Genomic DNA, 55,546 nt, shown 5'->3' with positions numbered 1-55,546 from the left:
GAAGGCGTTGTTGCTGTCGCTACGCTTTCGCACAGATAAATTGTCACAGGACGTGACGCACTTAGTCTTCGTTCCTCCAGCGCAGGAAGCGGCTCGTCGCTCGCCCACAGGAAGCCTTGCTCTGCGCGAAAGCGAAGCGTCAGCGGCAAAGCGAGTAGCCTGGAACGGAAATCACCTTCATTTGAATGAGTAGTATTCACCAAGAACCCCTTGACCATTTAGTTTTTCAACACTATCTATTGACTATAGTCAATAGTAGCATAAGCAATTTTAATTTGTAAATTTTTAAATTATTTCATTTAAATTAATCTTTAAGATTTAATAGATAAATTAATTTAAAATATTGATTTATTTTCAAATTGAATTATAATAGGTTAAAGCATAAAATTTGGAAAAATAAAAGGGGATGTTGTGATGGCTTATCAAACATATAAGGATGCAAAGTATAGTCAACTTGTGCTATCAGATGTAATCGTTATTAAAGAGCTGTTAACTTTTAGAGGCTCTATCGATGATACCAGCTTTAATCAAGGGGCATGCGCGACCAATTCATTGAAATTAAATACAGAAGTTATTAGCTTATTTGCAGATTTAGATGAATTAATTAAAAAATCTTTAAATAAAGAACAAATTAAATTACTTCATTATATCGCTAAAGATTACTCCTACTATACTATAGGGAAAATTTTAGGAATACCCGTTAAAACAGTAGGTAGTAAATTTAAGACAATTTGTTTACGAATAAAGCAGGAAAATGATCGACAATGGCGCAAAGCAACCTATATTAGTAAGTTACAGTTAAAAACGAAGAGCTGTAGTAAATGTAAAGATATTCTCCCTGCTACAGATGAATTTTTTAGTGTCAATAACAGTAGTAGGGATCTCCTCCATTCACAATGTAAAAAATGCAAAAAATAGGCCTGGGCGAAAAAAGTGGATTTTACCCTACACCAGCCAACCTAATATGTAGAAGGAGAAATAATATGAAATTACAATTACCTAATTCGATCATTGAATTGCGCATGGAGCTTCCTATAGAAGAAAGAGTTCAATACATACAATCGCTTTTAGAAAAAGAAACAGTGGTTTATCGAGGGAAAGAGATTACATTAGACGACTATCTTAGCATAACTGCTCAAACCTATCATACAATTATAATTTTAGACATGCTTGCCTATTACATAACTAAAGGATATTTTACAAGGGATGAACTTTTACTTGAACAAGAGAATTTAACATTTATGAAAGAAGCAAAAAAGCGTCATAAAAGAAGCAGGCAAATTATGAAACTATTGAGAAATCGCAATACGCACCATCGTTTACAGGATAATTACGTGCTCTCTCATCATAAGCTGAAAGAGATGGCAAAGGGCTCTAGCAGACATAATACATTTTCAGGTATATCCTATTTTGAAGCGATTAGCTTTGGGATTGAAGATGCAGAAGAAGATTTTATCTAATAAGTGAATTAATACAAATTATGAAATTTTCTAATTGGGCTGTACATTTTACAGCCCCATAATGAAGGTTTCATATAAATAGAGGATAAATTAGAAGTAAACCTCATTTGACTATCTTCTATAATACATGAAAGAAGGTGATGCCCATTGTATGAATAAATTAATGTAAAAAACAAATATTTTATTGTTATTTTCTATATTGAAACCTTCAAAAATAGCACTCTTCTTTAGGAGGATAAAGGAGAATGAAAATCGTAAAAACAATAACTGAATTTTATCACTCATTAGTAAATGATGAGAAGCTCCTCCGTTTACTATACTACATGCCAAAAGATATAGAGGATGATCCTCTCGATCCTTTAAAAATGAATGTCTCACAATTACCTGAGAAAGATCGTATTCTTCAAAATGTATTAGTTATCGGTGATAAAACTAGTGATTTAGCGTTGGAAACAAATACTTGTAGAATTTGTTTCTACACGGGTTCACGTATGCCTCAAAAAAGTTATCTGAAAACCAGCAACCAATTTACAGATAACCCGTATTCAAGTACCCAGCAATATATCTTTGATATTTATACACCTGCTTCTGCCAACAATATTGATTTTCGACTTGATTGGCTTGGTGAGGTACTTAATGAGGTATTGTTTCAGGAGGACATTGAGGAATTTGGGGATTTAAGATTCCATAGTGGGCTTCCAATCACAACTGTTCCAAATGGCTTTGTTGGTTATCGTTGGACCTATATCATGCCCTCTGGACAACAACCGATGGGATTTAAATCATGAATATGGTCACTAAAAAGGCATTTGGAAAACCAATTACATATAAAGGGTTAACTATTTATCCTGTAAAAATGAAGGATGCAGATGAATTTTATGAGGCTGTACAATGCTTACTTTTACCTAAAAACGACTTTCAGCAGCCAGAAATCGTCAGAATGTCTTACTTATTATTTTTACTCACGATGACGCAGAACGAGGATGGACAAATCTTACTTGAAAAATTAATTGCCTTATATCGTTTAGTTTTTAAAACAGAGGACATACAAATATCGATAAATGAAAAAGGTATGGTCTTGATAACGGTCAATGGCATTTCATTGCATGAGCGTGATTTTGATAAAATTAAAACTTTTATTAGTGAGCAAAATCTAATTGATTTAGAGGATGAATTTATCGACCCAGATACAAAAAAAGCCATTCAAGAAGCAAGGGCATTTATGGCAAAAAGAAAAACAAAGCAGGCTGACTTAGAGCAGCAAATTATAGCTTATCATTGTAAATCTGGACTCCCCTACCATGAAATTGAACACTTAACGCTTTACCAATTCCATAAAGGATTAATTCGAATGGACTATATGGTAAGCAGTGATGCCATTCTCAATGCTCGATACTCAGGCATGGTTGAATTTAAAAATGAGCAAGACCTTCCTCACTGGCTAAGTCATATCGAGGAGCCAAAGAAAAATGAGGATGTCATTATCACAAAATCAGCATTTGATCAACAAATGAAAAAACTAGGGCTTGCCTCTAGTTAAAATCAATTACGCCCCAGCGTAATTGCGTCCGGATTTTTTTCGAGCTCGCTCGAAAAGCTCCTCTTCAAAATCCGTGACAAACGCCCACTGGATAGGAATAAAATCGCAATCATCTCGCCCACCTATAGTGGTGGAAGTATTCAGCTGAATCAAGAAAAAACAAACACAAAAAGGACGGTAATCTTTTATGACACAACAAAATCAATTTTTAACTTCAGTAGCAAATGTTCGTTTATTTGATCGCTTAACAAATGAATTAATTCTAAATGGTAAAACATTACTAAATTCATCCATGACTCAGGCTATTCAAACACAGGCTATCCATGCTGGAAAAGGCTCTAAAAAGGTATATGAACTGAACTATCAAAAGGAATTAACATTCTCTATTGAAGATGCTGCTTTCGACACTGCCTATATCGCTTTACAAAATGGTACAGAAATTAACCACCAGCTGGCTGAGTACTATATAGACGAAATTATTTTACTTGATGCCAATGGTAAAGGTACGCTTGCCGAAACACCTATTGGTCAGGTCCATGTTGAACAGTTAAATGGCACATTCACACAATATGCGCCTGCTGGCAAAGAGATTACGGTTCCTGCATTGGCTGGTAAGGAAGTACAGGTGGTCTATGCTGTTCAGGAGATGATGGATACAATTGAAATCTCTGCTGATTCCTTCCCTAAGGCTGTACGTATGGAATTAAATGTAGATATCCGTTCGAATAATGGTAAAACAGGTGAAGTTATTATTGAAGTGCCAAACTTCAAGCCGAATGGTGCCGTTGAAATTTCTATGACTCATGAGGGTGTAGCATCTTCTTCTCTAGCAGGTAGCTCACTTGCAGATAAAAAAGGAAACTATGCATATATTAAGCTTCGAAATTTATCTGAGGAAAAAGTACAATTTACTGCATTAGCTGCAAATCCATCACGCCTAGTTCTAGATTCTGCTGTTGCTGGAGATTCTCAGCGCATTTCAGTATTAGGTATTCGTGGTGCAGGCTATAGCAATGTACTTTTACAAAATAGTGATTTAACGTGGACATCAAAGGCCCCAGCAATTGCAAGTGTTAGTGCAGATGGTGTCGTAACGTTAGGTGCCTCCGCAAAAGCAAATGATCAAACAATGATCGAAGTAACCGATGGAACATTTATTGAAACTATTGCTGTAGATGTTATTTAAATAAATTAATGTAAAAAGGGTAGAGATTAAATTCTCTACCCTTTCAATTTAACTTCTTTCAGCAAATGTTTTTTGTATCGAAAGCATAGCAGCAGATGTTTTATGCGCGTAAGCGTAGCGGCAGATACAGAAGTCTCTTACCTCTATAGGTGGTGAGATGAATGCGGGTTTAGGTTGCTTTTCAGTATGGTGTCCAAACACCTACTGAAAGAAGTTAAAGCCTCTGGCAGATGTCACGGAAGCGGAAAGGAGTTAATAAAGGATGTTAGCCTAAAATCATCGCATCCATGCGATAACGGCTAGCTGACCTGCATCACGCAGCCCTAAGCACAAAGCCGATTCCAGACGCAATTATGCCGAGGCATAATTGATTATAAAGGAGCTTAAAAATGACAAAACGTGAAACAAAATTAACGTTAGCAGATATTCAAAAAAGTGCAGATGCCTTAAATAAGAAGCAAAAATTTTATATCGATAAAGAACAAGGAAAGTTTATCTATTACTATCCAAAGTTTAGTAAACGTAAAATTACGATATTGATCAATGATTTAGCTGACTCGCTTGAATATGCTCAGCAGCATAAGCTGGAATACTTTGAAAATGATTATGAGCTAAATAATTATATCTTCTTTTTAATCATTAAGCATTTTACGGATTTGCAAAGTGAGTTAAAGGATAAGCCCATTGAAACACATTTTGCCACGATGAATTATCTCGTGGATATTGGATGGTACGACATATTTTTAACGAAAATGTTTACAATGCAGGAAATTTCCAATGTATTAGAGGAAATTAATAAACGATTGCACTTAAGCATTAAATTTTTAGAAATGGAAAAAGAGTACTTCAATATTTTACAAGCAACTGCTACTAAGGACTCCGAAGGAACTTCTGATGATTTTTAGCCTCTGCCCATAAATAGTTAAAATTTTGAACTACTCCCCTACCTTCTTTGGGTGGGTACTTGAATATTTTAGGATATTTACTGTTTTATACAACAATAAAGAAAGATGAATCGATCACTGCCTTGTAATGATCGGTTGTCTAAAATTAGGAGGGAAAATCGATTGAGTACTGGTGGTGGACAAACAAAACCAATAGAGCTATTAGCCGCTCTAGGTATCAATGACGATATTTCAAGAAAAAATATACAAACTTACATCAAACGATTAAAAAACATACCTGCAATTAAGATGAATTTAGATGTAAACGGACCTAACACTCAAATTTTAATAGAGTTTGAAAAGCAATTACAAGCCCTGGAGCAGCAACTACAGAGCGTTAACCAAAAATATCAAGAAATCGGAAGTGGCTCAACCCCTTCTCTCACATTTTTTGATGAATTAAAGAAGCAGATTTCCCACTCTGTGAAATCAATTAGCTCCCTTTCTAAAGCCTTTGGTGATGCCAACATCAATGTCAGCAAATTTTACAAGCAGCTAACAAAAACCCCAGCTGGTGATCTACGGGCATTAGAAAATATTGTATCTAAATTAAAAACAGAAGTAGAGACAATCAGTGTAAATCACATTCAGTTCGAGGGCATCCAAGAAACACTCGCCAATCTACAAGCCTTAGAATCCAATTTATATACGATATATGAATTAAATAAGACATATGCAGATACAGCCAATTTCGAACAACTAACTTCCCAAATAACAGATTTAAACACCCAGCTATCCAATATTCAGCTTGGTGAAGGCTTAAACATAGCAGGATTATCAGACATCCCACAACAACTAGAAAAGATTAACCAAGGTATCGAGGCCTTTGGAAAAAATACAGCAGCTGCAGCTCAAAGTTCTACTTCTTTTACGTCTTCTATTATGAATGGGTTAGGTCACGCATCCACATTAAAAACAGTTGCAGAGGATGTTACAGGTGCAACTTTTTCCAGTAAGCAACTTTTAAGATTTAATCTAGCTGGAGTTGCCTTTGGTATTGGGGAGTTTGCATTGGAACAAAAAGAAAAAGCAAAACAAAAGCTTGAGGAATTAAAGACAGAAGAACATGAAATATTGAACGCCTTTACATCAAACGCAAAAGAAATCGATGGCATGGTAAATAAATATGCACAATTAGAAAAATCAATGGCATTAGGAAATGCTGATCCCACTGTCCTGGCCGACTATCAGGAAATTTCTAATCGACTAGGTGAACTCTTACCTCATATTGTTAACCACGAAGATGAATATGGTAATAAAATAATTGGCTCTTCAGAGGCTCTAAAAGTAAAAATCGAACTTTTGAAAGAGCAACAGGCTTTAGAAGCACAAATTGCTGAACAAGAAGCAAAAGAAAAACGTGATGAAAATATTGATACACGTAAAGGAGCTATTTCTGATCTTAAAGACAAGCAAAAAACTATAGCCCAAAATGCAGCTATAATCTTAGACTCCAATATGGCTTCTAACATCCTAAATAATGAAAAATTTTCGGATGATAATGGTAAACCATTACTTAAAACGGCAGCAGATTTTGAAAAAAAATTAAACGAAATAAAAAAGCTACAATCCATTGCTGAAAAAAGCGGCAATAATGACTTAGTTAACTACTATCAACAACTAAGCAACGATGTTAATCACTTCATGGAGGAAATAGCTGATAATGAAGCAAAACTAAATCAAAAAATTTCAGCTCAAAAATCTGACTATATTTCCAATCTTGCTTATATTATTAATGAAAATGATAAATTAACAGATAGTTTAAAGAACAACGCTGAGGGTTTTGCAGCGCAGTTAATTGATGTTACGGATGTAAAAGATTTAGATACATTACAAAATTCTTTAACAGCATTATTTTCAAACGAGAACGCCTCTACATTAGTAAATGATGTTATAGGTTCTTTTCAAAATATGGAGAATGCAACTACTGAAACATTTGACTCCATGGCAAGTAGTGCTAAAGATAAGCTGTCTAATGTTAAAGCTGAATTAACTGGGTTAGGCTTAAGTGAAGAAGAAGTAAGCAGCATTATGAAATCTCTAAATTTACATTACGATGACACAATTGCAACTCAAAAGAAATTGTCTGTGGAAATGAGAACCAATAATTTAACATTCGCTGAAGCAAAAGAAAAAATGTTTGGTTACAACAAAGAATCAGAAAAATTGACAACGATTTATGAACAACTAGCAGGTGTATCTCAGAAAAAAATAAATGACACTTCAGATTTATTATTCCTATATGAATCATTAACTAATCAGTTAAATGGATATACTGAAGAGGAAATTAGAAACCTTAGTCAAAAAGGTTATTTAACAGCCGAAGAGCAACGCCTTGTAAACACATTACTAAATCGTGATCAAATCATGAATAACTTGAATTCACTTTATCCCTATCTTCTAGATCAAGACGGCAAAGCAATAGCATTAAGTGAAGAAAAAATTAAAGCTATCCAAGCTGAAAATCAAGCTAATGAGACACTATTAAAAGCATACCAATTAGCTCGAGAAGGAAAATTAAATGATGAACAATTAATGACACTCTCATCCGCTCAAGGTATTCAAAATCGAATTAAAAACATTGAAAGTGAAATACAAGCATTAACTCTTTTACAAGAGGCTCAAAATATAAAAATAACAAGTAAAGAGTTTATTGAAGGTGTTGAGGACGGAAGTATAAAGCCTTCGAATCATTCCTTTTATATACCACCTGAAATAGAAATAGCTTCAAAAACAAAAAAGTTAAGCGAGTTACGTACACAGTTACATGGTATAACAGATAACTTAAACAAAACTATAATAACTACAAAAAAATCTACACAATCATCAAATACATTCAATAAAGAGACTACAAAATCTATTTATATTTCTGATAAATATAAACAATCCTTAGAAAACCTCAACCTTGAGATTCAAAAGCAAGTAAAAATTCAATCTACTTTACCAAAGCATTCTGATGAATATCGAAATTCACTACAGGCTCAACTTGTGCTTGAAAGAGATAAATTAAATTTACTTGAAAACCAAGAAAAATCGCTTAAATCTCAAATTTCTTCTGGAAAAATTAATAAGACTGGAACGGTTTCAAATGCTTCCACAACTACTACATCTCAAAAGTTAAGTGGTTGGTCGGGTAAAATATCAAGTAACTTTGGAAATAGAATTTTAAACGGTGAATTAGATAATCATCGTGGCATAGATATTGCTATGTCTCGAGGAACTAAGGTAGATGCAAACATTAGTGGCAAAGTAATTGCTAGTGGTCGAGCAGAAGATAATGACTATCATTCATCCTACGGTAATATCGTTGTTATTCAAGATGCTAATAATTTAAAACATATTTACGCTCATTTAGATAAAGCAGTTGCTAAATTAGGTTCAACAATTGAAGTAGGACAGCAAATTGGAACTGTTGGCTCAACTGGTAACAGCACTGGTCCACATTTACATTATGAAATTAATAAAAATGGAAGTGTACCAATTAACCCCATTGATTACCTAAATAATGCAAAATCAGGCACTGTTAGTTCAACAAATTATACTGCTGTAGAAACAACTCTACAGGCCATCGATCAGGCAAAATCAGAATTAGCACGGATGCAAAGTGACGTTCTTAATCAAAAAGAAGTAATTGCAAAGATTGAAAAAGATATTATTGATTCCAAATTATCTTATTTTGATTCGAAACGTGGCAACATTCAATCTAATTTGGACTACGAAGATGCGAAGCTAAAATTGGTCGATAAAAGCTCTAGTCGATATACAAAGACAATCGATTTACAAACGAAGTATTTAGAGCAAAAGCAAGCCGTTAATAATGAGGAATTAAAATACATAGAAGATTTAATACATGATGGTTCTTTATCCGCAGTCACGCTCGATGAGATGAAGGGCAAATTATTGGAATTAAAGACGGAAATGCTTGACACAAATAATGCTATTTCACAAATGGCATTGAATAAGCTTGACATATTTGAATACCAACGAAGTCTACCTGAATCCCAGCTTGACTATGAAAATGTCAAAATTAAAGAGCTAGATACGAATTCCGCAAGATATGCGAAGACATTACAGCTAATGACCATTTATATGAATCAAAAACAAAATGTTAATCGTAATGAGTTGAATTATTTACAGCAGCAGATTGCAAGTGGTACACATTTTGGTGAAATGTTAGAAAAGCTAAAAGAGCGTTATGTTGAACTAACGACTGAAATGAAGGCTTTAGACATCGAAATTCGCGAAAAAAATTATGAAATCATCCTAAACATTAAAACCCAGTATGATGAAAAAAATGATGACATTCAATATCAAATTGATAGAAGTAAAATTATTCAATCCATGTATGATGAGGGTTCAGAGGATGCGAAGCAAGAAATAAAATTTCAGATTGAAGGAACGTACGAATTACAGAAAAATACTTCCCAAGAAATAGAGAAATTAAAAAAGAGCTTACATTTTGATTTAAATCCAGAGGATATAAAAGCTACAGGTAAGGATATAAATGAACTTCATTTACGGGAGCTCCAACAAGAAGCTGAAATAAAAGGCTATGAAAAACAAATTGAAGATAGTGAAAAAAAAGTAGTAGATGAACTTGCCAATAAATTATTTAATGCCTACAAAGAATATATACAAGAAAAACGGGATGCTCATATAAAAAGCATCGACGAGGAAATTAAACGGGAAAATGAACGTCACGACAAGGTCATGGACAATTATAAAAATGAGATGGATTTATTTAGAAAAAATGTCCAGGATAAATTACAGCTAATTGATCGCCAAGAGTCACAACGTGATTATAATCAGGATATTAATAAACTTGAAAAAGATCGCAATGATATTCAAGGACAATATAATCTACTTCTTCTCGATAATTCACATGAAGCAAAGGCAAAACGGAAAACGTTACAGGAGCAGCTTCAACAAATTGATGAGGAAATTTCCGAAAAACGTCATGACAGAGAAATTGAGCTACGAAAAGAATCCTTAAATGATCAGTTAGAGGCGAAAGAAACAGAAATAAGTGAAAAAGAAGAATTAGAAACAGAATATCATGAAAAAGAATTAAATTTACTAGATGAGAAAAAACAATATTGGGAGCAATATTATACAGATCAGTTAAATAATGAACGCAAATTGGAAGAGATTAAAGAAAAAATTCGTAAAAAGGAATTTGAATCTTTAAAACAGGAATTCGAGAAATATAAAGCTGAGTTAAAAGAAAGTATGCCTGAGCTAGAGAAAACTCTTACTGAATCTATGGAAGTGGTAGGAAAAGCTATAAGACAAAATGTGATTGATGAATTAGATAATGCAATAAAAAAAATTGAAGAATTTAAGCCGCTAACAGAGGCAAAAGGAGATTTTGGTTCTTCAAATAATTATAATAATCCTGAAAACAAATCGACACTAATCGAAGGAGATATGCAAGTTCTGTTGGGTAAATTTATGACAGATGTTCTTGCTAAGAAAGAAACAAATTCTATACGTCAGGCAAATATTCGGGAAAAGGCACATAATTTAGCGAATGAGGGAAGGATAAAAAATAATTCACAAATACCTATAAATATTGACTTTAATGACTACATAACGAGTACATTATCTGATGCTGATCGCCTTAAGTTAAGTCAATATTTTAAGGAGCAAGCTAATAAAGTTGTCATTACGCCTGATCTCCAATCACTTATTGAAAGGCAAGCGGATCTCTTAAAGTTAAAAGGTAGGAGTTATGTTTTACAGAACTCCGCTTCTGCCCTTCAAGGAGGAATTACAAATTATTCAAGCAACGGCATTGATGGATTAGGTGGTAAAGCAATGATTGTTCATCCAAATGAATTAATTAACTCCCCTATCGATACCAACAACTTGTTGTCAATGGCGAATATAATGGAAAGAGCAGGCTTATTTTTCCGCCCACTATTTGATCGACTTCCATCATTCACTAATACCTTTAGCACTGTTCAAGCCGCTTCTGCTTCCACCTACGGAGATATTAATATTGAATTTAACATAGACAAAATGAATGGTGATATGAATGATTTAACGAAATTCAGTAAAATGATTAATACCGATTTATTACGTAAGAGAGGGATGAGAAATTAGTGTTAGAATCAATTCATTTTATGTATGACAATATCTCATCAAAGGATATGGGCGTTTATATAGGATGGGCTTCAGGCAATTTATTTGAAGAAAATTTCCTCCCCATACGACGAATTATTGAGAAAAAAGTCACTAATAATGAAATACCTTACTTTCAGAGAGTGGAACATGAACCACTCTCTTTTAAATTATCTTTTTATTTGGAGAATTGGATAGATGATGAAGACTTAAGAAAAATTGCACGTTGGCTTTTTCAGCCATATTATAAGCCACTGGTCTTTGATCATCATCCGAATCGAGTCATGTATGCTCTTGTAGAAGGTGATTCTACCTTAATCCATAATGGGCTTAAACAGGGTTATGTGGAATTAACAATCAGATGCTCCTCCCCCTATACTTATTCTCATGAACAAATTATGGATAATATTGAATTCAGAGAATTAAATAAAAGCTACCTATTAAAGGATGACATCTCTACATTTGCTCAAGGTGAATGTCAAAATGTGAAAATCACTGCAAATGGACTAACTATTGATGAGATAAATAACACTTGGGGCATTCTGTATGCCAATACTAATCATTGGAGTGATATATAAAAATGGAGACGACAAAAAAGCTAGGATTAAAAATAGTAACTGATTCATCATTTGAAAAGGATGATATAAAAGAAACCATTGTTAACTATGGGGCAAACTTCAATAAACTAGAAGACTATCTTACATCTTCAGTTCAATCTATTGAAGAATTACAGGATAATACACTTTACTCCATCGGTCATATCCTTTGGAATAAAATACCTATCGCTGGCGGTCACATTGGATGGGTCGCAACACGTGAAGGTATTCATGCAAAAAAATGGAAGTCAAATAAAAATTATATAGTAGGTGATTTAATTAAAGCAGATCCTGATAATGGCGGGCTTTATGAGTGTATAGTTGAGGGAAAAAGCACCACTACTCCCCCAATTTTTCTTTCAGGCTTACATCTTGAGTTTTATGATGCAAATGGGCAAACTTGGCGTAAAGAGTATAACTATGAAGTTGGGGATCTAGTTTTCTCTACAAATAGCAGCAAACAGTTCTATTATATTTGTGAAACTGCTGGATACTCCTCCCCTTCCGAGCCAGAATGGTCATTAGTTCAAAACAATACTGCATTTATTGACGGCTCAGTGGTCTGGAGAAAAGCTAAAACGATTAAATGGAAACGTATCGGCAATAGCTGTGAATTTAGACCATTCGGAAAAATAGAATAGAGGTGCTTATATGAAAAACTGGGGTTCTTTATTAAATATCAAAGGCTCATACACCTCTAAGATTCATTCAATTTCAACGAATTCGCCGAATTATTTAACGACCATTGCTGCCAATATTTTAAATGTACATAACAAACAAGTTCATTTTTATTTTTCCGTGTCCTATGATTACATCACATGGACAGACTGGAAAGAAATAAATTTAAATGAAACAAATCTGTTAGATCAATATGAGCTGAATGGATTAGCCTTTAAATATAAAATGACGATGAGTGCCTCTAAGGAACATGAAAAACCTTATGTACAATCATTTTCTATCCAATTTGATCCATGTGCTGTTTTTGAAAACTTAGGTGATTTCAATGTTAAACCAAAAGTATGGATTAGAAAAAAGAATGGGAATGGAGACATAGAACTAACTAATACGATGACCAATCAAAAAATGCGGCTACGTAATTTAATACATGATGAGGAAGTCTATATTCATTGTCAAAAGGAAGACATCGTATCAAATAGGCAAAATCTTGGCGTCTATCGATACGATGACCATAATGATGAATTTTTAGAATTACTAACTGGGAAAAACTATTTAAAAGCAAGTGGAGACTTTGACATGCAAGTTAGATATCAGTACATATTTATTCAACAATAGTTCCCGTGAAAGGAGGTGATAAAGTGAATTTAGGTGATATTAACTATAATTTAAAAGCTGCACTGCCAAAAATTTTCCTATGTCAACCAAATAAAAAAACCATTGCATTGCTAAGTGAAGCCTATGATATTAGCTACAATACAAAAATATCAGTATTAAACCAATTGACCTTTAAAATACCAACAGTCATCATGGAAGACGGTATACCAAAGGATAATGAAAACATTCAAAAAATAAAAAATCGCTATTTATTTAAACTAAAGTTTGGTCCTACTACGGAATACTTCCTATTAAATGAATCAAACAAATCCTATAGTGAGGATGAGTCTATCCAATACACGGCTCTATCTCTAGGCGTTCAACTTAGCGATAAAAATATTAGAGGATACGAAGTAGTCAGTAAAACACTTGCACAAATTTCAGATGAAATATTATCATCTGCTAATACAAATTGGCAAGTCGGCTATGTAGACAGTTTTTTTGAAACATACCGCAGCTATGAGGTCTCCTCGAATAACATCCTGGAAATTATTTATGAGCTGGCGAATATTTGGAATGCTATCATAGTCTGGGATACCATTAAATGTGAGATTCATTTCTATAGACCTGAAAACATTGGAAACAATAAAGGTTTTTATATAAGGGATGGAAAATATTTAGAAAGCTTTAATTTATCGACGAACACAATTGATACTATAACTCGATTAAAGGCTTATGGTCAGGACAGTCTAACAATACATCGATTAAACCCCACTGGACAGTCCTATTTAGAAGATTATAGGTATTACATGTACCCATTTAAACGTGAAAACGGAGTTGTTATTAGCCACTCAGAGTATATGAGTGATGCATTATGTATCGCAATAGAGGACTATCAAGCATTAGTACAATCACTCTCAGAGAAATTCACTAATGTAACTAGCACTATTACAATACAACGCTCCATTATTCAAACCGAGGAACAACGTTTTAGCAGTCTTCTAACCGAACGAATAGTTATTGAAGACGAATTAGATTTATCCAACGCTAATTTTCAATCAAACACCCCTGCCCATCAAGATATTATCAGCCGCTTAGATGCAAAAAGATCTGAGATATCTAACCAAGAAGCCTTTATTCGAGATTTAAAATATCGATTAAATGATTATGAAAAGGAATTAGAAAGCTTAAGAAAAAAATTACTTAGAGAAAATAATTTCTCAAAGGAATTATTGGCAGAGCTATCAAGCTTCGAAATTGAAAAAGAATATACCAATGATTCAATTGTGGATGAGGCCGATTTACTTGAAGAAGCGAAAGAGGTTTTTCGACAGTTTTTAGAGCCCCAAATTAAATTAGACATGAATATGATTGACTTTTTAACAGTTGTAGAATGTCAGAATGATTGGGACAAGCTACATTTAGGTGATATCATTAGTGTTCGCTATGACAGATTACAAGTTGATGTAAAAGCTAAGATTACAGAAATTTCTTATGATATTGAAAAAGAAACGATTTCTGTAATTATTACGAACGAAATAGATGAGCAAAATACATGGTTAGATAAAATTGAAAAGGCTGGAAATACCTCTACTCTTGTTCAAAAGGAAAAGTGGAAGTGGAGTCTTTCTGAAGAAAATAATGGCGCCATCAACGAGATTATTAATAATAAATGGGATGCATTAAAAAACGCTGTAATGGCTGGCTATAATCAGCAAATTGAAATAAGTGAACGCGGTATTATTGTTAAAGATTTAACAGATCCATTAAGCTGGCTCGTTATTCAAAATGGTTTTTTAGCCATTACAAACGATAACGGAAACTCCTGGAAACATGCGATTTCAAAGGATGGTATTTTTGGAGAAAGAATCTTTGGAAAAATCATCTCTGGGGTTAATCTTGCGATTGAAGATGAATCTGGAATCTGGCTGACACGTGGCTCACGTACAACTATTTATAATCGTAATCGAGATGAGGTAATGCGACTAGGACTTGTAACGGATGAGGATGAGCCTGAATGCTTTGGATTAACTTCTTGGAATGATATTACAAGGGTTGCTATAACAACTTGTGAAGGCTTTTCAGTTAGTCAAAAGGATGGTGACTCTTGGAAAAAAATATTATGGGCAAATACAGAAGGAACCCTATATTCTCGAAATATGGTTGCTGAAAATATTAAAATTGTAAATAACTTAGATCAGTTAATATTAGATGCTGAAAAAAACTATTTTGATATTGGATTATTTGACAAAATCGTAGCGGATGGCAAATTAACCACATTAGAAAAATTAGAATTAATTAAAGAGTTGTATAAAATACATTCCGATTATAAGTTATTACTGCAGCAAGCACAAAAGTATACATTCAGTGATAGAGACAATCAAACAAATATTGATGCTAAATTTAATACAACAACACAAACCTTCCCTACAACATATTCTGAAATAGAAAGATACTCTACTAAGAATTTAAAAAGTGCCTATCTCGCTTTAATGGAATATATGTCAAATTATATAAAAATCATTAATAACGGTTATTTAGAATCACAGGACTTAAATATTGATATGATTGATCCACTTACTGAGTCCACGAGTCCAATTGAGAAACGTGGTATTTTTGTGCAAAAGTTTAAAAATTACTATGATGAAGCGACTCTTCTTCGTCAATCAATTGAAGACTCCCTATTCTATTCAGGTATTCATATGGGTTCGTATAATAACAATTTAATTATGAATGAGTTTGGCTTTATTGCTGTACGCAGTGATGGTAAATATCGAGCGTTCCTGAATGCTACGAATGGACTTGCCCTTCAAAAGTGGGAAAATGACAAATGGGTTAGTAAATTATTTGCTACTCTAGATGACCCAAAATGGGAGGACGGTACACTTTATGCTGAAGGATTAGTAACCAAGAATCTCCGTATTGTTGACGGAGATTTAGGTGACGCTATTACACTTGATTGGGAGAAAGGTATCACTATTTACGGTAGAAATGGCGAGATCATAAAGCTAAATGCTAATGAAGCCATTTCAATTTACGTTAATGGTGATAAAAAATTTTACGTTGGCACTGATGGTAGACTATATGCAAAGGATATTACAACACATAATCTTAAAATTGTGGATGGCTTCCTAGGTGAGAAAATAATTTTTGATCAAAATAACGGCATTACGATTAACGGTAATAATGGAGAAGAAATACGTTTAAATGCCAATGAAGGGATCGCCATTGACGCTAACGGCGAAAAACGCATTTGGATTGGAAAAGATGGGCTTATTTATGCGAAAAAGCTTCAAATTATGGGTAACGATACGGATGAAATGATTAAAGACATAGATGGAAGCTATATCTCCGATTTAACCGTCAATAAATTAAAAACACTTAACTCCAATAAACCTCAAGATTTTATTCATATTAAAGATAATTTCTTTAAAATTAAAACAAATTATGGTGGTTCAGAAAAAGATAAGCTTACAATCACCGTAAAGGAAACTGGAGATGCGGCTTATCCTCATATGACCTGGGGAGCAGGAGGTGATGGAGGCTCAGGAAACAATGTTGGTTATCAATATAAAAAAATGGATGGGTTCTATTTCGATTACGTAGGGATAGATGGCCAAAAACGTGAATTTGCATTGAAAAACGGGGATGACTCCATTGTTATGAAAACACCGCACTCAATAAACTTCGAAGGAAAAAATATTAATCTTAAAGCCTCTACAGCCATTACGTTAGCTGTAGGTGAAAATAAAATTGTCATTAGCTCTACAGGTGTTAAGGTGAATGGTTCAAAAATTGAACTTAACTAAGGAGGGATAAACTTGCCTGGAGTAGCTGTAAAAGGTAATAAAATACAATCTAGTAGTGCATCCAATCATATTCGAATAAAAAAACCAAATGAATTTACTTGTGAACCTGGTTATATGGATGGTGAGTATTATTCAGGTTATCAGTATGGAGGAAAATGTTATGGTGTTTTAACTCCCCCCTCCTCCCCTTACACATATAATGATATTCCTGCAACAATTGATGGCGAAATCAATGAAGGAAGCGCAAATGTTTTTGTTAATGGTAAGGCAGTTGCTTTCTCAGGAGCCAAAACATTAGAAAAAGATACATATACAATTCCTAGCGGCTGGACTATTGAAAGCGGCAATCATACTAGTGCAAATGGCTCCATTTCTGCAGGAAGCCCTACAGTTTTTGTCAATGGTAAATCACTTGCTAGACAAAAAGATCCAGTATTAACCCATGCAGGTTCGAAAACTATGGTAAATGAAGGCTCTAGTAATGTGATTTCAAATTAAAAAACCGTTAAGAAAGAAGGTGATAAATTGTCACTCCCTATTAATTATTTAGAATTCAATAATCCGATTCACATTGTTTGGAGAAAAGGAACACCAAATGACCCGTTTATTGATAGACTTGATATTGCTCGTATAGTGAACCAACGTGTTTTTTTATTAGAAATTCCTGATGAGCTTTATCGAGTACGAATTACAGGCATGTTTGAAATTAACTATGAAGCCTTTATTAAGAAAAATCTCGATAAAAATGAATTTTATGTAGATTATACAAATGGATTTGTGTATTTTCATGCATCACAAGAAGCGGAGACCGTTTCTGTTGTTTATAAAGGAAGAGGTCTAATCCTCTATCCATCCACTCGTATTGTTCATTATGATAGTACAGATTCCACCGAGACCTTATATGAAATCATTGAAAAAAGTAAATCTCAAGTCCAAGAATTAATTGATCGAACAGAGAATTACGAGGAATATTTAAATCGTCTTGTCATTGCCATTCATAATTCTAATCATGCTACTGATCAAGCTTTACTTGCTTCGCAAAAAGCTAAAGACGCTACAGAATTAGTAAAAGATGCTTATGAAACAACGGTCTTAATTTATCAGCCCTATGTCCATACATACAATGATATTGCGAAAAAATTCCCTTATCCTGAAACTGGGTGGACAACACAAGTATTCGATACAGGGATACGCTATAGATGGAATGGAAAAGAATGGGTTCCTATTGATGCTTTAGGTGGCAATGTTCCATTAGCAAATGAAGTAATAAACGGATTAATGTCAAAAGAGCATTATATAAAACTTAAAGAAATGACCCAATTTGTAAATGAAAAAACGATGGTATTTATTATTCCAAAGGACATTTTACAAGGCAACCAGGATCCACATATTGTATTTGATTGGGATGGAGAAGTTACAGAGATAAAAGCTTCCGTATCTTTTAAAGGCTCACAACCAACGCCAATTCACATTCAAAAATCAACAGATTTTAATGATTGGGTTGATATAACAGATAATCCAGTCATGATTGCTGCGGAAAGCTATTTTGATAATAAAGCACATACACTTACCGAAACAAAGGTACAAAAGGGCAATATTTTTAGACTACATATCCCCTCCTTTTCTGTTGATGCTCAAAATTTATCAGTCAATGTAAAAATCATGTTAAACGACTCTTTAAGCACATAATGGCTTAGAGAGTTTTTTTATACAAAAAACTAATGACGAAAGAAGGAATTTCTAATGAATAACACTCCAATCGTATCTTGGTATGAAGGAACAAATGAATTTTCAAAAAAAGTAGACTATACAGTAAATTATGGAACTGTGGACGCAAGCTCCCCCTCCCCCCAAAAAACATTCTTTATTTGGAATAACAGAGGGCAGCAAGAGGATTGCCCTAAAATGGAGGAAGTTACATTTACAACACGAGATCGAGATGGTGGTACAACCGTAGAAGCTGTTAAAGACAACTGGTTTAGAGTGAAGGTTGATTCGTTAGGTGAAAGTGGCTGGACAGAAGTTGGTAAAGGCGGAGGCACTCAAAATCCAACGGGCCTTAAGGATTTAGGAACTACTGGTACTACAACTAATAAAAATACTGCTACTGCTCAGGTATGGGCAAAAGAAAAAACATTTACTTTAGGATCATATGTTAAGCCTACTACTGCCAATGGTTTTATTTATAAAGTCATAAATGCTGGAACAACATCAGATCAAGAACCAGCTTGGGGAAAAGTTGATGGAAATACTTTTGTAGATGCTGGCATAGAATACCTAACAGTAAAAATAGAGAAAACACCGAATGCTAAAGAAATCTTAGGTTTAGCAAATGACACAAAGGCAGATGGCTCAAACGCCCAATTAGCGGGTGGTAACTTCGTTCAAATTACGGTCTATGCGGAAGTACCAATGACAGCGTCAGCAGGGAAAAATTCTTTAGTACAACGCGTATCCTACCGCTACGTATAATCTTGTCAGTTTTAGAGGGCAGGGGTCCATCCCCTCCTCTTTTTTTACAAAAACTTCAATAAAATGAAGGGATGGATAGCATGCTATTTACTGAGGAAAAAAATGTACAAGCAATCGGTCTTCCTTTTAATTGGAATGCTGATTACGCAAATGGAAAAAACTATGCTGAGTATGACCTGCTTACGCATAAAAAAAATGACTTTTATTTAGTACAGAAAAACCAGGTTATTCGTTTCGGTTTGTTTGGTCAAGGAATGAAGTTTTTCTTCGAGGTGGCTGATGGATCTTTTTACCTACACGGCAGAAAGATCGAAATCAGCTATGAAGATGAGAATGGAAAAGTATATGCTTTAACAACAAATTCTGCAAACAAAGACCTTATTACATATAAAGAAGCCTTCACGGATTTTAGTAATGTGCAAGGCCAACAACGCTCTAACTTAAAATCCATTAATTTTGGTTATAAAACCAGTTATCAGCAAGATGATGTCCAACTATTCTTTCAGCCTATCGTTGCACTGCCTTTTAGCCAGAGTGCCTTTATTGAAGTGAAAATAACCTCTAACAAAGCTATGAATGGCTACTTAATCTTTAAATCAAGAGGCATAGAAGTAGAACGATTTTATGCACCATTAGAAGAAAATCGTGCAGGACAGATCATTTGGATCATTAAATAACTAGGTAAGAGAGGAGTATGGTTATGAGAAGATTTTGGTTACAGCTTCCCGATAAAAATGAATTTATTGATATAAACCCCACTAATAACAAACTATCACTATTTGAATCATCCACCGAGCATAGCTTTACATTAGATCCTGGCAATTACACGCTAGAAAAGTTAATCAGCATTTTAAATAATAATGGGCTAGTTGCTAAACTAGGCGAACTGAAGGCTGATATAAACAGGAAGTTTATCGTCCTCTTTATGAAGGATACATTCACTTTTGCAAATGGCAGCTTTATCACTTTTTTAGGTGGAATTGAGTCTGTCGATAAAGGCGATAGATTAGATGACAGTATTATACATATTTAATCAATAATTAAGAAAGGAGCATACTCTATGGCTATTGTAGGAGGTAATTTAGAGAAGAAAGAGATTTTATTGTCAATTGGCATTTCAGGCACACATCGGAATACAGAAATTGACGAAGTCACAGGACATCTACGATTAGCACAGGTGGATGTCGATGGAAGCGGAAATCCTATTTACGTAGAAGAAGGCACATGGATTTCTAAAGTAATTAATCTGGAAGATAAATTTCTGGATTTTGAAAAGGTTGTCACAACTCACATTACCAATGGTGCTAGCTCATTCACAATATCAACAAGAACTTCAGATAATAGCATGGATTGGTCTGAATGGACTGCAATTGCGGTAGATGGAACAATACAGTCTGATACAAAACAATATATTCAGGTCAAAATTGATTTATTTGCAGGGTTTGTTACTGATGTTTTTAAAATCTCCAACTCAGACTTTGAAATCAACGAGTTTGTTGAAGCTTCAAATAGTCTTAGATTAAAACGTGAATATCAACATGATATGACATTAAATTCTAAATGGACAGATGTAGGAAGTTTACACAGAAAGAAAATAACTCGTGATGAGTGGTTAAGGATTGATAGATTAATGGTGGTGAAGAAATGACAGAAACTAGTTATTACCACGAATTAGGTTCAGGAAATCGTGTTGGAAAAATAGAGATTACAACAAACGGAAAGTTAAATGAAGCTAACAAATTAGACAATTGGATTGATGGGTCGCAATCAGGCTCTACACCCTACATTGTCTCTGGTTCTATGGTTGTGGGAACTTATTTAAACTTCGATTTTAAAAAATCTGTGATAGTTGATGAAGCTCTTTTACTTGCAAATGGGCTAAATAGTTTCGGGACATGGAAGTGGCAAGGTAGTTCAAATAACTCAGTATGGGTTGATATTGGGTCAAATTTTGATTTTAAAGGCAGTTTAAATAAAACACAAAAAATGACTAGCTTAAATGGGAATATCAGAGATTACAGATACTACAGATTGATTTGCGTAAATCCTTCAACCAATGGGCTAAATTATATGTACCAATTTGAATTCAAGGTTAAAAATGGTTATTTAAATAAATCACTTATTTTACATGAAGGTAAGTATAAGAAAATGAATAAAGAAGTACCTGAAAAGCAAGAGGTTTGGTCTGATGATACTATTAATCTAGTTCAAAAAATGACTTCTAATTCATCTAATGGTCAAACAGCTTTTTGGACATATAATACAAATCAAAATGGTGCAGGTATCGCATACAATATTTTCGACTATGCTACAGGCTCAGAGGTTAGTGGTATCAGCAGGGTTGGCGGCTCAGGTATTTTAGGTATTATATTCCCAAAAGAAGTTACAGTAGCTAAATATGAAATAGAAGCACATAATATAGCAACATACGCTCCTAGAATATTCACCATAGAAGGTTCAAATGACACCACTACAGGACTAGATGGCACATGGGCAAAAATTGATAGTAGAACAGGTATCTATTTTAACGCAAATGAGAAAAAAACTTTTATATTAGAAAATCAATCTACATTCAGAGCATATAGATTAAATATAAGTGCAACCAATCACACATTTACAGGGTTCGCAGAACTTCGTTTTTTCCCACCTAAGGTATTACTTGAGAAACATGAGGATAGAATACCTGCTCATTGGTCAACAGTATCTTCTACTCTCCCTACCCAAAATCAATTCATAGAGCAAGGAATGGATAATCTATCTCCCCTACTTGACCGCAAAGTTTTAGATTTAGAGCCTATAACAATGACAGATAAAAGTGAGATTTTAGGTGTTGGTGAAATAGGAAAAGTATTTAGTAAAACTATTGATTTAAAGAAATATTTTGATATTAGAAGCATGAAAGTTGAGGTGAGATAAATGCCTAATCAAAAAATACTTCTTCAATATCAAGATAAATTATATTCTTCAAAAATAATTAACATAGCTCACAATACAGGAATGACTTCAAATACTTCCCCTGCCCCATTAGTTGCAAGTGCTAGTAGTGCAAATACTGGAAACCCTAACTATCAAATATGGAAAGCATTTAATGGAACTAAAAAAGACACTATTGATTCTTGGATGTCAGGTAATATTACAACAGGTTGGATTCAAATTGACTATGGATTAAAAAAAATAGCAAATAGAGTTGCAATTAGTGCGCAAGTTATAGTCAACCCAATAAATAGTCCTAAAGATTTTAATATTTTAGCAAGTAATGATGGTATAAACTTTGAGATAATAGGACAATATAGGAATCAAATCAATTGGAGTAGCGGTGAAACACGTAATTACAATATATTAAAACCAAATTTTTACCGCTATTACCGCATACACATATTATCTGTTAATGGTGCTAGTCATATGGCTCTTTCTGAGATTTTATTTTCTTATGTTTACCCCGAAGTAACAGAAATACCATTTTTAAATGCAGGAAAATTAAATTCAAACAACTTCATTAAGTATGGGGTTGATTTAAATAAATATGCACTAAATACGCTATTTTCTCATAAAAAATATATTTTACAAGATGGAGTTTCAAAAAATAAAGAAGGTCTTTGGACAACTAAATTAGATAGAAAACCACTCAGCATTAGTTTTAATTAGCGCTGAGTTTTTATTTGGATACAACTATTTACAACTAAACGAGGTGAAAAAATGGGTAGAAATTCTATAAATTTCAAGACAGGTTCTTATATCGAAGGAGGAACTATTGTCTCTCCTAGTAACATTGTAACTGTGTCTTTTTTTATTAAAGGAGATATGGCTAATGCCAATAGTAGACACACTGTTCTAGGATTTAATGATGGAAGATATAACCTATATTTGATGAATGACACTATCAAAGGCTTTGGTTTTAATACATGGGGTTCTGATATTAGAGGTATTAGTGATGTATCAAAAATTTTAGACAATAAGGTTCATCATATTTTAGCTGTCTTTACTAGCAATACCGTAACTGATGAACTATGGATAGATGGAGAAAAACAATCTATAAACTTAGTTACAGGAACAATAAAAACATCAAACATGACTGTAAACAATACTAAATTTTTTATTTCAAGAGGTAATACTACTACTTCATATAATGGTGAAAATTTCAATGGTAATATTGATGATATTTCTATTTGGGAAGGTAAAATCACTGTAGATGAAGCACTTTCAAAAAAAGGAGTAATAGACAATAAAATTGCTTATTACAATATGGACAATATGAATAATAGCAATAGTGTTACAGAGTTGGTTTCTAAATTGTCATATAGTATTGTTGGAAGTACTTGGTCTTGGGATAAAGAGCTTGTAGTTTTTAACTATTTAGCTATAAAAAATCCAACAACAAATGAACACTATTCTCTTGCAGAAAATACTCTTATTCACATGCCTGACAACTCAACTAAAAACATGATTTTACATGGTATAGAGCAAGATAAAGAGATTCAATTAGATGTGCCTTTTACTAAGCATAACTATGTTAACGATAATTCTATTGCTAATGCGAGTGGTAAAGTATTCACACATGACATTGGTAAAATCAATACTTTAAATGTCAAAGAAGTGATAGAGAATAAAAGTATTGTAATCACTTGGTATCAAACCAATATGACTTCTAATACTACTCCTTCCCCTCTAGTTGCTGACTCTAGTAGTTTTTACGTTACAGACAGCAATCAAGCTTGGAAAGCATTTAACGGAACACGAGGGTTGTTAGATTGTTGGGCAACTGCAAACAACTTCCCTACAGGATGGATTCAGATTGATTATGGAGAGAAAAAATCTATTAATACTGTAAAAATAGAAGCACGTGGCGGAACGCTTTTAACACAAATGCCTAAAGATTTTACAATACAGGTGATGGATAGTTCTAATCAGTGGGTTGATTTATTAAATGTAACTAATCAAACAAATTGGACAGAGTATGAAGTACGCATTTTCACATTTAATGCTGTTGAAGGTTCTAAATTCAGAGTAAATATAACAGCTAATAACGGTGCTATTGTAGTAGCTGTCGGTAAATTAGTATTTGGATTAAAGGAAGTGAAGTAATATGGCAACAACAGAGCAATCAATGGCACAATACGGGATCGCATGGTTTGGTTTTGATGAGGCAAGTGGAGACTTTTTCAATAAAATAACCAATGAGTATATAGGGAAACCCACTAACATTCAGAGACAAGATGGTTGGAATGGAGAAGGGCTTTCTGCCAACTTTAACGGAACATCTAGCGCAATAACTCAAACATCATCAATGAGTGATAAGGAAATTACTATTAGATACAAGTTTAGAGTGTCAATCAAAAAGACTAGTGGCATGTATCATTTAGCAACAGTTAACACATTCACGACTCAAAAAGGAATGATTACTGCTATTATAGATGGAAAACTAGTTTGCGAGTGGTGTTCAGCAGGAGCAACTTATTGTTTTAGTTATACATCTAAAGAAGATTATACAGGTGGAAAATGGCATGACTTCTTTTTATCTTGGGATGGTTTAGCAGGTTCACTTGTTAATATATATGTAGATGATATGATTAACCCTATAGCGAAAATAAGAGCTATCAATAGTAATAATGGTCATAACTTCCCTACCTTTTTAATAGGTAGATTGGCAGGAACTACGGCAGGTTGGTACTCAGGAGATATTGATGATTTACAAATCTACAATAAAGCCCTATCCCCTTCTGATTTTACTCAAAAGCGATTAGTAATTAAAACAACAGACAATAAAAACCTTGTTTTATCCCCTAACACAGCTCGTGTAAAAGAAATCCCTAACACAGCAGAATATATGATGTTAGCTCAAGGTGGAGTGATAAAAGAGATTGATTCAGCAGTTGATAGACCACCAATTGATTTCACTAAACCTACAACTGAATATGAAATTGTGACTAATAACAGAACACCATTAGGGAAAGGTAGATTGTTCACTATTCCTATTGGTAGTGATTTTAAAACAGCAATGATTGAGGACAACTATTAAATTAGCTGTCCTTTTAATATGGAAAAATATTGGAGGTCAATACAATGGCTAATAGTAAAGATAATTTAAGTAAATATGGAAAAGCCTTTATTGGTTTTGATGAAACCAGTGGTAATGCTATGGATTCTATAGGTGGTTATACTGGTACTTTATATAATAATCCACAAAGAGTTTCAGGTTGGAACGGAGTAGGAAATGCTATGAATTTTAATGGTAGCAATCAATATATACAATTTAACAATAAAGTGTTACCAACAGACGCAATAAGCATAAGACTTAAAGTAAAACCAGAAAGAACTCCTAGTATATACCAAGTAGTCTTTACAAATGCTAATAATTCTAATGCTTCAAACTCCTATGGATTTATGTTAGGACTATCTCCAGTAGACAGCGAATTTCTCTACTTTAGAATAATTAGAAATAATTTCAACGATATTATACCTCTTATACCTATCCCTGTTGGCGCAAATGGTGCAAATTATAATACTTGGAATGATTTCCTATTGACATGGGATGGCAATGAGGGAGGTATCATAAAAATATATGTAAATAATATGATTGAGCCATTTATCACACATATAGCAGGAAAAGCCAATGATATTCAACACTCGCACAACCTTTTTATAGGGAGAAGCAGTGTCAACAATGCAAACTATTTTAAAGGTCAGATAGATGCTTTTGAAATTTATGATAAAGTCATCTCACCTGTCTCTGATAAATATCTAGTACAACACAGCTCACAATTCAAATACCATGACGGCACTTCTTGGCAAACAACAACAAACTCAGAAGAAAACTTTATCAAATATGGCATGAGCAACCTAGACCATATCACAGAAGCCCACTGGAAAGAGCTATCAGGAAACAAATCAATAGTTATGTGGTCTGATTTTGAGGACAAACAATTTGCTTCTGTTGTGCTAAACAAAGAAAACTTCACAGCGAGAGATTTACTAGGTGATACACCTCAGGTTATTTACTATACAGATTCAGACGCTTCACAAATTGTTGTGGAAACAGGTGTTGACCCATTTAGTGTCTATGATTACATTGGTGAGTTACCTACTGTAGTGGCTTATACAGAAACAACGGATGATATTATTGTATCAACAACTACTGAGCCATTTGATATTTATGATGAATTTGGTGATAGTGTGGAGGTTCTTTATTATACAGATGATGAAGCTGTGACGAGTGCTGATTTAATCCTTGAAGCAAATTGGTCACCTGTCGATGAGTTAGAGGGTGATTTTGAGATTGTTACATGGACGGATGAAGCTCCTGAGACTGCTACGAGAGTGCTTGAAATGAAAGCAGTACCTAAACCTCAATTTATTAAATTAGTTAATCCTAAGCGACTCTATGGTTATTTAGATGATGTTTTCGCAGCGGATATTTCCAAATCCTACCGAGATGAAGCTCGTTATTTTATTACAGATGAAACTATCTCTAGCTGGTATGTGTGGGAAGCTTCAACTCAATCATTTAATATAGCAGACACTTCGAGTGAGGAAGCCATTCTAAAAAATGGTATGAAATTCACAGACATGAATAAAATCACCGATAAACAATGGAGAACTTGGGCTAAGCCATATTTAAATATTGGTGTGTTCCTAAAGGATAATCCCCGCGACACTATTATCTCAATTATTGATAATATTTCATATAAAGACTATCTCCCTAGGCATACTACTACAATGGAAAAGGCAAGCTTCTATCTTTTAAATACAACAGCTAAGATTGATATTTCTTTAGTTGGCAATACGCTTAAAGGTATTCTAAGTGACGAAGATCTTACACGCGTTCAATATCGTGTGCTATTAAATGGTGCTTATTATTATCCAGCAGACGGCAGCTTTACAAAATTAGCAGCATCTCCACAAAATATTAGCCTTTCAATCGCTAGTAAACATATAAAAATTGATGATTGGAATACCTTGAAAATAGAGTTTCAGGATTCCTTTGGTACAACAGATTATTGGCAAACTACGTTTATTGGAACTTACTCAGGACTCGTGTTCAAAGATGTTTATGGTAAGTATTATTCAAATGAAATTGGTGAGGTTTTAAAGTATCTTGACTTTGGAATAATTATCGCTGGACAGACCACTGTTGAACATGAAGTAATTCTAAAAAATCAATATGGCTACGATGTTAAAAATATTCACTTGTTTGCCAACACCTCTAACTTCCCTACTGGCATGAAGATAGAGTTTAGTGAAAGCTTAGCCCCATTTATCCCCTACCCTGAGTTAAAACTAAATCGAACACTCCAGAACAACGAAGAAATGTCATTCTTCATTCGATTACAAACTGAATTAGGTGTAACGCCTGACGCTAACGGTTCATTTGACATTATCGTGAGAGCAGACAAAGCCTAATCACAATACAATGTGATAAGGAAGTGAAACTATGGAAAGCAATATTTCTTCCAATCAAAAGAAACAAGAAATTGTCATTTCACCAATTACGGATAATTCTTTTATTAATGCTGAGACTGAAATAAAGCCGCATAATCGCTTTCAAGCAAAGTATAAATTATTTGCAGTCGACTATTCAGATCTATTAGCTAACCTGATCGTTAAACAATTCGAAGACGCTGATTTAAGCACAGAAATCATTCCTCGAGTGATTGGTGTAAATGAAAAAGAAACTTTAATTTCTATCGTTTATCGTGGAAATTCACATGTTTTAGCAGAAATACAGCCTTATATCCACAATTTTGTTAAAGCGGAAATTGACATACGCCCTCATAATCGAATGGTAGCTATTTATGAAGTGCAACAGCCTCCTATTGTCACTGATTTATTTCATCCTACACAAGATGCCTTTACTCGAGAGAAAGCAGATTTTCAATCCATTAATTACGGTGAATATACCTCTATGGTTGTTGGACGAAGCGATGATGATATTTGGCGATCATTCGTGCAATTTGATTTACAATCTATCCATCCATCCTATATTTTAACGGATGCTAAACTTCGTTTATATTTTAGTGGATCTATTCCTAATGGCATTCAGCTAGAGCTCTATAATGCCAATAAACCGTGGGTAGAAAATGATATCACTCACTTAAATAGACCTACTCCTATTAAGCTAATAACAGATCAATATATAGTAAATGCAACAGCAGGCTACATTGAATTTAATGTATATTCTATGGTAAAGGATTGGACTTCATTAAAATTAGCTAATAATGGCTTTATAGTTCGTCTATCAAATGAAACCTCAAATGGGCAAGTTATCTTTAAAACTAGAGAATCCTCGCTGCCTCCAGAATTACTTATTAATTATTATGATTCTAGAATTTTCAGTTTTGGGAAAAGCCAGCATCTTACAGAGATTTTTATCTTCAAGAGACAAAATTCAGATAAAAATGCCGAAATTACCGTTGATTCAGTATTTGATTTTTGGAATCAAGATACTGAAATCTATGTACATAGAAAAGAAGTTCCTCTTGACGCGGATATACTCACTGAAATAACAGTGAATAAACCGTACATAAATGTAGAAATAATTGTAGCAATTCCTTTAGAGAGTAATACACCTGCTGAAATAAGTGTTAGGAATCCTCTTGTAGATATAACAAATGCAGAGATTACAATAAATAAACCAAGCGTACCTGCTGAAATAACTGCTAGAAAAAGTGAAAGTAATACCCTCCTAACAGAAATTTGTGTATCTAAACCGGATATTCCCGTTGAAATTATTATTCCGTATTATGATGACAGCATTCTATTAGCCGTTATCGAAGCAAATGATATTTATATCAATGAGATTAATACAGTCATTATTGTGTCAAAAGATATAATTAAAGCAGAAATTACATCACGGATAGCTGATCAGGAAAATTTATACACTGTCATAACAATAAGTAAGAGTAAAATACAGAGTGAAATTTATGTTAAATATTCAAACGATATAGTTGTTGACATTGAAGCACATGTGAAGAGTGATATTGCAGCAGAAATAATGGCAAGTATTCCTCTAATACCTACTGAGATAACTGTCCGAAGATATGATAATGATGATAGACAGATTGAAATATTTAGTGCCTACACTTCCATTATAGCAACTGAAATTATGGTTCATCGAGTTGATGATTTAGAAACGGTTATAGATATTAAAGCAACCAGCAGTATCGCTACTGAACTTATTATCTCTAAGCCTGCTATTTGGAGTGAAATTACCATTCCTACATGGGATGAATCAAGGATTTTAACAACCATTGAGCCGCGTATTTTTATGGTGAACAATATCCAAGCTATTATTGTGGTTAATGGTGGCGTTTCAGGATACGCATTTATTATGTAAAAGAAGGAGAATTTTTATGATTATTAAAAATTACGAGATTGGTGAACTATATTCATTTTTATTTAATTTAATTTTAAAAGGCAAAGAATCACGTATGCGAACTAGATTTTTAAAACTTTTAGAGGACCAATTAAATCTAATTAACCTTGAAAGACAACAACTAATATCAGACTATGCTGAGAAAGATGATCATGGAGAAGTTTTGTATAATTTAGAGCAAGTGGATGGCAAGGAAATGGAGGTTCCTATATTTACTGAGGATGCTGAGAAGGAAATTCAAAAGCAAATTTTAGCTCTTTTAAACGAAAATTTTATTATCGAAGAAACAACAGACAAGGCTGACATGCTTCAAACATTACAGGAAATTATATTAAATTGCGATTTAGAATTTACAGGTAAAAAAGCAACTATGTATGATAGATTTTGCGAAATATTTGAGGACATTCCATTACTAAAGCAGCCTGAGATTACGCAATAAAATTTTTAAATATGGATAGGTGTAGAAAATATGCACCTATCCTTTATTTATTTTTTAAAAGTTGGTGATTACATTGCAAGATAAACTAGGTGAACGATTAGCCAGTGCTGAGGTTGAAATAAAGAATCAAGAGAACCGAATTTCAAAATTAGAAGGTAATCATGAATTATTATATCGCTTAACATTAGTATCCGAACAGCAGCAGGAGATGAATAAGCATCAGCAAATCCAATTACATCGAATGGATAAAACCTTTAATAATATTAATATCAATCTTACAAAATTAAATATGACCCAGGTTGAATTACAGGAGGATGTTAAAGGGATTGGTCAACGTGTGGATAGTATTGAGGAGGATCTAAAGCAGGAGTCTGAGAAGGATTATATCTCCATTGGTGACATCATTAAACAATATCTGCATTGGTGGATACTCCTTCCAACAATTATTATTGGTGCTTTTATTTTAAAATTATTTGGCTTATAAGAAAGGAATGATGTCGATGAAAATTAATTGGAAGGTTCGCATTCGCAATCCTCAATTTTGGATTACGGTAGGATTATCCGTAATTACTCCCCTCTTTGCCTATTATGGTATTACGGGAGCGGATTTAACTACTTGGCAAAGTGTGTGGACATTAATTATGGATGCAGTCTCCAATCCATATGTATTAGCATTAATAGTCGTTAGTACATATAATGCCATTCTTGATCCTACTACAGCTAGCCTAAGTGATTCCTCAAGAGCATTAACCTATAATAAACCGAAACGAGATGAGCGATAATGGTCGATTTTATGAGTCCTGTGAAGAATGCTCGCTTAACTAGTAAATTTGGTTGGCGAAATATCGGCTTTGGGAAGGAATGGCACCAAGGCATCGATTTAGCATCAACAGGAAAGGTTCCGATTTTTGCTAGTGCTGCTGGCATTATTACGCGAGCACAGACATTAAGCAGCTATGGAAACGTTGTGATGATTAAACATACAATCCATGGCAAAACATATGAAACAAATTATGCTCATTTGGATTCTTCCTGCGTTCAGGTAGGACAAAAGGTGAAGCAGGGACAGCAAATCGGAATTATGGGAAATACAGGACGTGCATTTGGCGTTCATTTACACTTTGAAATACATAATGGTCTTTGGCAAACAGGACAACCAAATGCTGTTGATCCTATGAAATATATAACATTAACGAATGAAGCTAAAGGAGAGCTAACAATGTCACAATACAATGAATTGCTAAATAAAATAAAAGAGCTGGAAAACGCTTTGCAAACAAAACAAGCTATTATTCCAACGCGTAAAGCCACTGAAACGCATAAGGGAGCTTGGGATTGGCTGCAATGTCAAGGTATTACGGATGGCTCTAACCCTCAAAATTTCGTAACACGTGAGCAATTTGCAACAATGCTCAAACGCTATCATGAGTCCAACTTATAATTTCTCACCGCCAGTAAAACCATGATACAATGAAAGGAATACTGGCAACTAAGGAGATTTTGCATGAGGCTTTCAACCATTTTAAATTTTTGTATTCTTGTATTTTTTACCTTACTTTTCGTCAATGATTTTTTCCCAGATACCACATTAGCTGCAGTACTAAGCAAAAAAATAATTCTGCTTATTTTAGTGATTTTGGTCATTGTACAAATCACGATGGATAAGGGGCAATATAAAAGGCTATCTAAGAAAGCATATGTTAGCGTAACATTGTATACCGTAGGACTTTGGATTGTCTTAACATTGCTTGGCGGCAAATCTGAATTTGGTCTATCCTTTAACAGCCCTATATTTTATATTATCGTACTATTACTAGGACTGGATTTACTTCGTATCTATCGCCAATCTAAGTTGGAACAAAAGCAATAGTCATAGAATTTGAAGCGCTAACCATCACTTTGATGATTCTATCCATCAATTGAGCTGTTCTATCCATCGTTTCAATCTTTCTATCCGTCACTTTGGCGATTCTATCCATCATTAAGCATGTCACCGACTTACTTTATTCGGTGGACATGCTTTTTCTAAATCAGTACAAAACTTTGAATTGACACATATACTGAAAATAAAAATACCCCAATGAGGAACCAACCATAAACGTTTCTCTTTTGCCGAAATTCCCTAATTCCTAATATTAACATAATCAAACCTAAGAAGAATATCATTAAGTAATTCATCTGATAATCGTGAGTAATAAGTCCATATGCAGCGAGTGATACTACAATGATTGAAAAAATAATGTGCAAAATTTTCAGCATACTTTCCTCTCCTCCTTCTGTTAACTAGTATTTAGTCATAATACCGAGAGGGAAACCTTTACCTACCGTTTATTTAATTAATAAAATGATAAAAAACAACGTTCATTGTTTTTGAAAAACCCATTTATAATGCAAATTCAATCGTAGTAGCAGTTCTTTCAGCTGCTGATTCTCCAATCGTTTTCCCCACAAGATAAAGCGCCATATTTATTCCTGAAGAAACACCTCCAGAAGTGATGATGTTACTGTCCTGTATAACTTTTTCTTCAGAAATCACCTGAATATCCGGATAATTTTCTTGTAGTATTTTTAATGCTAAATGATGAGTCGTTCCTCTTTTACCATTTAACAATCCTGTTTCTCCTAAAATAATTGCTCCTGTACAAACTGAGCATATGTATTCAATATTTTTATGTTTAATTATCCAATCTTGAATATTTTTATTCTTCATGATAGATTGAACAGCCCTTAAAGGACCACCAGGGATTATTAAGATATCTAGATCAGGATGATTATTAATTGTATAGTCAGGAACCACTCTTATTCCTGAATGAGTTTTGACTGACTCCCCATTCTCTGTTATTAAAAATACTTCAAATGGTCTTGTTGGTAACAAGTCTTTTTTATAAACTCTAAATGAGTATTTTTAAATACAAAAATTACCATACACGAATCAATGACAGGTACCCTAAGCTACTTGTAACTCATTTTTGATTTGTTCAAGTGGCGTGCCATCTGTTGTTGCTGCGTAGACAAACTCTATAATACTCTCGAATTTTTTCGTTCTGGCGATATGTATGGCATAGGTAAATGGTGTGTCGTACAAATAACCAAGAAATAGATACGCAAACTGCACAAGAACCCAGTAACGTTGAATCGCTTGCGCACTTCGAATTTGTGCTCCGTTGAAACCGACGTCCTTTGACTTGTTTAAAGTACGTTTCAATCGACCATCGATGGCTATAATACGTAAGAATCTGTTCCGATGTCAGCTTCGTATCTGTACTCAAAAAACAGCGCATATTCTTTGGCTCCATCGATGCCGCTTGAGGCCAACATAAAAGTACGACACCGTATTCAATATCATTTAAGGCACCTTCATAGTGATACACGCGATACGCTTCTCCACCAATCGTCACGAGATTGGTGTCGTCTTTTTTGATATACGTTGCGAATTGTTTGGCTTGAATACGGATACCTTGAGGATACAAAATACGATTCGTTTTGAGTGCTCCGATGACATGTGTGCCTTTTGAGAGCACGGCTTCGATGATCGTACGCGATGTATACCAGCTATCGCACAAAAAATACGATGGCTGTTTGAATAACGGCTGTTGATTCATCATCTCTAACGAAAGTTGAATTTTACTGTCAGTTGTTTCTTTATCGAATAATCGAAAATCATATGGATATGCGTGTTGCCCTGATTTCATCATCAGTTGCACGACTTGATGCCCCCAAACACTTTTCCCATCTGTGTGCGAGAAATGGTAGCCACAGCTTCCGTTGGTTGGGCTGCCCGTGACGAAGGCTTTGTTTTCTTGGCAATCGTGTCGTCGAGTAAGAGTAATACAGGTTCATCTTGAGCCATGCTTTGCCGCACGTATTTTTGTGATTGTCTTAGAAGATAGGTTTCATTCCATGGGCTATTTTTATGGAAATGCCCAAGTGTTGTACGATGCTTTTGGTGGTGGCTAAAGGCATGAATCTCTGTTAATTTGCCTGTAAAACCAATGCTCGACATCCCATCGATAAAATGAGTCAAATGCCGTAAAACGGGCTTTGAAAAGTAAAAAGGCAATTGCCAAAAAAGAAACCCTTTGTTGATTTGTTGGTGATATGTTAATCTATTCATCAGACAGATACGCTCCTTTGGTGGATGATTGGGTCAGAGCTTTCATTTTAACCAAAAGGGTGAATTCTGTCTTTTTATTTTGCTTGATGGTAATTATTTGAAGAGTATTTGCTCATTTAGAGTAATTTACTATTCTTTATTTTAGAACGCTCTACAGCCTTACTATACGCCCCTACAAATACGGCTCTTTTGATATTTCAAGCAAATTTCAATATTATTAATGTTGGAGATAAAAAACATAAAAGAGGATAATTAAATGAACAGATTAGAACAAACAACCCAAGAATTACTGGAAGCTGGTTATACAATCGAGGAAATTAAAGCAGCCTTTGAGGAAGTCATTGAACAAGCTAAACAGTCCAATACAGTACGTGGAACAGATAACTAACAATGTTGTCTGTTTTTTATTATGGTAAATAAGTATAGATATGGTTAAAGTTGTTATTATAGGTTATTTAAAGTAATGACCTTCAACAATTTTAAAGGAGGCTACATAAATGATTAATTTTTTTAAAAGAGGTTTTATTTTTCTAGCATTAACGTTATTAGTACTAGTTAGTATTAGTGTTGAAAATGCATCTGCAGCAGATATTGTTGATTATGAAGAAGGCATGACAAATTTAAATAATACTCCTGAAAATAGTGCGAAAATCGGAGATCTGTTACTTAAACCTGAAAAAGGATGGAAAAGATATGATGATAGCAACCCCAATATAAATTATATTGGATGGTGGAGTATAGCTTCTGTCTATGGTGATTACAATAAAACTCAAAGCTATACTACTTACGGAACTCAAGCTGCTAAAGATTCTTACTATAGCTTTAACTTTAAAGGAACGAAATTTAGAATTATCTCTCCACAATGGGCGACTTCTTCATCACAAATAGAAGTTACAATAGATGGGGATATCATTGAAACTTATTCTGCTTATAGCACTAAACAACAAAGACTAACTTTAATCTATGAAAAACTTGGTCTAGAAGATAAAATACATGAAGTAACTATTAAAAGTAAAAGTACTGGTCATATAGTAGCAGACGCTATTGATATAGATGAAGGCGGATATATTGTAAAAAATCCTTCAATAGAATCTATTACATTAGACAGAAACACATTAGAGCTAATAGAAAACAGCCAAGATAAATTAACAGCTACAGTTTCTCCAGATACAGCAAAAATAATTTGGACAAGTAGTGATGAATCTATTGCAACTGTAGATCAGAATGGGAATGTAACTGCTATTCGTGAAGGTCAAGCAATTATTACAGCAACAATAGAAAACACAGATATTTCAGCAACAAGCACGGTTATTGTTAAGAAACCAAATAATGACTTCTCCAGTGCTATTCTAAGCATTACTTTGGTGAATGGTATAACAAAAGAATATGATGTAACGAATGCAGTTTTAAACAATTACTTAAATTGGTTTGATAGTGCACAAGGTACTTCTACTTTCAAATTCTCAAAAACAATTTCACCTTATAAAAAGGTAACTGAATTTGTCGTACACGATAAGATTGCTTCTTTTGAAGTAAGAGAATACTAAACCATAAAAAGCCCTGGTTCAAAAATAATATTGAGTACCAGGGCTTTGGCTTTGTTGTTTTAATCTATTTGTCTAAAGAATATTTTTCAATTGCCTCTGCTGCTGTAGTAGAAGGATTTTCAAATATTATATATCGACTGTATACCTCTTTTAAATTTAAAGACTCACTTAAATCGTCAACTAATTCAAAAACATCTAGTATCTTAACTTGCATCAGGTGAAGCTTGGACACCGATGAAAGATAATGAGGGCAACCCAATAAATCTACTATTTACAAAAACAAATGGTTTCCCTTCACATCCAGATAGTATGTCTGGAAGATGGCGTGAGATTGTAGAACGTTACAATTTACCTAAACTAACATTTCATGGTCTAAGGCACACCTACGCATCTTTTATGATTAGTAAAAATGTAAATTTTAAAATTATTCACGAACAACTTGGAAATGTTAACATTCAAGAAGTGATTAATACCTATAGCCACTTAACTAAGAAAGATAAAGAAAAAGCAACCGACTATTTCAATCCCATTTTATAAAAAATGGTCGATTTTTGGTCGGTTGCTCTTATTTACGGTATTTTATATACGTTGAAAACTCTACTATATCATCTACTCTTGAATAGCAGCCTCTAACGCTACAAGCATCATATCTTTGAAGGTTGTTTGGCGTTCTTCTGAAGTCGTTACCTCACCTGTTAGGATATGGTCACTTACTGTTAGAACAGAAAGAGCTTTACGACCAAATTTTGCTGCTAATGTGTAAAGAGCTGCAGATTCCATTTCAACTGCAAGTACGCCATATTGAGCTAATTTTTCGTTTTGATGCTCATCAGAATAGAACAAATCTGCTGTGAAGATATTTCCTACTTGTAGGTTTAGCCCTGCAGCTTTACCTGCATTATAGGCTTTTAATAGTAGGTCAAAGTCAGCGATTGGTGCGAAGTCAATTGCACCGCCCCAAATGATTTGGTTCATACGTGTATCAGATGTTGCTGCTTGCGCTAAAATCACGTCACGCACTTTCACATCTTTTTGAATTGCACCACAAGTACCTACGCGGATTAATTTTTGAACATCATATTCTTGCATTAATTCTGTTGCATAGATGGAAATAGATGGCACACCCATACCAGTTCCTTGTACAGAAATACGTTTGCCTTTATACGTGCCTGTATAACCAAACATATTGCGTACCTCGTTATAGCAAGTTACATCCTCTAAAAACGTCTCTGCGATGTATTTTGCACGAAGTGGATCTCCTGGAAGTAAAATTGTGTCAGCGATTTCGCCTTTTTTTGCATTAATATGAACACTCATACTGCAATCCCTCTTTTCTGTCAGTTATCACTTTAAATAATACTGTGTTTCTGCTATTTTATCAATGCTAGACGTCTAGCAACTTAAAATAAATTCACCCTTGCTCGACATATAATGCCCACAACTCATCAAATGCTTCAGTAGTAAGGTTATCAGTAGCAAACGATTCAATATACGTTGAAAGCTCTTCAAAATCTGTGCTTTGCTTAGGAAAATTATGTTCATGAAACATCTCCTCTGCAAATCGTACCTTCTGATCTGACCAATCCCCACCACGGAAAGTTAATACATATAAATAAAAGCTCTTGTTCATACTAGAAATTCCCCTTTTTATACTTATCTGCTTTCCGCTAGTTTATCAAAAAATCACATTCCCGTCATAAAAATAGCAATTAAGTATTTTTTCCTACTAAAGCTTTTTCAACTACTTTTTCACACCTTTCGACTTATGTCGTAGAAATTTAATAGGTGTTTTTATCTGAAAAGTGAAAATTTTGCGAAATAACAATAGAAAAATCTAGTAAAATAAGATAAAATTGAAATCGACTATTTGAAAATAGGAAGGTGATGGCGATGAAAAACTCACAAAAATCCAGTAACTCTGCGAAAAAACGCCCGTCTCTCTTTAAAACTAGCTTTTCCGCTAAAGAGAATGCAATTGATTTAGAGGATAGTAGGCATAATCTCCCTCCTATTAAAGAAAAACGACAACGTTTTTATCATTTAATACGGGGTAAAGTGCTTATTATATTTACACTTTTAATTCTTATTAACGGAATAATGGGTATTTTGTCTTATGTCGATATACGGAATCTTCAACGTCAGATGGATGATTTTACTGAGAAAAATGTCCAAGAACAATTAACTGTTAATCAGCTTGCATATGAAATTGCAAAACTCACAAATTTAGAGCAAACATATTTAATTACTGGCAATGGCGCTTATTCCACTTCATACCACATGAAAATAGATTCGATCAATAAAAAAATCAGCGAATTACAAAAACAGTTTTCAGATCGAGAGCTTGAGCTTGGCCATATGCAGGCAATTGGTCAATATTATAAAAATTACCTCGATTACTCTGAAAAAGTCATGACAATGCGTGATGAGTTTGGGCTTGAACAGGCTCGAAAGCTGATGATGGGTGCTGTTGGGGAAACAATGAAGACACATATTGATAAAAATATCGAATCCATCAATACAGTAATGGATGAAGCAAATAAAACTAAATTAAATAAGTTGAACCAGCAAGTCAATATCTCTATTGTTTCTTTCTTTATCATTTCAATAATCGGCTTTATCGCCATCATTATATTTGGTTATATGTTATTTAAATCATTAAAAAATAATACACAAGCAATTAACGATTCTATTCTGGATATCGCACAGGCTGGCGGTGATCTGACAAGACGCGTTAAAGTACGTAATCATGATGAGTTTTCAACGATTGCCACTTCCACCAATACTTTAATAGAGTCCATTTCAAATCTCATAAAACGTGTCAGTGAGCTTGCTGATCATGTTTCCAGCAGCAGTCAGGAATTAATGTCATTAGCGGATGAAAATGCACGTACTATTCAGGATATTGCTGATGCAACAGCTGATATTGCAAGCGATAGTGACAATACAATTTCCAGCATGAATAGCGCCCAACAAAAAATGAGTGACCTTGAGCATTCTATGCACCATTTAAATGAACAGGCCAATGCTGTTCAACGTGCATCCTTAGCTATGCAGCACGCAGCTGATGATGGCAGTCGCTCAGTTGAGCAATCCTCGCTAGTGATGCAGGCAATTGAAGAAACAATGGCCACGACAACAACTACGGTGGAAGCACTTGGACAAAAATCAGCTGACATAACATCAATCATTAGTACGATTACCGCTATATCCGAACAGACTAATTTACTGGCACTAAATGCCGCAATTGAAGCTGCACGCGCTGGTGAGCATGGACAAGGCTTTGCAGTTGTAGCTGATGAAGTTCGTAAGTTAGCTGAGCAATCTCAAAATGCTGCGAAGGAAGTTACAACAATCGTAACGTCCATTCAGGATGAAGTATCCTCTATTATTACCCAAAACTATGAGGGGGTAACTTCAGTAATTCGTGGAGTAGAAGTAACTAATGAAACGAATCAATCATTAGCCAATATTTTATCGCATACACAGGAAACTACATCCATTATTACAGCTATGGCGGAAAAAATTTCATTAACCCTTGAGTATAGTAATGCCGTAGCAAATGATTTTATTCATGTTAATGCGTATGCTGAACAATCCGCTGCTAATACAGTCACTTCCGCTGCAGCAGCAACACAAGGCTCCGCTTCTATGCAAGAAATTAATGCTGCTGCCGTAGAACTAGCCCAACAAGCAGATAATCTTCGTAGTTTAGTGAGTGAATTTAAAGTTTAATTACCTGAACTAACGGGGCGATAGTTTTAACTGACACAACGAACACAAAAAACTCCCAGCACAAAATTTTATGCTAGGAGTTTTCTTTATTTAAACAATGAAAGGTATTCAGTGTAGCCTTCCTTTTCTAAATCCTCTTTTGGTACAAAGCGTAACGATGCTGAGTTAATGCAATAACGTAAGCCACCAAGCTCTGTTGGTCCATCAGGGAAGACATGCCCTAAATGTGAATCAGCGTTCTTACTGCGAACCTCCACTCGACGCATTCCATGAGAACTATCAAAATGTTCGGTTACTTCCTCTTTTTCAATTGGCTTTGCAAATGCTGGCCAACCACATCCTGAATCGAATTTATCAAGGGAGCTAAATAACGGCTTCCCTGAAACGATATCGACATAAATGCCCTCTTCAAAGTGTTGATCGTATTCATTGCGGAATGGTGGCTCTGTTCCACTTTCTTGTGTTACATAATATTGCATGTCAGTTAGTTCTTTTAATCGTTGTTCTTTATTCATTTTTTTCGCCCCCAGTGTTGCTCCTGAAACGCTTTGCGACCAGAACCAATCGAATAACGCTCGTAGTGCATTGGATTTTTCTTATAATAATATTGATGATAATCCTCAGCTGGATAAAATGTCCTTGCTGGTAAGATTTTCACTGCAATCGGCTTGTCAAATTTACCAGATGCCTCTAAATCTGCTTTAGAACGTTCTGCTAATTCACGTTGTTCCTCATTATGATAAAAAATTGCAGTCGTGTAGGACTCCCCACGATCATAAAATTGACCACCAACATCTGTTGGATCAATTAATGTCCAAAATGTCGCCAATAATTGCTCATAAGAATAGAGATCATCCTCAAACGTAATTTGTACCGCTTCCACATGTCCTGTTGTTTCAGAGCATACTTGTTCATACGTAGGATTCATAACATGTCCACCCGTATAGCCAGAAATCACTGATTCAATGCCAGGTGTTTCGTCAAAGGGCTTGACCATACACCAAAAACAACCACCTGCAAATGTTGCGTATTGCTTTGCCATTCATGTCACTCCTTATTCACCAGGAACAATAATTTCCAATAAAATTTTATCTTTCGGTAAATTTAACTCTTTTGCTCGAATGCGAGACCCAGAAGCTATATTAATACGTGATAAATCAATATAAATTTCTGCCTTATTTGGATTTACCGTAATCCAAGAAGGAAATTCCACCGAGTCACGCATAATTTTCATAGTCGTCTCAGGTGGAATATTCAACAGTCCTACATTCATACCTGTTTGCTTTAGAATGATGTTTCCTTTGTCATCGACGATGGGATCAAAATTCATAGTGATTGGTATTTCTGTATAAAAAACCGTCAGCTTACTTCTTAGCTGAATATCATCACCAATCGTAAAATCCAAGGGCAGAGGCGATCCTTTTGCCGCATCCTTTAAATATTTCTTTGATATCGATTCTAACTCCTTCGTTGTTGTTTGAACAACAAGGACATTCCCTTTTACTTCACTTTCACCTTCTGAACTCTTTGCTACAATTACTCCATCAACAGGTTTTGTTGCTAAATACACGACGAGGAGGATTGCAAACAGCACTGTGCCTGCTAAGGCGAAAAATGCGATTTTCCATTTATTCATTTTGTCACTCCCCGAAGCCTATTTCCTTGTTAATTTTTTGTTCCATTTCACACTGCTCCATTGCTGCTAGTATTCGCTCCGTCATTTTTTCATAACCTTTTGCGTTTGGATGAAAGAAATCGGTATGGTATACGAGCTCTTTGTTTGAATCAAATAAATCCTCTACAGAGATATAGCATGCATTCGTATCCTCACTTGCGATGTCTTTAATGACATTATTCCACTCCGTGATAATTGTATCAAATTCATTGGCCTCATTTGTCACGATAGAGAATGGATTATAAAAACCAATCAGCAATAATGGCACCGTTGGGTTTTTCGCACGAATGCCAGCTACGATTTTACTATAACGTTCCTTATACGCCAGCAATTCTTTATCGAAAGCATCCCTTTTCAAGTTAAACAAATCCTGTCTAACTACCTTCATGACATCATTTCCGCCCATGGTTACTGAAATAAGCTGTGCATTTTGCAACTCTTCATCATAATGCCCTTTTTTCACTAATTTTAATAGCTGATCACTGCGTCTTCCCCTTTTCCCCCGATTGTCGACCTCTACATCAGAAATTGAGGGCCAAGCTAGCAATGAATCTTTTAATCTGCCTACAAAACCGTCTTGACTATACTCATCACCGACACCATCTGTTAATGAATCTCCCAGTGCCAAGTAATGTAGTTGCTTTGCGTTTTCATTATCAATTTTCCGTAAATCCTCTGGTGATGGCTCAAAAAAATGCTCAAAAATTTGCGTCAACATATTCTTAGAGGTTTTTCCCTCATCTTCTGTTTGTTGCTCATCCTGTTTCATATCTTGCTCCGTCCCTGCTTGCTCACCTTCAGGTTCTGCTTGCGGATTCGGTTCATCTATTGATATAGCACAACCACTTAGTACTAAGACGGTCAAACATGACAAAATAAATATTCGCCAAATGCCCATTTGACCACCTTCCATCATTTGCTGTTTCTTCTATTATAGAATAGTTCATACCGCAAAGAAAAGTGACGATACCTAGGTATTCCATAAAAAAATAAGTGTTTTTACTGTAATGTCTACTTTTCCAGCATTATGAAAATAAAAAGCCACTACAATACTTATGTAGCAGCTCATATCTATTATTCTGCAAAATAAATAAAACCAATTGCGCCTGGGCCAGTATGTGTTGAGATAATAGGTGAGGTAAAGGCAATTTCTACGTCATTGAAGCCTGTTCCTTCAATAAACGCTTTTAATGGTTCACCCATAGTTGTTAGCCCATCAGCATGAGAGATTCCTACTGCCTTTACGGTTTTACCAGCAGTATCAGCTTGAAATTGTTTAAATAAGTAATTTACAACCTGTTTATGACTTCTTACCTTAGAAACAGGGTTGTATACCCCGCCCTCTAAATTTGCAATTACTTTAATATTGAGTAATGATCCAATAAAGCCTGTTCCTTTTCCAATTCGTCCGCCTTTAATTAAGTTTTCCAGTGTGTCGACTATTACATATAAATAAGTATTTTCACGCACTTTTTCTAGACGAGTCACAATTTCCTCGACAGTAGCACCTGCATTACGCATTTTAATTGTCTCACGTAATTGAATGGCTAGTCCAATTGCAATAAAGCGTGAATCAATTACTGTGACATCTGCATCTGTCATTTGTGCTGCCTGACGAGCTGATTCAACTGTCCCACTCATACCACCGGTCATATGAATGGAAATGATTTGATCCCCATTTTGTCCTAACTCATCGTACAATTCTTTAAACTTCCCTGGTGCAGGCTGGGAGCTTTTTGGTAAATTTTTAGCATTTTTCATTAAACCTAAAAAAGACTGTGGCTCTAAGTCAACACCATCTATATATGTTTGCCCATCAATTTGAATCGTTAAAGGCACAATATGTATCCCATGCTGTGCTACTTCTTCCTTTGTTAAATCACAAGTTGAGTCCGTTACAATATGAATTCGTCCCACTTCGACACATCCTTTTACTTCATTAAAATTTATTATATAGACTAATGAAACATTATGTAAACATGACATTTGTCATTAGGTATCATACGATGGTATTTATTTTGAAAACGCTACCTTTGCTACTATAGCGCTTTGTCGAATACTTGTCTAACAATGTCCTTCATGGATTTAGACAATTATATGACACTTTTGATACTGAAAATATGACAAATGTAAATAGTAGGATGAAAATTATTGGGGTATAGTAAAAATATGAACGAAAGGAGTGTTTAAAATGATGGATTCATTTGACTATAAAACATGGAGAGAAGAATTGTGGAATGCCATTACACATGGTATTGGATTTATCGCGAGTATTCCAGCACTAATTGTTCTTATTTTAGCTGCTGTACAAACAGGTGGAGCGCTTCAAATTACAACTTTTAGTATTTTTGGTGCCTCTGTTATCATTTTATTTTTAATGTCAACACTGCTTCATAGTATGCCTGAAAAATACAAGTACTTCTTTTCTATACTTGATCATTCTTCTATTTATATTTTAATTGCAGGAACCTATACACCTTTTCTTTTAATTGCGATTGGCGGCACATTAGGCATTACTTTATTATGTATTATTTGGTCCCTTGCCCTATTAGGCGTTATGTTTAAATGCTTCTTTATTAATCGCTTTGAAATACTTTCTTTAATCTTTTATATCGGTATGGGCTGGTTGATTATTTTTGCAATAAAGCCCATCTACCTATACTTAGGATTTAATGGCTTTGCTTTACTGTTAGCAGGTGGGCTTTTCTATACAATTGGTGCCATTTTTTACGCTTGGCGCTCCCTTCCCTACAACCATACAATCTGGCATTTATTTGTATTAGCTGGCTGTGGATCAATGTATGCTTGTGTTTATTTTTACTTATAAATATTCAACATGAAAATCGCTCTTTTTTGATAAAGGAGCGATTTTTCACGTTAATGTGTATTAGATTGTCCAAATTTGTTCATCTATTTATATCGGAGCACCATCCGTATGATACTCTAAATCATTGTAATTCAATAGCATCATTCTGTCCTTTATCTAATATTATACATTCATGATGTATTTTGAGATTTGCTGTTCTTTTTCCTTTTGACCAGCTATACCAGTTTTAAGAAGTTTCTGATGGTTCTGTGTATCTTCAAATGATTTTAACAATTGATTTGCTAATTTTTGCGTAATCATATCTTTTATATCGCCAGAAGACACTTCTTTTTCTTCCTTCTTTGATAATTTCACTTCTCTAATAATTATTTTTTCCCCATTTTCTTTCGTTACTATATGGCGTATATAACCATTTTCTTTTTTTATTTCATATGTTGCTTTCTTTTTATTGTTTCTAAGAAATAAATCATCCGATAACCTATTAGATCCATCTTTTTTTAATACACTAAAATAACTACTGCTCCCTAATTGAACATTCAGAACATTCATCCCCCAATCTTTAAAACACCCAATTTTCATATATTTTATATCGTCATCAAAATTTATATTTAGATAATTCTTTTTTCACAAAAACAAGGTTCATTCTTTTAATCAATACTTATGAGCCTCTTCGATTGTAGATATATTTTGTAACTCAATTTGGTTCAATGAATTCACCCGCTATTGCCCAAATCAATATTTTTACTGGAATCTCCCTATTCAGCATATTTCCTATTTTTTACGTTCAAAAATCTGATATTCGAATGTATAACCTTCTGGTGCCGTTTCTGGCTTTTCTGAGGATATTTGTACAAAATCCTGTTCATATTTTGGGAAATAGGTATCCCCATTAAAGGAATGATTAATTTGTGTAATATACAAACGGTCAGCGATAGCCATCGACAGGCGGAAAATTTGTTCGCCCCCTATAATCATAATTTCAGGAACATCTCCAGCAAGGTCGAGGGCATCCTCTAAACTTATCGCTGTTTCAATCCCTTCTGCATGATAGCTTTCGTCACGAGAAATCACGATATTACGACGCCCAGGTAATGGTCTGCCAATCGATTCAAATGTTTTACGTCCCATTATCATAGGCTTGCCCATCGTTTTGTTTTTAAAATATTGTAAATCTCCTGGTAAATGCCATGGCATACCATTTTCATAACCAATCACATAATTAATATCATGTGCCACAATTAAAGAAATCATATTGTCCCTCCAAATACTTTCATTCATCTTATTATAATCAAATTTTACCGTGACCATTAGCATTTTTCTGCTCATTCATAAAATAATCTTCTTTTTCGACACTAAATCCTAGTAATTTTATAAGAATAGTTTATAATGATGTTATCGAATATAAAAAAAGGATGGATGAGATGGATGATGATGACAAAACTAACAAATGAGGCGATTCACTATATTGAAGCTAATGATTCTTCTATTCCATATTATAATTTAACACCTGCTGAGGCTCGTGCTATTCGAACAGTGCCAAAATGGGAGTCGGCACATGCTCCTCAGCTTTCTTCTATTACGGATAGAAAAATAACTGTACGAGATGGCGCAAAAATAAATGTTCGTATTTATAAACCTACTTTTGACAAAATACTCCCTGTCGTTGTCTATTATCATGGAGGTGGTTGGGTATTTGGCAATTTAGAATCTTCTGATGCGGGGTGCCAGCTATTGGCAGAAAAGGCTCAGGCAATTGTTGTGTCAGTTGATTATCGTTTAGCGCCAGAGTACCCATTCCCTGTTCCGCTTCACGATGCCTATGACAGTTTAGTATGGGTTTACGAAAACATTCAGCAATTTGGTGGGGATGCAACAAGTTTAAGCGTAGCTGGTGATAGTGCAGGTGGAAACTTAGCAACGGTTGTTGCCTATCTAGCTTCCACATTAAATGGTCCAGCAATTCAGGCACAGGCACTTATTTATCCAGTCGTGAATGTAGATTTTACAACAGCATCTTACAATGCTTATGGAGAACACTACGGTTTAGACAAACTAGGGATGCAATGGTTTGCAGGACTTTACACAGATGGACAAAACTTTAAAGATCCACTTGTTTCGCCACTTCAGATTGAGGATGTAAGTGTTTTGCCAAAAACAATTATTATTGCCGCAGAAGCAGACGTTCTCTATGATGAAGGTCTTGCTTATGCACAAAAACTTACTGACGCAGGCGTAACCGTTGAGCATATCAACATGACTGGATTAATCCATAGCTATTTTAGCAAAATGAACTTTTTTGAAGAGGCAACAATACAAACAGCTGAAAAAATTGCTAATTTTGTGAAATAAGTTTGTCTATCACCATAAAAGAGTGCGATAATAGAGCAAAATGCTTTTTAAAGGATGACAACATGACACAAATGATTGTTTTACAAATTAAAAATCCCTTTGCGGATCAATTAAAAAAAGGCTATCCTCTTATTTCAAAGGATGCTGTTGACGCGGGTCAGCTTCCTAAAGAAGAAGGTTCCCTATTAAGACTGCTGGATAGCCATCAACGTTTTCTTGGCATAGGATACTATGGTGTACAAAATAAAGGCATTGGTTGGGTGCTAACAACTGATGCTAACGAAAAAATAGACAAAGCTTTTTTTATTAAAAAATTTACCAAGGCATTGGCAAATCGTCAGACCTTCTTTGACAATTCTAATACAACAGCATTTCGTATTTTTAATGGTGAGGGCGATGGCATAGGTGGTATCACCATTGACTATTTTGATTCTTACTTTCTAGTGAGCTGGTATAGTGCAGGGATCTATTTATGGAAGGATATGATATACGAAGCACTTGCTGAGACGGTAAGCTATGCAGCCATTTATGAGAAAAAGCGATTTGATCTTAAAGGGCAATATATGGAACAGGACGATTTCGTTATGGGAACGCCTGGCGAATTTCCAATCATTATTTTGGAAAATGGCATGAGCTATGCTGTTCATTTAAACGATGGAGCAATGACAGGTATTTTCCTCGATCAACGAGAAATAAGGCTTGCGATTCGTGAACGTTACGCAGACCATAGGAACATGCTCAATACGTTCTCCTATACTGGCGCATTTTCTGTTGCGGCAGCACTCGGAGGAGCAATCAAAACGACAAGTGTTGATGTAGCAAAACGTAGTCTAGCCAAAACAATTGAACAATTTAGTGTCAATCAAATTGACTATGAAACGCAGGATATTAAAGTCATGGATGTCTTTAACTATTTTAAATATGCACAGCGCCATCAATTAAAATACGATCTTATTGTTTTAGATCCTCCTAGCTTTGCACGGACGAAGGAAAGAACATTTTCAACAGCGAAAGACTATCCAAAATTGCTAATTGATACGATAGCCATCACAGAGAAAAATGGTATCATCGTTGCTTCAACCAATAATGCAAGCTTTGGAATGAAAAAGTTTAAAAGCTTTATTGATCAGGCCTTTAAGGAAACCCGTACACGCTATAAAATTGTTGAAGAATACAGCTTGCCGAAGGATTTCCGTGTACCACGTGAATATCCTGAATTTAATTACTTAAAGGTAGTTTTTATTAAGAAACTGGACTAAATGTAATGAGACAGAATCACTTTCCTATGATTCTGTCTTTTTGTTCGGATAAAATTCTCGTTTATTATATAATGTACTTACAAATTATAGGTAATGGGAGCTGATTGAATGGCGTATAGTCGTGAAAAGTTAATGATTACAACTGAAAGACTAGTCCTTAGATTATTTCAAGCATCAGACGCAGAAGCGGTGACACAGCTTTGCAATAATTATAATATTTATAAAAGTACATTGTACCTGCCCTATCCGTATAGTTTGAATGATGCGTTGTCATGGATAGAACGCCATTACGATCATTTTATGGAGGATATTTCGTACGAATTTGCAGTAACTGATAAAGAAACTGGAGAATTATATGGAGCAATAGCATTATCGAATAACAAACGTTTTAATCAAGGAGAAATTGCTTATTGGATTGGTGAGCAATACTGGGGAAAAGGCTATGCAACAGAGGCAGCGCAGTCGATTGTCCAATATGCTTTTGAAGAAAAGAAACTGCACAAAGTGTTTGCTCGATTTTTTTCATCGAACCCTGCTTCTGGAAAAGTAATGAAGAAAATTGGTATGACACAGGAAGGAATATTAAAGGATCATATTATAAAAGACGGTAAATACGAGGATTTAGTATTTTATGGAATTATTAATCAATAGTTTAGTAATTTTGTTCTTTAAAAAAGTGGCCTAAGAAGCTTTTTTAGCCCTTAAGCCACCACCCTCTATGATTCTTATAGGTATTTGACAAACCAATCTCTAATATATTCTAATCTCTTTATTCTTAACGTTGGTTTTCCGCTCCTTGAAAGTTCATGGTTAGATTCTGGGAAGCGAATAAATTTTGTGTCTTTTTTACGATGCTTTAAGGCGATAAACAATTGCTCTGCCTGTTCTATCGGGCAGCGATAGTCTTTTTCACTGTGTAAAATTAACAGTGGAGTCTGCACATTTTCCACATATTTCAGCGGTGAATGATGCCATAGCTTTTCAATATCTTCTAGTCCCGCTTGGATTTGCCAGTCTGTAAAGTAATAGCCAATATCACTTACACCATAAAAGCTAATCCAGTTGGAGATGGAACGTTGCGTAATGGCCGCTTTAAAACGGTTCGTATGACCAACAATCCAGTTTGTCATAAAGCCCCCATAACTTCCGCCTGTAACACCGAGTCGGTTTTGATCAATGTAATCATAATGCTCCAATGCGTAATCAACAGCGGCCATTAAATCATTATAATCATTGCCACCATAATCACCACGGACAGCATCCACAAATTTTTGACCATATCCATGGCTTCCGCGAGGATTCGTATACAGTACCGCAAAACCTTGTGCAGCAAGAATTTGGAATTCGTTAAAATAGGTGTTGGCATACATTGCGTGCGGACCGCCATGGATTTCAAGTATAAGTGGATATTTTTCCCCTTCCTCATATCCGACGGGCTTCATTATCCAGCCGTTTACCTTCCAGCCATCTGCCCCTTCATATTCAATGGCTTCTGGAACAGATAATTTTCTCGACTTTAAAAACTCTTCATTAACTTTAGTGAGCTGTTCCTTTTCACCAGTTTGTAAATTAACGTAAAATAAATCACCAGGATTTGTTGTCGTGCTGATGGCAACGACTGCTTTATCATTTTGTGAATCAAGTGAAAAACCATAGACATACTGATCGTCATGAATTGCTGGATATATTTCACCAGCAGTATTTCCAAAATAAATGGCTGTATTTCCGTGATCTGATACTTGGAAGTAAAAGCTGTGATTATCCTCCATCCATTGGACACGTGGAGCCATGACACCTTGTAGAAAATCTCCGACTACACAATCACCAATAGGGGCGTCAAAATCACTAGTTACACTGGTTAAATTAGTCTGTTCTAAATCATACATCCATAGCTTTGCTTGTGTTGCGTTTTCAAATTCTCTCTCACCTCCAAGAAAAGCGATGAAGCGGCTGTTCGGAGACCATGAAGTTTGGTAGAACATCCCTGTTCCTTCTGTTAGCTTGCGTGTTTGTTTCATTTCTACATCCAATAAGTAAATATCGCTATTGAATGAAAAGTCTACATCCTCTGTTAAATCAGCCATATAAGCCAGATATTTTCCGTTTGGTGACCATGTATCCAAATGGAAATGATGGCTTCCTGTCGTCACTTGTTCCAACTCTCCTAATTCAAGATGAACGATGGCAATGTGAGAATATTGCTCCATATCCAGAAATCCGGCTGCATCTGATTTATGCTTCATGTTGTTTATTTCAAGTGGTTTGAGTTCATTTTCCTCTTTCTTTTCACCTTCGACTTTATCAAAGATGTCTTCATTTTTACCAAGCTTTACAGAGAAGGCAATTTTCTTACCACACGGAGACCATACAGGTGATGTCGCACCGTTTTTACAATTTGTAATTTGTTTGGCCTCTCCACCTGCTTTAGCAAGCACAAAAATTTGTGGCTTACCAGTTCTCGTTGAGACAAACGCAATTTTACTTCCGTCAGTAGACCATACAGGTGAATTCGTTTTATCATCACCGAATGTCCATTGTTGAGGATTTTTTTCATTGAAATTTATATAAAATAAATTAGATACATAATCTTTCTTCTTTTCATCAATATAAGTTTCTACATAAACAACTTCTGTTCCGTCTGGTGATACTTGTGGATCTGATACTGATTTTAATCGATATAAATCTTCTGGTTGAATCCCATGCTTCACTATTATTCGCTCCTTCTTGTTGAAATTCTTACATAGTACTTTATTTCGATACACTAAGGATTTTCCCTGCTTAAAAGAAAAAAATTTTAAACCCATATAATCTTTTATATGTGAAGAAGTATTTTACGATAAGGTGGTTAGTAACAAAGGACCGGAATATATAACGATAACTAGTTTTCAGAATTCAAGTGCTTGTCCCAATAGTCAGCAGTTTTTGTTCTACGATAAAATTTATAAAAAGGTTCATTTGGTCGAGCATGTTCCTTGTAGAGTAGAATAATCGTATGGAGATAGCTTTCAATACGATTAACTGGGATTCGTTTAGCAAACAATGTTCCTGCTTGAGCATCTGCCCCCATCGGCACCGCCCCCAAATAAACATCAAAGCTATCCTTTTGATAAACTAGACCGATATCATCATAGACAGCATTATAGCAAGCTGATGCACAGCCATTGACATTTAAACGTAATCTTGCAGGAACTGTCATCTCTTCTAATGAATAATATAATTGCTCTGTTATAGGGGCGGCCTCCATTTTATCACCATCACAGAAATCACATGCCTTCATGGCAACGATGGGACCCTGCTTTGCCACGTACAGGCCAGCTTTTCGTAATTCGTTAATGGACTCCGCCACATCAACAGTTGGAATTGATAATAAAATACTGTAGGATGCAGAATATTTAATAGCACCAGTCTCCCCAACGACCTCTGCAATTATTTGAAATTGTGTTGGCGTATAATGCTTATTAATAATTCCAGGGCTTACTGCAAGTCGAGTAAAATCTCCCTGCTGATTTAGCTTTTCAAAGGTTTTCTCTGGTATGTTCATATTAAATGCATTCATGTATAATGTCTCCTTATGAAAAAGGAGCTAGCAAAATGCTAGCTCAAATTTTAAAAGTTATCTGGATAAAAGCCTTTTGCCAAAATTTGAATGGCTTCTGCGGCACGAACTCCTTCAGATGCTGCAGATAGTGGTAAAATAACAAAATGTTCATTTTTCACGGCTTCTGTTTCTTTTAATGCTGGGTCATTCTTTAAGAAATTAATTTTTTCTTCAGCAGATGTCTCTCCATAATCAATAACAACAATCACCTCTGGATTACGCGCAACTGCCTCTTCCTTTGAAACGGTTGTCCACCCAGATTCGACATCACCAAAAACGTTTTTGCCTCCAGCAATCGTTACCAACTCATTCATAAAGTTTTGCGCTGCTGTAAAGACATCCTTATCACCGCTGTCAAAAACTAAAACAGGCAGCTCTTTGCCATCCTGGGGTAATTTCGCCCGAATAGCCTCTACATCCTTCGTCATTTGATCGATTAAAGCTTCTCCACGATCTTCGACACGGAATATTTTTGCGATATTACGAATATCTATGAAAATATCCTCTAAAGTTGGCTTTGTCATATTGGATGCTGTATGTAGATATGTGTGAATCCCTAATGCCTCAAGCTCTTCTGGAGTGCCGACACCCTTTTCACCAAAGGCACTTTTCCATCCCCCATATAAAAAATCTGCCTCTGCATCAATTACCTGCTCCTTTGTAGGATATTGGTCAGCTAATACAGGTACCTTGTCGTAAGCAGCTTGTAAAGGCTCATAAATTTTATCATCTAAATAGGCTGTGCCAACCATTGAATCTTCTAAGCCTAAAGCTAGCATAATTTCTGTTACATGTTGGTTTAAGCTAATCGCTTTTTTGGGAGCTTCTTTATAAACTTGCGTTGTCCCATTATTGTCAATCGTTACTTCTGTCGTTGCCGCTTGTGATGGTTCAACCTTTTCCCCTTGTGCTGCTGATTCATTATCTTCCTTCGCGCTGCATGCACCTAAAATAGCCATCAATGCCAGTGCAAAGACAAGCCACATGCTGTTCCATTTCTTCATGTCTTTATCTCCTTTGATGTTATATATAGTAAGAAATCAGTAGACTTCTTTGCTACCATGATTCGTGATGAACTGTATAACAAATTGAAAAAGGGCATAAAAAAATCCCCTTGTTTCCAAGAGGTACGCATAGTGAAAAGACGGCTTTTGACCTGATTCACTATCCCCATCCTCGTGGTTGAAGTAAAGAATATTATTGGCAGGTATCCTGGCTTAGGTTCATCATCTGTACGCCTTCCCATAGTGTGATTACAGTGGCATATTGTATAGACTCCCCATTTACAGTTGCGGGACAGCATCGGATTCTCACCGATTTCCCTTTTAAGCAAATGACAAAGGCCATTTGCACCAATATAAAGGTATTATGTATTGTTATAAATATTATTGATAGACTAGCAAAAGTAATTTCCGTTCGCAATCTCACAAAATAATCCATTTACTAAATATATTTATTATTAAAGAAATATTCATACATAAACGAGAACTATTTTACATTAAATTATTTTCGCAATCATTAGATTTGGAACACTATTATGACATATTCTAAAACTATTTACCTTGAATTTATTAAAATTCTGTTACAATAAAATAGACGGATTTATAGAAACGAGGATTAATTTATGTACAAAACTATTGGGATCCTTGCTCATGTGGATGCAGGAAAAACAACATTCTCAGAGCAATTATTATTTCATACCAAAAGTATTCAGGCTCGCGGGCGGGTAGATCATCAGGATACATTCCTAGATAATCATGAGCTAGAGCGACAACGCGGCATCACTATTTTTGCGGAGCAAGGTCGTATGACAATTGGCAACGACACATATACATTAATCGATACACCTGGACACGTCGATTTCTCCCCTGAGATGGAGCGTGCAATTCGTGTTATGGATTATGCCATCATTGTGATTAGTGCAGTTGAGGGGCTACAGGGGCATACTGAAACAGTTTGGCACCTATTACGTCAGTATCACATTCCAACCTTCTTTTTTATCAACAAAATTGATCGTGAAGGTGCAGCGGTGGATCATGTTATGGCACAGCTTCAAAAAGATTGCTCTGAGGATGTACTACTAGTAAATGAAATGTTCCATTCGGATTATATTCCTTCTAACATAATGGAATGGCTAGCTGAACGTGATGACAATCTTTTGGATGCTTTTCTTAATGAAACATTAGATAGCGCTCGCTGTCTTGCCCACCTCCAAGCGATGATTAAACAGGAAAAGGCCTTTTTATGCTTTACTGGCTCTGCATTAAAAGATATGGGGATACAGGAACTCCTAGCACAGCTTCCACTGCTTACTGAAACACATTTCAATGCTGCTGCACCATTTCAAGGTGAAGTCTTTAAAATTCGACATGATGGCCATCAACGCTTAACTTTTATCAAAGCATTACAGGGAACCCTGCATATTCGAGATGAATTTTCATTTGGCGATGTAACCGAAAAAGTGACGGAGATACGGTTATATAACGGACATCGTTTTGATACCGTACAAGAAGTTACAGCTGGAGAAATTTTCGCTGTGAAAGGGCTTAGTTTAGCAAATATTGGTGCAATCCTTGGAAGCTCCAGTAACCCACAGCCCTATGAGTTAGTGCCAACCCTGCAGGCCAAAGTACAATACGAGGGTGACCAGCATATCAAGGAAGTCCTAAAAATCTTTCGTATCCTTGAAGCGGAAGAGCCGTCATTACGTGTAATATGGCATGAAAAATTTCAAGAGATTCAAGTACATATTATGGGTCTTATCCAGCTTGAGGTTCTTATCGAAGTGCTCAACAAGCGTTTTTCACTTGCCATTTCATTCGGAGAGCCACAGATATTATATATGGAAACAATTGCATCAACTGTTACAGGCTATGGTCATTTTGAACCTTTAAAGCACTATGCGGAAGTGCATTTATTAATGGAGCCAAGTTCACGCGGTACTGGTAATACATTTGTTAATGCATGTCATACGGACGATTTATCCGTTGGGCATCAACGACTAATTGAAAAACATCTATTCGAGCGCGAACATCATGGATTACTAACAGGCTTTCCTGTGACCGATATTCGTTTCACGCTTTTAACGGGGCGTGCACATATTAAGCATACCGAGGGCGGCGATTTTCGCGAGGCTACATTCCGGGCATTACGGCAAGGGCTCGAGCAAGCAGAGTCTGTCCTTCTGGAGCCCTACTACCGCTTTAAGTTAAAAGCATCTACCGATTTTATCGGTCGCATGATGACAGATATTCAGCAAGCATCCGGTACATTTGACCCACCAATTATTTCTGAAGATGCTGTCATTATTACTGGTCGTGCCCCTGTCGCGACATTTATGAGCTATAGTACGATCTTTGCTGCCTACACCAATGGTAAGGGTGTGCTTTCTCTGCAATTTGATGGCTACGATGTGTGTCATAATGCTGAAGAAATAATTATGCAAGTCGGCTACGATAAAAATGCCGACCCTGAATATACTTCCGCCAGCATTTTTTGTGCAAAGGGGAAAGGCTATTCCGTTCCATGGCATGAGGCACAAGCAGCAATGCATTGTATCAAATAATTTAGAAAAGTAGAAACAGGACATGTGGAATTGATACCATGTCCTGTTTCTGTACTGAGATTCTATTAATTGTTTCTTCATTGAGAAGATATTGACTAATATGAGCGGTTTGCACTTGGACCCTAGCTGTTCTTTGGCTGGTCGGAGCGTATTGCTCTTGTATCCGAGCTTTTCTTGAGCTGACCAGAGCAGTTTTTGCTTGAACCCGAGCTGTTCTTTGACTGATCGGAGCAGTTTGCTCTTGAACCCGAGCTATATTTGGGTTGACCTGAGCGGATCCCTCTTGAACATGAGCTATTCTTGGGTGAACCGGAGCAGTTTTCGCTTGAACCCGAGCTGTTCTTGGGTGGGCCGGAGCGGTTTGCTCCTGAACTTGAGCCGTTTCCTCTTGGATTTAAGTAGCTCCTTTTTCCTATAAAGCTCGTACAGTTTGCCTTGTTTCTTTAAAAAGACTATAAGAAGGTTCTACAACAGCATAGCTATGTGAATCAGAAAAATTTGTCAACACTTTGCCTGGCCGACTTTTCAAAAGTTGCAAATTATCAATTAATTGCAGCAACAGCTCATGACCATTACCACGCGGATGCCAGTTTAAATGATAATCATTTAGTTCCTTCACAGCCTGTAAAAAATGCCTATACTCACGCTCTACAAAACTAATAAGTTTGTT

General features: G+C 35.2%; 53 protein-coding genes, 1 pseudogene and 1 riboswitch (1 of these 55 running past the window's edge). Of the genes and pseudogenes, 38 read left to right on the top strand and 16 right to left on the bottom strand.

What is annotated here, in order from left to right; translation table 11 throughout:
• The 29 genes from AC3WOM_RS05015 to AC3WOM_RS04875 all read left to right on the top strand — a co-directional run.
• Nucleotides 1–193: hypothetical protein (locus AC3WOM_RS05015; protein ID WP_492445375.1), on the top strand; the 193-nt coding region annotated here is incomplete at its 5' end.
• A 221-nt stretch (nt 194–414) separates the two neighbouring features.
• Nucleotides 415–918, top strand: a complete 504-nt coding sequence (locus tag AC3WOM_RS05010) for a hypothetical protein (protein ID WP_492445373.1) — start codon at nt 415–417, stop codon at nt 916–918.
• 65 nt (nt 919–983) lie between these two features.
• Complete coding sequence (locus tag AC3WOM_RS05005; RefSeq protein ID WP_492445372.1) at nt 984–1,460, top strand: hypothetical protein; 477 nt, start codon at nt 984–986, stop codon at nt 1,458–1,460.
• A 245-nt stretch (nt 1,461–1,705) separates the two neighbouring features.
• A complete protein-coding gene (locus AC3WOM_RS05000) occupies nt 1,706–2,248 on the top strand; it encodes a hypothetical protein (RefSeq protein WP_492445370.1) in 543 nt (180 codons plus the stop codon).
• Entirely contained in the window at nt 2,245–3,000 is a 756-nt protein-coding gene (locus tag AC3WOM_RS04995; RefSeq protein WP_492445368.1) for a hypothetical protein, read from the top strand. The genes AC3WOM_RS05000 and AC3WOM_RS04995 overlap by 4 nt, the downstream gene beginning before the upstream one ends.
• Before the next feature lie 187 nt (nt 3,001–3,187).
• Nucleotides 3,188–4,186, top strand: coding sequence for a YomU family phage tail tube protein (locus tag AC3WOM_RS04990; RefSeq protein ID WP_492445366.1), 999 nt, complete (start codon nt 3,188–3,190; stop codon nt 4,184–4,186).
• A gap of 389 nt (nt 4,187–4,575) precedes the next feature.
• On the top strand, nt 4,576–5,091 hold the full coding sequence (locus AC3WOM_RS04985; RefSeq protein WP_492445364.1) for a hypothetical protein: 516 nt from the start codon (nt 4,576–4,578) through the stop codon (nt 5,089–5,091).
• Between the two features lie 162 nt (nt 5,092–5,253).
• Entirely contained in the window at nt 5,254–11,235 is a 5,982-nt protein-coding gene (locus AC3WOM_RS04980; protein ID WP_492445362.1) for a peptidoglycan DD-metalloendopeptidase family protein, read from the top strand.
• Nucleotides 11,235–11,831 (top strand): distal tail protein Dit, encoded by a 597-nt coding sequence (locus tag AC3WOM_RS04975; protein WP_492445360.1) that lies wholly within the window; start codon nt 11,235–11,237, stop codon nt 11,829–11,831. The genes AC3WOM_RS04980 and AC3WOM_RS04975 overlap by 1 nt, the downstream gene beginning before the upstream one ends.
• Before the next feature lie 2 nt (nt 11,832–11,833).
• Nucleotides 11,834–12,490, top strand: a complete 657-nt coding sequence (locus tag AC3WOM_RS04970; protein ID WP_492445358.1) for a hypothetical protein — start codon at nt 11,834–11,836, stop codon at nt 12,488–12,490.
• 10 nt (nt 12,491–12,500) lie between these two features.
• Entirely contained in the window at nt 12,501–13,142 is a 642-nt protein-coding gene (locus AC3WOM_RS04965; RefSeq protein WP_492445356.1) for a phage distal tail protein, read from the top strand.
• Between the two features lie 23 nt (nt 13,143–13,165).
• Nucleotides 13,166–16,930 carry a phage tail spike protein gene (locus AC3WOM_RS04960; protein ID WP_492445354.1) on the top strand — a complete coding sequence of 1,255 codons (3,765 nt, stop codon included), beginning with the start codon at nt 13,166–13,168 and terminating at the stop codon, nt 16,928–16,930.
• Between the two features lie 12 nt (nt 16,931–16,942).
• Nucleotides 16,943–17,428 (top strand): PAAR domain-containing protein, encoded by a 486-nt coding sequence (locus tag AC3WOM_RS04955; protein WP_492445352.1) that lies wholly within the window; start codon nt 16,943–16,945, stop codon nt 17,426–17,428.
• 27 nt (nt 17,429–17,455) lie between these two features.
• A complete protein-coding gene (locus AC3WOM_RS04950) occupies nt 17,456–18,619 on the top strand; it encodes a hypothetical protein (RefSeq protein WP_492445350.1) in 1,164 nt (387 codons plus the stop codon).
• A gap of 54 nt (nt 18,620–18,673) precedes the next feature.
• Complete coding sequence (locus tag AC3WOM_RS04945; RefSeq protein WP_492445348.1) at nt 18,674–19,402, top strand: hypothetical protein; 729 nt, start codon at nt 18,674–18,676, stop codon at nt 19,400–19,402.
• 80 nt (nt 19,403–19,482) lie between these two features.
• On the top strand, nt 19,483–20,079 hold the full coding sequence (locus AC3WOM_RS04940) for a hypothetical protein (RefSeq protein WP_492445346.1): 597 nt from the start codon (nt 19,483–19,485) through the stop codon (nt 20,077–20,079).
• Between the two features lie 23 nt (nt 20,080–20,102).
• Nucleotides 20,103–20,435 (top strand): hypothetical protein, encoded by a 333-nt coding sequence (locus AC3WOM_RS04935; RefSeq protein WP_492445344.1) that lies wholly within the window; start codon nt 20,103–20,105, stop codon nt 20,433–20,435.
• Nucleotides 20,436–20,462: 27 nt separating this feature from the next.
• A complete protein-coding gene (locus tag AC3WOM_RS04930; protein ID WP_492445342.1) occupies nt 20,463–21,050 on the top strand; it encodes a hypothetical protein in 588 nt (195 codons plus the stop codon).
• On the top strand, nt 21,047–22,318 hold the full coding sequence (locus AC3WOM_RS04925; protein WP_492445340.1) for a hypothetical protein: 1,272 nt from the start codon (nt 21,047–21,049) through the stop codon (nt 22,316–22,318). Before AC3WOM_RS04930 ends, AC3WOM_RS04925 begins: the two co-directional genes overlap by 4 nt.
• Nucleotides 22,319–23,047 carry a discoidin domain-containing protein gene (locus AC3WOM_RS04920; RefSeq protein ID WP_492445338.1) on the top strand — a complete coding sequence of 243 codons (729 nt, stop codon included), beginning with the start codon at nt 22,319–22,321 and terminating at the stop codon, nt 23,045–23,047. It abuts the gene before it with no gap.
• Nucleotides 23,048–23,098: 51 nt separating this feature from the next.
• Nucleotides 23,099–24,484: a discoidin domain-containing protein gene (locus AC3WOM_RS04915; protein ID WP_492445336.1), complete on the top strand. Its 1,386-nt coding sequence runs from the start codon at nt 23,099–23,101 to the stop codon at nt 24,482–24,484.
• Nucleotide 24,485: 1 nt separating this feature from the next.
• Nucleotides 24,486–25,418, top strand: a complete 933-nt coding sequence (locus tag AC3WOM_RS04910) for a LamG-like jellyroll fold domain-containing protein (RefSeq protein ID WP_492445334.1) — start codon at nt 24,486–24,488, stop codon at nt 25,416–25,418.
• A gap of 44 nt (nt 25,419–25,462) precedes the next feature.
• Complete coding sequence (locus AC3WOM_RS04905) at nt 25,463–27,799, top strand: LamG domain-containing protein (protein WP_492445332.1); 2,337 nt, start codon at nt 25,463–25,465, stop codon at nt 27,797–27,799.
• 31 nt (nt 27,800–27,830) lie between these two features.
• Entirely contained in the window at nt 27,831–29,732 is a 1,902-nt protein-coding gene (locus AC3WOM_RS04900) for a DNRLRE domain-containing protein (RefSeq protein ID WP_492445330.1), read from the top strand.
• 16 nt (nt 29,733–29,748) lie between these two features.
• Complete coding sequence (locus AC3WOM_RS04895; RefSeq protein ID WP_492445328.1) at nt 29,749–30,210, top strand: hypothetical protein; 462 nt, start codon at nt 29,749–29,751, stop codon at nt 30,208–30,210.
• Between the two features lie 73 nt (nt 30,211–30,283).
• Nucleotides 30,284–30,694, top strand: a complete 411-nt coding sequence (locus tag AC3WOM_RS04890) for a hypothetical protein (protein WP_492445326.1) — start codon at nt 30,284–30,286, stop codon at nt 30,692–30,694.
• A 16-nt stretch (nt 30,695–30,710) separates the two neighbouring features.
• Nucleotides 30,711–30,992, top strand: a complete 282-nt coding sequence (locus tag AC3WOM_RS04885; RefSeq protein ID WP_492445324.1) for a phage holin — start codon at nt 30,711–30,713, stop codon at nt 30,990–30,992.
• Nucleotides 30,992–31,651, top strand: coding sequence for a M23 family metallopeptidase (locus AC3WOM_RS04880; RefSeq protein ID WP_492445322.1), 660 nt, complete (start codon nt 30,992–30,994; stop codon nt 31,649–31,651). Before AC3WOM_RS04885 ends, AC3WOM_RS04880 begins: the two co-directional genes overlap by 1 nt.
• Nucleotides 31,652–31,714: 63 nt before the next feature.
• Nucleotides 31,715–32,080 carry a hypothetical protein gene (locus AC3WOM_RS04875; protein WP_427546073.1) on the top strand — a complete coding sequence of 122 codons (366 nt, stop codon included), beginning with the start codon at nt 31,715–31,717 and terminating at the stop codon, nt 32,078–32,080.
• Between the two features lie 155 nt (nt 32,081–32,235).
• Here AC3WOM_RS04875 and AC3WOM_RS04870 read toward each other — a convergent pair whose 3' ends face one another.
• From AC3WOM_RS04870 to AC3WOM_RS04860, 3 genes and pseudogenes are all read right to left on the bottom strand, one after another.
• Entirely contained in the window at nt 32,236–32,376 is a 141-nt protein-coding gene (locus AC3WOM_RS04870; protein WP_492445381.1) for a DUF3953 domain-containing protein, read from the bottom strand.
• 217 nt (nt 32,377–32,593) lie between these two features.
• Complete coding sequence (locus AC3WOM_RS04865; protein ID WP_492445320.1) at nt 32,594–33,085, bottom strand: DJ-1/PfpI family protein; 492 nt, start codon at nt 33,083–33,085, stop codon at nt 32,594–32,596.
• 72 nt (nt 33,086–33,157) lie between these two features.
• Nucleotides 33,158–34,324: pseudogene (locus tag AC3WOM_RS04860) on the bottom strand (IS701 family transposase).
• Between the two features lie 256 nt (nt 34,325–34,580).
• On the opposite strand from AC3WOM_RS04860, the gene AC3WOM_RS04855 reads away from it, so the two are divergent.
• The 3 genes from AC3WOM_RS04855 to AC3WOM_RS04845 all read left to right on the top strand — a co-directional run bounded on the left by AC3WOM_RS04855 (nt 34,581) and on the right by AC3WOM_RS04845 (nt 36,408).
• Nucleotides 34,581–34,712 carry a hypothetical protein gene (locus AC3WOM_RS04855; RefSeq protein ID WP_427546197.1) on the top strand — a complete coding sequence of 44 codons (132 nt, stop codon included), beginning with the start codon at nt 34,581–34,583 and terminating at the stop codon, nt 34,710–34,712.
• A gap of 109 nt (nt 34,713–34,821) precedes the next feature.
• Nucleotides 34,822–35,871, top strand: a complete 1,050-nt coding sequence (locus AC3WOM_RS04850) for an Ig-like domain-containing protein (protein WP_492445318.1) — start codon at nt 34,822–34,824, stop codon at nt 35,869–35,871.
• Between the two features lie 234 nt (nt 35,872–36,105).
• On the top strand, nt 36,106–36,408 hold the full coding sequence (locus AC3WOM_RS04845) for a tyrosine-type recombinase/integrase (protein ID WP_492445316.1): 303 nt from the start codon (nt 36,106–36,108) through the stop codon (nt 36,406–36,408).
• Between the two features lie 72 nt (nt 36,409–36,480).
• On the opposite strand, the gene deoD is transcribed toward AC3WOM_RS04845, so the two are convergent.
• The gene (gene deoD, locus AC3WOM_RS04840) at nt 36,481–37,188 is read right to left on the bottom strand and encodes a purine-nucleoside phosphorylase (protein ID WP_427546191.1); all 708 of its coding nucleotides are present in this window, start codon (nt 37,186–37,188) and stop codon (nt 36,481–36,483) included.
• A gap of 94 nt (nt 37,189–37,282) precedes the next feature.
• Complete coding sequence (locus AC3WOM_RS04835; RefSeq protein WP_427546189.1) at nt 37,283–37,501, bottom strand: YozE family protein; 219 nt, start codon at nt 37,499–37,501, stop codon at nt 37,283–37,285.
• Nucleotides 37,502–37,761: 260 nt separating this feature from the next.
• Here AC3WOM_RS04835 and AC3WOM_RS04830 point away from each other — a divergent pair, with 260 nt between their 5' ends.
• Nucleotides 37,762–39,603 (top strand): methyl-accepting chemotaxis protein, encoded by a 1,842-nt coding sequence (locus AC3WOM_RS04830; RefSeq protein ID WP_492445313.1) that lies wholly within the window; start codon nt 37,762–37,764, stop codon nt 39,601–39,603.
• Between the two features lie 86 nt (nt 39,604–39,689).
• Here the strand turns inward: AC3WOM_RS04830 and msrB are convergent, their stop codons facing one another.
• The 5 genes from msrB to AC3WOM_RS04805 all read right to left on the bottom strand — a co-directional run bounded on the left by msrB (nt 39,690) and on the right by AC3WOM_RS04805 (nt 43,195).
• On the bottom strand, nt 39,690–40,118 hold the full coding sequence (gene msrB, locus AC3WOM_RS04825; RefSeq protein ID WP_427546185.1) for a peptide-methionine (R)-S-oxide reductase MsrB: 429 nt from the start codon (nt 40,116–40,118) through the stop codon (nt 39,690–39,692).
• Nucleotides 40,115–40,645, bottom strand: coding sequence for a peptide-methionine (S)-S-oxide reductase MsrA (gene msrA, locus AC3WOM_RS04820; protein WP_427546183.1), 531 nt, complete (start codon nt 40,643–40,645; stop codon nt 40,115–40,117). Before msrA ends, msrB begins: the two co-directional genes overlap by 4 nt.
• 12 nt (nt 40,646–40,657) lie before the next feature.
• The gene (locus tag AC3WOM_RS04815; protein WP_286926659.1) at nt 40,658–41,239 is read right to left on the bottom strand and encodes a YpmS family protein; all 582 of its coding nucleotides are present in this window, start codon (nt 41,237–41,239) and stop codon (nt 40,658–40,660) included.
• Between the two features lie 4 nt (nt 41,240–41,243).
• Entirely contained in the window at nt 41,244–42,194 is a 951-nt protein-coding gene (locus tag AC3WOM_RS04810) for a GDSL-type esterase/lipase family protein (protein ID WP_427546181.1), read from the bottom strand.
• A gap of 158 nt (nt 42,195–42,352) precedes the next feature.
• Nucleotides 42,353–43,195 (bottom strand): DegV family protein, encoded by an 843-nt coding sequence (locus AC3WOM_RS04805; RefSeq protein WP_492445309.1) that lies wholly within the window; start codon nt 43,193–43,195, stop codon nt 42,353–42,355.
• A gap of 274 nt (nt 43,196–43,469) precedes the next feature.
• Here AC3WOM_RS04805 and trhA point away from each other — a divergent pair, with 274 nt between their 5' ends.
• Nucleotides 43,470–44,105 carry a PAQR family membrane homeostasis protein TrhA gene (gene trhA / locus AC3WOM_RS04800; RefSeq protein WP_427546177.1) on the top strand — a complete coding sequence of 212 codons (636 nt, stop codon included), beginning with the start codon at nt 43,470–43,472 and terminating at the stop codon, nt 44,103–44,105.
• A 162-nt stretch (nt 44,106–44,267) separates the two neighbouring features.
• On the opposite strand, the gene AC3WOM_RS04795 is transcribed toward trhA, so the two are convergent.
• Nucleotides 44,268–44,684 carry a hypothetical protein gene (locus tag AC3WOM_RS04795; RefSeq protein ID WP_492445307.1) on the bottom strand — a complete coding sequence of 139 codons (417 nt, stop codon included), beginning with the start codon at nt 44,682–44,684 and terminating at the stop codon, nt 44,268–44,270.
• 192 nt (nt 44,685–44,876) lie between these two features.
• The gene (locus tag AC3WOM_RS04790) at nt 44,877–45,356 is read right to left on the bottom strand and encodes a dihydrofolate reductase (RefSeq protein WP_427546173.1); all 480 of its coding nucleotides are present in this window, start codon (nt 45,354–45,356) and stop codon (nt 44,877–44,879) included.
• A gap of 174 nt (nt 45,357–45,530) precedes the next feature.
• Here AC3WOM_RS04790 and AC3WOM_RS04785 point away from each other — a divergent pair, with 174 nt between their 5' ends.
• The 3 genes from AC3WOM_RS04785 (at nt 45,531) to AC3WOM_RS04775 (ending at nt 48,364) form a co-directional block, all read left to right on the top strand.
• The gene (locus AC3WOM_RS04785) at nt 45,531–46,454 is read left to right on the top strand and encodes an alpha/beta hydrolase (protein ID WP_492445305.1); all 924 of its coding nucleotides are present in this window, start codon (nt 45,531–45,533) and stop codon (nt 46,452–46,454) included.
• Nucleotides 46,455–46,516: 62 nt separating this feature from the next.
• Nucleotides 46,517–47,713: a class I SAM-dependent rRNA methyltransferase gene (locus tag AC3WOM_RS04780; RefSeq protein WP_427546169.1), complete on the top strand. Its 1,197-nt coding sequence runs from the start codon at nt 46,517–46,519 to the stop codon at nt 47,711–47,713.
• Nucleotides 47,714–47,821: 108 nt separating this feature from the next.
• Entirely contained in the window at nt 47,822–48,364 is a 543-nt protein-coding gene (locus AC3WOM_RS04775) for a GNAT family N-acetyltransferase (protein WP_427546167.1), read from the top strand.
• A 74-nt stretch (nt 48,365–48,438) separates the two neighbouring features.
• On the opposite strand, the gene AC3WOM_RS04770 is transcribed toward AC3WOM_RS04775, so the two are convergent.
• The 3 genes from AC3WOM_RS04770 to AC3WOM_RS04760 all read right to left on the bottom strand — a co-directional run bounded on the left by AC3WOM_RS04770 (nt 48,439) and on the right by AC3WOM_RS04760 (nt 52,315).
• A complete protein-coding gene (locus tag AC3WOM_RS04770; protein ID WP_492445379.1) occupies nt 48,439–50,427 on the bottom strand; it encodes a S9 family peptidase in 1,989 nt (662 codons plus the stop codon).
• Nucleotides 50,428–50,591: 164 nt separating this feature from the next.
• A complete protein-coding gene (locus AC3WOM_RS04765; RefSeq protein WP_492445302.1) occupies nt 50,592–51,269 on the bottom strand; it encodes a precorrin-3B methylase in 678 nt (225 codons plus the stop codon).
• 50 nt (nt 51,270–51,319) lie between these two features.
• A complete protein-coding gene (locus AC3WOM_RS04760) occupies nt 51,320–52,315 on the bottom strand; it encodes an ABC transporter substrate-binding protein (RefSeq protein ID WP_427546164.1) in 996 nt (331 codons plus the stop codon).
• A gap of 181 nt (nt 52,316–52,496) precedes the next feature.
• Nucleotides 52,497–52,683, bottom strand: a riboswitch (cobalamin riboswitch).
• Between the two features lie 252 nt (nt 52,684–52,935).
• Between AC3WOM_RS04760 and AC3WOM_RS04755 the strand changes: the two genes are divergently transcribed.
• Complete coding sequence (locus AC3WOM_RS04755; protein WP_492445300.1) at nt 52,936–54,876, top strand: GTP-binding protein; 1,941 nt, start codon at nt 52,936–52,938, stop codon at nt 54,874–54,876.
• A gap of 412 nt (nt 54,877–55,288) precedes the next feature.
• Here AC3WOM_RS04755 and AC3WOM_RS04750 read toward each other — a convergent pair whose 3' ends face one another.
• On the bottom strand, nt 55,289–55,546 hold the 3' end of the coding sequence (locus AC3WOM_RS04750; protein WP_427546160.1) for a hypothetical protein. 504 nt of this gene lie beyond the right edge of the window; 258 of the gene's 762 nt are visible here — the last part of the coding sequence; the start codon falls outside the window, past its right edge; it ends in the stop codon at nt 55,289–55,291.

Source organism: Lysinibacillus sp. FW301-JW8, assembly GCF_058788755.1.
Note: the sequence above shows the minus strand (reverse complement) of the source record. Positions and strands in the feature narration are given on the sequence as shown.

What these genes read in the sequence shown, in the direction of transcription:
- AC3WOM_RS05010 (WP_492445373.1), top strand. Translation starts at nt 415, where the DNA reads ATGGCTTATCAAACATATAAGGATGCAAAGTATAGTCAACTTGTGCTA.
- AC3WOM_RS05005 (WP_492445372.1), top strand. Translation starts at nt 984, where the DNA reads ATGAAATTACAATTACCTAATTCGATCATTGAATTGCGCATGGAGCTT.
- AC3WOM_RS05000 (WP_492445370.1), top strand. Translation starts at nt 1,706, where the DNA reads ATGAAAATCGTAAAAACAATAACTGAATTTTATCACTCATTAGTAAAT.
- AC3WOM_RS04995 (WP_492445368.1), top strand. Translation starts at nt 2,245, where the DNA reads ATGAATATGGTCACTAAAAAGGCATTTGGAAAACCAATTACATATAAA.
- AC3WOM_RS04990 (WP_492445366.1), top strand. Translation starts at nt 3,188, where the DNA reads ATGACACAACAAAATCAATTTTTAACTTCAGTAGCAAATGTTCGTTTA.
- AC3WOM_RS04985 (WP_492445364.1), top strand. Translation starts at nt 4,576, where the DNA reads ATGACAAAACGTGAAACAAAATTAACGTTAGCAGATATTCAAAAAAGT.
- AC3WOM_RS04970 (WP_492445358.1), top strand. Translation starts at nt 11,834, where the DNA reads ATGGAGACGACAAAAAAGCTAGGATTAAAAATAGTAACTGATTCATCA.
- AC3WOM_RS04965 (WP_492445356.1), top strand. Translation starts at nt 12,501, where the DNA reads ATGAAAAACTGGGGTTCTTTATTAAATATCAAAGGCTCATACACCTCT.
- AC3WOM_RS04945 (WP_492445348.1), top strand. Translation starts at nt 18,674, where the DNA reads ATGAATAACACTCCAATCGTATCTTGGTATGAAGGAACAAATGAATTT.
- AC3WOM_RS04940 (WP_492445346.1), top strand. Translation starts at nt 19,483, where the DNA reads ATGCTATTTACTGAGGAAAAAAATGTACAAGCAATCGGTCTTCCTTTT.
- AC3WOM_RS04935 (WP_492445344.1), top strand. Translation starts at nt 20,103, where the DNA reads ATGAGAAGATTTTGGTTACAGCTTCCCGATAAAAATGAATTTATTGAT.
- AC3WOM_RS04930 (WP_492445342.1), top strand. Translation starts at nt 20,463, where the DNA reads ATGGCTATTGTAGGAGGTAATTTAGAGAAGAAAGAGATTTTATTGTCA.
- AC3WOM_RS04925 (WP_492445340.1), top strand. Translation starts at nt 21,047, where the DNA reads ATGACAGAAACTAGTTATTACCACGAATTAGGTTCAGGAAATCGTGTT.
- AC3WOM_RS04920 (WP_492445338.1), top strand. Translation starts at nt 22,319, where the DNA reads ATGCCTAATCAAAAAATACTTCTTCAATATCAAGATAAATTATATTCT.
- AC3WOM_RS04915 (WP_492445336.1), top strand. Translation starts at nt 23,099, where the DNA reads ATGGGTAGAAATTCTATAAATTTCAAGACAGGTTCTTATATCGAAGGA.
- AC3WOM_RS04910 (WP_492445334.1), top strand. Translation starts at nt 24,486, where the DNA reads ATGGCAACAACAGAGCAATCAATGGCACAATACGGGATCGCATGGTTT.
- AC3WOM_RS04905 (WP_492445332.1), top strand. Translation starts at nt 25,463, where the DNA reads ATGGCTAATAGTAAAGATAATTTAAGTAAATATGGAAAAGCCTTTATT.
- AC3WOM_RS04900 (WP_492445330.1), top strand. Translation starts at nt 27,831, where the DNA reads ATGGAAAGCAATATTTCTTCCAATCAAAAGAAACAAGAAATTGTCATT.
- AC3WOM_RS04895 (WP_492445328.1), top strand. Translation starts at nt 29,749, where the DNA reads ATGATTATTAAAAATTACGAGATTGGTGAACTATATTCATTTTTATTT.
- AC3WOM_RS04885 (WP_492445324.1), top strand. Translation starts at nt 30,711, where the DNA reads ATGAAAATTAATTGGAAGGTTCGCATTCGCAATCCTCAATTTTGGATT.
- AC3WOM_RS04880 (WP_492445322.1), top strand. Translation starts at nt 30,992, where the DNA reads ATGGTCGATTTTATGAGTCCTGTGAAGAATGCTCGCTTAACTAGTAAA.
- AC3WOM_RS04875 (WP_427546073.1), top strand. Translation starts at nt 31,715, where the DNA reads ATGAGGCTTTCAACCATTTTAAATTTTTGTATTCTTGTATTTTTTACC.
- AC3WOM_RS04870 (WP_492445381.1), bottom strand. Translation starts at nt 32,376, where the DNA reads ATGATATTCTTCTTAGGTTTGATTATGTTAATATTAGGAATTAGGGAA.
- AC3WOM_RS04855 (WP_427546197.1), top strand. Translation starts at nt 34,581, where the DNA reads ATGAACAGATTAGAACAAACAACCCAAGAATTACTGGAAGCTGGTTAT.
- AC3WOM_RS04850 (WP_492445318.1), top strand. Translation starts at nt 34,822, where the DNA reads ATGATTAATTTTTTTAAAAGAGGTTTTATTTTTCTAGCATTAACGTTA.
- AC3WOM_RS04845 (WP_492445316.1), top strand. Translation starts at nt 36,106, where the DNA reads ATGAAAGATAATGAGGGCAACCCAATAAATCTACTATTTACAAAAACA.
- deoD (WP_427546191.1), bottom strand. Translation starts at nt 37,188, where the DNA reads ATGAGTGTTCATATTAATGCAAAAAAAGGCGAAATCGCTGACACAATT.
- AC3WOM_RS04835 (WP_427546189.1), bottom strand. Translation starts at nt 37,501, where the DNA reads ATGAACAAGAGCTTTTATTTATATGTATTAACTTTCCGTGGTGGGGAT.
- AC3WOM_RS04830 (WP_492445313.1), top strand. Translation starts at nt 37,762, where the DNA reads ATGAAAAACTCACAAAAATCCAGTAACTCTGCGAAAAAACGCCCGTCT.
- msrB (WP_427546185.1), bottom strand. Translation starts at nt 40,118, where the DNA reads ATGAATAAAGAACAACGATTAAAAGAACTAACTGACATGCAATATTAT.
- msrA (WP_427546183.1), bottom strand. Translation starts at nt 40,645, where the DNA reads ATGGCAAAGCAATACGCAACATTTGCAGGTGGTTGTTTTTGGTGTATG.
- AC3WOM_RS04815 (WP_286926659.1), bottom strand. Translation starts at nt 41,239, where the DNA reads ATGAATAAATGGAAAATCGCATTTTTCGCCTTAGCAGGCACAGTGCTG.
- AC3WOM_RS04810 (WP_427546181.1), bottom strand. Translation starts at nt 42,194, where the DNA reads ATGATGGAAGGTGGTCAAATGGGCATTTGGCGAATATTTATTTTGTCA.
- trhA (WP_427546177.1), top strand. Translation starts at nt 43,470, where the DNA reads ATGATGGATTCATTTGACTATAAAACATGGAGAGAAGAATTGTGGAAT.
- AC3WOM_RS04795 (WP_492445307.1), bottom strand. Translation starts at nt 44,684, where the DNA reads ATGAAAATTGGGTGTTTTAAAGATTGGGGGATGAATGTTCTGAATGTT.
- AC3WOM_RS04790 (WP_427546173.1), bottom strand. Translation starts at nt 45,356, where the DNA reads ATGATTTCTTTAATTGTGGCACATGATATTAATTATGTGATTGGTTAT.
- AC3WOM_RS04785 (WP_492445305.1), top strand. Translation starts at nt 45,531, where the DNA reads ATGATGATGACAAAACTAACAAATGAGGCGATTCACTATATTGAAGCT.
- AC3WOM_RS04780 (WP_427546169.1), top strand. Translation starts at nt 46,517, where the DNA reads ATGACACAAATGATTGTTTTACAAATTAAAAATCCCTTTGCGGATCAA.
- AC3WOM_RS04775 (WP_427546167.1), top strand. Translation starts at nt 47,822, where the DNA reads ATGGCGTATAGTCGTGAAAAGTTAATGATTACAACTGAAAGACTAGTC.
- AC3WOM_RS04765 (WP_492445302.1), bottom strand. Translation starts at nt 51,269, where the DNA reads ATGAATGCATTTAATATGAACATACCAGAGAAAACCTTTGAAAAGCTA.
- AC3WOM_RS04760 (WP_427546164.1), bottom strand. Translation starts at nt 52,315, where the DNA reads ATGAAGAAATGGAACAGCATGTGGCTTGTCTTTGCACTGGCATTGATG.
- AC3WOM_RS04755 (WP_492445300.1), top strand. Translation starts at nt 52,936, where the DNA reads ATGTACAAAACTATTGGGATCCTTGCTCATGTGGATGCAGGAAAAACA.